The organism is unidentified bacterial endosymbiont (genome assembly GCF_918320885.1).
Lineage (GTDB): Bacteria > Pseudomonadota > Gammaproteobacteria > Enterobacterales.
In genome coordinates this window covers 1092617-1149769 of the sequence record NZ_OU907312.1, presented here as the reverse complement: position 1 = coordinate 1149769, position 57153 = coordinate 1092617, and the positions used below count along the sequence as shown (strand labels likewise).

55 protein-coding genes, 3 tRNA genes and 6 pseudogenes (2 of these 64 only partly in view) are annotated in these 57153 nt (G+C 49.3%); 33 read left to right on the top strand and 31 right to left on the bottom strand.

Translation table 11 applies throughout. The features are described from left to right. The 3 genes from NL324_RS05910 to xseA all read left to right on the top strand — a co-directional run. On the top strand, positions 1 to 1375 hold the 3' portion of the coding sequence (locus NL324_RS05910) for an ABC transporter permease (RefSeq protein WP_253306715.1). It extends 584 nt beyond the left edge of the window; 1375 of the gene's 1959 nt are visible here — the last part of the coding sequence; its start codon lies off the left edge, out of view; its stop codon occupies positions 1373 to 1375. A 152-nt stretch (positions 1376 to 1527) separates the two neighbouring features. Continuing rightward, complete coding sequence (locus NL324_RS05905) at positions 1528 to 2148, top strand: hypothetical protein (protein ID WP_366516345.1); 621 nt, start codon at positions 1528 to 1530, stop codon at positions 2146 to 2148. Beyond that, positions 2135 to 3481 carry an exodeoxyribonuclease VII large subunit gene (gene xseA, locus NL324_RS05900; RefSeq protein WP_253306714.1) on the top strand — a complete coding sequence of 449 codons (1347 nt, stop codon included), beginning with the start codon at positions 2135 to 2137 and terminating at the stop codon, positions 3479 to 3481. The genes NL324_RS05905 and xseA overlap by 14 nt, the downstream gene beginning before the upstream one ends. Here xseA and NL324_RS05895 read toward each other — a convergent pair. Then, the gene (locus NL324_RS05895; RefSeq protein ID WP_253307143.1) at positions 3468 to 3890 is read right to left on the bottom strand and encodes a tetratricopeptide repeat protein; all 423 of its coding nucleotides are present in this window, start codon (positions 3888 to 3890) and stop codon (positions 3468 to 3470) included. The genes xseA and NL324_RS05895 overlap by 14 nt on opposite strands. A 294-nt stretch (positions 3891 to 4184) precedes the next feature. Next, positions 4185 to 4781: pseudogene (locus NL324_RS05890) on the bottom strand (M48 family metalloprotease); the annotation flags it as partial. 325 nt (positions 4782 to 5106) lie between these two features. On the opposite strand from NL324_RS05890, the gene NL324_RS05885 reads away from it, so the two are divergent. Continuing rightward, positions 5107 to 6168 carry an AI-2E family transporter gene (locus NL324_RS05885; protein ID WP_253306713.1) on the top strand — a complete coding sequence of 354 codons (1062 nt, stop codon included), beginning with the start codon at positions 5107 to 5109 and terminating at the stop codon, positions 6166 to 6168. Positions 6169 to 6196: 28 nt separating this feature from the next. Here NL324_RS05885 and bcp read toward each other — a convergent pair whose 3' ends face one another. Next, positions 6197 to 6685 (bottom strand): thioredoxin-dependent thiol peroxidase, encoded by a 489-nt coding sequence (gene bcp / locus NL324_RS05880; RefSeq protein WP_253306712.1) that lies wholly within the window; start codon positions 6683 to 6685, stop codon positions 6197 to 6199. Positions 6686 to 6794: 109 nt separating this feature from the next. Between bcp and dapA the strand changes: the two genes are divergently transcribed. The 3 genes from dapA (at position 6795) to purC (ending at position 9213) form a co-directional block, all read left to right on the top strand. After that, positions 6795 to 7706 carry a 4-hydroxy-tetrahydrodipicolinate synthase gene (gene dapA / locus NL324_RS05875; RefSeq protein WP_253306711.1) on the top strand — a complete coding sequence of 304 codons (912 nt, stop codon included), beginning with the start codon at positions 6795 to 6797 and terminating at the stop codon, positions 7704 to 7706. Beyond that, positions 7694 to 8413 carry an NlpB/DapX family lipoprotein gene (locus NL324_RS05870; RefSeq protein WP_253306710.1) on the top strand — a complete coding sequence of 240 codons (720 nt, stop codon included), beginning with the start codon at positions 7694 to 7696 and terminating at the stop codon, positions 8411 to 8413. The genes dapA and NL324_RS05870 overlap by 13 nt, the downstream gene beginning before the upstream one ends. A 65-nt stretch (positions 8414 to 8478) precedes the next feature. Then, on the top strand, positions 8479 to 9213 hold the full coding sequence (gene purC / locus NL324_RS05865) for a phosphoribosylaminoimidazolesuccinocarboxamide synthase (RefSeq protein WP_253306709.1): 735 nt from the start codon (positions 8479 to 8481) through the stop codon (positions 9211 to 9213). Between the two features lie 40 nt (positions 9214 to 9253). On the opposite strand, the gene NL324_RS05860 is transcribed toward purC, so the two are convergent. Next, positions 9254 to 9330: transfer RNA gene (locus NL324_RS05860), tRNA-Pro, on the bottom strand. Between the two features lie 225 nt (positions 9331 to 9555). Here NL324_RS05860 and NL324_RS05855 point away from each other — a divergent pair. After that, positions 9556 to 10497, top strand: a complete 942-nt coding sequence (locus NL324_RS05855) for an Rpn family recombination-promoting nuclease/putative transposase (RefSeq protein WP_253306708.1) — start codon at positions 9556 to 9558, stop codon at positions 10495 to 10497. A 335-nt stretch (positions 10498 to 10832) separates the two neighbouring features. After that, positions 10833 to 11120 carry a 50S ribosomal protein L25 gene (gene rplY / locus NL324_RS05850; protein ID WP_253306707.1) on the top strand — a complete coding sequence of 96 codons (288 nt, stop codon included), beginning with the start codon at positions 10833 to 10835 and terminating at the stop codon, positions 11118 to 11120. A 139-nt stretch (positions 11121 to 11259) separates the two neighbouring features. On the opposite strand, the gene pyrB is transcribed toward rplY, so the two are convergent. After that, complete coding sequence (pyrB, locus tag NL324_RS05845) at positions 11260 to 12189, bottom strand: aspartate carbamoyltransferase (RefSeq protein ID WP_253306706.1); 930 nt, start codon at positions 12187 to 12189, stop codon at positions 11260 to 11262. A gap of 172 nt (positions 12190 to 12361) precedes the next feature. Between pyrB and pyk the strand changes: the two genes are divergently transcribed. After that, entirely contained in the window at positions 12362 to 13804 is a 1443-nt protein-coding gene (gene pyk, locus NL324_RS05840; protein ID WP_253306705.1) for a pyruvate kinase, read from the top strand. Between the two features lie 105 nt (positions 13805 to 13909). On the opposite strand, the gene lpxM is transcribed toward pyk, so the two are convergent. From lpxM to znuA, 3 genes are all read right to left on the bottom strand, one after another. Next, entirely contained in the window at positions 13910 to 14764 is an 855-nt protein-coding gene (lpxM, locus tag NL324_RS05835; protein WP_253306704.1) for a lauroyl-Kdo(2)-lipid IV(A) myristoyltransferase, read from the bottom strand. A gap of 194 nt (positions 14765 to 14958) precedes the next feature. Beyond that, the gene (gene mepM, locus NL324_RS05830) at positions 14959 to 16260 is read right to left on the bottom strand and encodes a murein DD-endopeptidase MepM (RefSeq protein ID WP_253307142.1); all 1302 of its coding nucleotides are present in this window, start codon (positions 16258 to 16260) and stop codon (positions 14959 to 14961) included. A 32-nt stretch (positions 16261 to 16292) separates the two neighbouring features. Then, a complete protein-coding gene (gene znuA, locus NL324_RS05825; protein ID WP_436298259.1) occupies positions 16293 to 17234 on the bottom strand; it encodes a zinc ABC transporter substrate-binding protein ZnuA in 942 nt (313 codons plus the stop codon). A 145-nt stretch (positions 17235 to 17379) separates the two neighbouring features. Between znuA and znuC the strand changes: the two genes are divergently transcribed. Then, positions 17380 to 18111 (top strand): zinc ABC transporter ATP-binding protein ZnuC, encoded by a 732-nt coding sequence (gene znuC / locus NL324_RS05820; protein ID WP_253306702.1) that lies wholly within the window; start codon positions 17380 to 17382, stop codon positions 18109 to 18111. After that, entirely contained in the window at positions 18104 to 18889 is a 786-nt protein-coding gene (gene znuB, locus NL324_RS05815; protein ID WP_253306701.1) for a zinc ABC transporter permease subunit ZnuB, read from the top strand. Before znuC ends, znuB begins: the two co-directional genes overlap by 8 nt. 65 nt (positions 18890 to 18954) lie before the next feature. Here the strand turns inward: znuB and NL324_RS05810 are convergent, their stop codons facing one another. From NL324_RS05810 to rpsO, 4 genes are all read right to left on the bottom strand, one after another. After that, complete coding sequence (locus NL324_RS05810) at positions 18955 to 19692, bottom strand: hypothetical protein (protein ID WP_253306700.1); 738 nt, start codon at positions 19690 to 19692, stop codon at positions 18955 to 18957. Positions 19693 to 20068: 376 nt separating this feature from the next. Beyond that, a complete protein-coding gene (locus NL324_RS05805; RefSeq protein ID WP_301282761.1) occupies positions 20069 to 21871 on the bottom strand; it encodes a DEAD/DEAH box helicase in 1803 nt (600 codons plus the stop codon). Between the two features lie 205 nt (positions 21872 to 22076). Continuing rightward, entirely contained in the window at positions 22077 to 24278 is a 2202-nt protein-coding gene (pnp, locus tag NL324_RS05800) for a polyribonucleotide nucleotidyltransferase (RefSeq protein WP_253307141.1), read from the bottom strand. 142 nt (positions 24279 to 24420) lie between these two features. Beyond that, positions 24421 to 24690: a 30S ribosomal protein S15 gene (gene rpsO / locus NL324_RS05795; RefSeq protein ID WP_253306699.1), complete on the bottom strand. Its 270-nt coding sequence runs from the start codon at positions 24688 to 24690 to the stop codon at positions 24421 to 24423. A gap of 318 nt (positions 24691 to 25008) precedes the next feature. Here rpsO and NL324_RS08360 point away from each other — a divergent pair, with 318 nt between their 5' ends. Next, positions 25009 to 25191 carry an IS1/IS1595 family N-terminal zinc-binding domain-containing protein gene (locus tag NL324_RS08360; RefSeq protein ID WP_366516344.1) on the top strand — a complete coding sequence of 61 codons (183 nt, stop codon included), beginning with the start codon at positions 25009 to 25011 and terminating at the stop codon, positions 25189 to 25191. Between the two features lie 37 nt (positions 25192 to 25228). Here the strand turns inward: NL324_RS08360 and NL324_RS05790 are convergent. Beyond that, a pseudogene (locus NL324_RS05790) lies at positions 25229 to 26394 on the bottom strand (IS3 family transposase). A 65-nt stretch (positions 26395 to 26459) separates the two neighbouring features. Between NL324_RS05790 and NL324_RS08410 the strand changes: the two are divergent. Together NL324_RS08410 and NL324_RS05780 are read left to right on the top strand one after the other, a co-directional pair. Next, positions 26460 to 26742: pseudogene (locus tag NL324_RS08410) on the top strand (IS1 family transposase); the annotation flags it as partial. Further along, positions 26741 to 26887 (top strand): annotated as a pseudogene (locus NL324_RS05780) (transposase domain-containing protein); the annotation flags it as partial. The pseudogenes NL324_RS08410 and NL324_RS05780, both read left to right, overlap by 2 nt. Before the next feature lie 117 nt (positions 26888 to 27004). Here the strand turns inward: NL324_RS05780 and NL324_RS05775 are convergent. The 4 genes and pseudogenes from NL324_RS05775 to trmJ form a co-directional block, all read right to left on the bottom strand. Continuing rightward, positions 27005 to 27490 (bottom strand): GNAT family N-acetyltransferase, encoded by a 486-nt coding sequence (locus NL324_RS05775; RefSeq protein ID WP_253306698.1) that lies wholly within the window; start codon positions 27488 to 27490, stop codon positions 27005 to 27007. Next, a complete protein-coding gene (locus tag NL324_RS05770; RefSeq protein WP_253306697.1) occupies positions 27483 to 27752 on the bottom strand; it encodes a type II toxin-antitoxin system TacA family antitoxin in 270 nt (89 codons plus the stop codon). Before NL324_RS05770 ends, NL324_RS05775 begins: the two co-directional genes overlap by 8 nt. Positions 27753 to 27958: 206 nt before the next feature. Further along, positions 27959 to 28361 (bottom strand): annotated as a pseudogene (locus tag NL324_RS05765) (helix-turn-helix domain-containing protein); the annotation flags it as partial. A 121-nt stretch (positions 28362 to 28482) separates the two neighbouring features. Continuing rightward, positions 28483 to 29205 (bottom strand): tRNA (cytosine(32)/uridine(32)-2'-O)-methyltransferase TrmJ, encoded by a 723-nt coding sequence (gene trmJ / locus NL324_RS05760; protein ID WP_253306696.1) that lies wholly within the window; start codon positions 29203 to 29205, stop codon positions 28483 to 28485. Between the two features lie 148 nt (positions 29206 to 29353). Between trmJ and pepB the strand changes: the two genes are divergently transcribed. The 7 genes from pepB to NL324_RS05725 all read left to right on the top strand — a co-directional run bounded on the left by pepB (position 29354) and on the right by NL324_RS05725 (position 37410). Continuing rightward, entirely contained in the window at positions 29354 to 30664 is a 1311-nt protein-coding gene (gene pepB / locus NL324_RS05755) for an aminopeptidase PepB (RefSeq protein WP_253306695.1), read from the top strand. Between the two features lie 51 nt (positions 30665 to 30715). Then, complete coding sequence (locus tag NL324_RS05750) at positions 30716 to 31072, top strand: DUF4870 family protein (protein ID WP_253306694.1); 357 nt, start codon at positions 30716 to 30718, stop codon at positions 31070 to 31072. Between the two features lie 283 nt (positions 31073 to 31355). Then, positions 31356 to 32471 (top strand): spermidine/putrescine ABC transporter ATP-binding protein PotA, encoded by a 1116-nt coding sequence (potA, locus tag NL324_RS05745; protein ID WP_253306693.1) that lies wholly within the window; start codon positions 31356 to 31358, stop codon positions 32469 to 32471. Next, positions 32458 to 33312, top strand: coding sequence for a spermidine/putrescine ABC transporter permease PotB (potB, locus tag NL324_RS05740; protein ID WP_436298258.1), 855 nt, complete (start codon positions 32458 to 32460; stop codon positions 33310 to 33312). Before potA ends, potB begins: the two co-directional genes overlap by 14 nt. Then, positions 33309 to 34079, top strand: coding sequence for a spermidine/putrescine ABC transporter permease PotC (gene potC / locus NL324_RS05735; RefSeq protein WP_253306691.1), 771 nt, complete (start codon positions 33309 to 33311; stop codon positions 34077 to 34079). The genes potB and potC overlap by 4 nt, the downstream gene beginning before the upstream one ends. A 43-nt stretch (positions 34080 to 34122) precedes the next feature. Next, complete coding sequence (locus NL324_RS05730; protein ID WP_253306690.1) at positions 34123 to 35184, top strand: extracellular solute-binding protein; 1062 nt, start codon at positions 34123 to 34125, stop codon at positions 35182 to 35184. Between the two features lie 261 nt (positions 35185 to 35445). Further along, positions 35446 to 37410, top strand: coding sequence for a hypothetical protein (locus NL324_RS05725; RefSeq protein ID WP_253306689.1), 1965 nt, complete (start codon positions 35446 to 35448; stop codon positions 37408 to 37410). Between the two features lie 349 nt (positions 37411 to 37759). On the opposite strand, the gene gap is transcribed toward NL324_RS05725, so the two are convergent. Together gap and NL324_RS05715 are read right to left on the bottom strand one after the other, a co-directional pair. Further along, positions 37760 to 38755 carry a type I glyceraldehyde-3-phosphate dehydrogenase gene (gap, locus tag NL324_RS05720; RefSeq protein WP_253306688.1) on the bottom strand — a complete coding sequence of 332 codons (996 nt, stop codon included), beginning with the start codon at positions 38753 to 38755 and terminating at the stop codon, positions 37760 to 37762. Between the two features lie 105 nt (positions 38756 to 38860). Then, a tRNA-Ser gene (locus NL324_RS05715) sits at positions 38861 to 38950 on the bottom strand. Positions 38951 to 39181: 231 nt separating this feature from the next. Between NL324_RS05715 and NL324_RS05710 the strand changes: the two genes are divergently transcribed. Next, positions 39182 to 39838 (top strand): Bax inhibitor-1 family protein, encoded by a 657-nt coding sequence (locus tag NL324_RS05710; protein ID WP_253306687.1) that lies wholly within the window; start codon positions 39182 to 39184, stop codon positions 39836 to 39838. A 167-nt stretch (positions 39839 to 40005) separates the two neighbouring features. Here the strand turns inward: NL324_RS05710 and hspQ are convergent, their stop codons facing one another. The 3 genes from hspQ to gltX form a co-directional block, all read right to left on the bottom strand. After that, positions 40006 to 40323 (bottom strand): heat shock protein HspQ, encoded by a 318-nt coding sequence (gene hspQ / locus NL324_RS05705; RefSeq protein WP_253306686.1) that lies wholly within the window; start codon positions 40321 to 40323, stop codon positions 40006 to 40008. Between the two features lie 126 nt (positions 40324 to 40449). After that, on the bottom strand, positions 40450 to 40776 hold the full coding sequence (locus NL324_RS05700) for a TusE/DsrC/DsvC family sulfur relay protein (protein WP_301282777.1): 327 nt from the start codon (positions 40774 to 40776) through the stop codon (positions 40450 to 40452). Between the two features lie 29 nt (positions 40777 to 40805). After that, positions 40806 to 42242 (bottom strand): glutamate--tRNA ligase, encoded by a 1437-nt coding sequence (gene gltX, locus NL324_RS05695; RefSeq protein WP_253306685.1) that lies wholly within the window; start codon positions 42240 to 42242, stop codon positions 40806 to 40808. Positions 42243 to 42446: 204 nt separating this feature from the next. Between gltX and NL324_RS05690 the strand changes: the two genes are divergently transcribed. Further along, positions 42447 to 42522 (top strand) — tRNA-Val (locus NL324_RS05690). Positions 42523 to 42622: 100 nt separating this feature from the next. Then, positions 42623 to 43525 carry an N-acetylmuramoyl-L-alanine amidase gene (locus NL324_RS05685; protein WP_253306684.1) on the top strand — a complete coding sequence of 301 codons (903 nt, stop codon included), beginning with the start codon at positions 42623 to 42625 and terminating at the stop codon, positions 43523 to 43525. 34 nt (positions 43526 to 43559) lie between these two features. Here NL324_RS05685 and NL324_RS05680 read toward each other — a convergent pair whose 3' ends face one another. The 3 genes from NL324_RS05680 to zipA form a co-directional block, all read right to left on the bottom strand. Continuing rightward, the gene (locus NL324_RS05680; protein ID WP_253306683.1) at positions 43560 to 44150 is read right to left on the bottom strand and encodes a GNAT family N-acetyltransferase; all 591 of its coding nucleotides are present in this window, start codon (positions 44148 to 44150) and stop codon (positions 43560 to 43562) included. Then, positions 44137 to 46188: an NAD-dependent DNA ligase LigA gene (gene ligA, locus NL324_RS05675; RefSeq protein ID WP_253306682.1), complete on the bottom strand. Its 2052-nt coding sequence runs from the start codon at positions 46186 to 46188 to the stop codon at positions 44137 to 44139. The genes NL324_RS05680 and ligA overlap by 14 nt, the downstream gene beginning before the upstream one ends. Positions 46189 to 46278: 90 nt before the next feature. Continuing rightward, a complete protein-coding gene (zipA, locus tag NL324_RS05670) occupies positions 46279 to 47061 on the bottom strand; it encodes a cell division protein ZipA (protein ID WP_253306681.1) in 783 nt (260 codons plus the stop codon). Positions 47062 to 47419: 358 nt separating this feature from the next. On the opposite strand from zipA, the gene NL324_RS05665 reads away from it, so the two are divergent. The 3 genes from NL324_RS05665 to crr are packed head-to-tail and all read left to right on the top strand — an operon-like array spanning position 47420 to position 50023. Next, positions 47420 to 47689, top strand: coding sequence for an HPr family phosphocarrier protein (locus NL324_RS05665; RefSeq protein ID WP_253306680.1), 270 nt, complete (start codon positions 47420 to 47422; stop codon positions 47687 to 47689). Positions 47690 to 47697: 8 nt separating this feature from the next. Next, positions 47698 to 49479: a phosphoenolpyruvate--protein phosphotransferase gene (gene ptsP, locus NL324_RS05660; RefSeq protein WP_253307139.1), complete on the top strand. Its 1782-nt coding sequence runs from the start codon at positions 47698 to 47700 to the stop codon at positions 49477 to 49479. Between the two features lie 34 nt (positions 49480 to 49513). Further along, positions 49514 to 50023 carry a PTS glucose transporter subunit IIA gene (gene crr / locus NL324_RS05655; protein WP_301282760.1) on the top strand — a complete coding sequence of 170 codons (510 nt, stop codon included), beginning with the start codon at positions 49514 to 49516 and terminating at the stop codon, positions 50021 to 50023. Between the two features lie 186 nt (positions 50024 to 50209). Here crr and NL324_RS05650 read toward each other — a convergent pair whose 3' ends face one another. The 6 genes and pseudogenes from NL324_RS05650 to NL324_RS05625 all read right to left on the bottom strand — a co-directional run bounded on the left by NL324_RS05650 (position 50210) and on the right by NL324_RS05625 (position 54594). After that, positions 50210 to 50524 carry a hypothetical protein gene (locus NL324_RS05650; RefSeq protein ID WP_253306679.1) on the bottom strand — a complete coding sequence of 105 codons (315 nt, stop codon included), beginning with the start codon at positions 50522 to 50524 and terminating at the stop codon, positions 50210 to 50212. Then, the gene (locus tag NL324_RS05645; protein WP_253306678.1) at positions 50500 to 51810 is read right to left on the bottom strand and encodes a hypothetical protein; all 1311 of its coding nucleotides are present in this window, start codon (positions 51808 to 51810) and stop codon (positions 50500 to 50502) included. Before NL324_RS05645 ends, NL324_RS05650 begins: the two co-directional genes overlap by 25 nt. A 239-nt stretch (positions 51811 to 52049) precedes the next feature. Further along, a complete protein-coding gene (locus NL324_RS05640; RefSeq protein ID WP_253306677.1) occupies positions 52050 to 53009 on the bottom strand; it encodes a glycosyltransferase family 2 protein in 960 nt (319 codons plus the stop codon). Positions 53010 to 53235: 226 nt separating this feature from the next. Continuing rightward, positions 53236 to 53388: pseudogene (locus NL324_RS05635) on the bottom strand (contact-dependent growth inhibition system immunity protein); the annotation flags it as partial. Between the two features lie 40 nt (positions 53389 to 53428). Then, on the bottom strand, positions 53429 to 54367 hold the full coding sequence (locus NL324_RS05630) for an IS3 family transposase (RefSeq protein WP_253307079.1): 939 nt from the start codon (positions 54365 to 54367) through the stop codon (positions 53429 to 53431). Next, on the bottom strand, positions 54295 to 54594 hold the full coding sequence (locus NL324_RS05625; protein ID WP_253305847.1) for a transposase: 300 nt from the start codon (positions 54592 to 54594) through the stop codon (positions 54295 to 54297). Before NL324_RS05625 ends, NL324_RS05630 begins: the two co-directional genes overlap by 73 nt. A 78-nt stretch (positions 54595 to 54672) precedes the next feature. On the opposite strand from NL324_RS05625, the gene NL324_RS05620 reads away from it, so the two are divergent. The 5 genes in view from NL324_RS05620 to NL324_RS05600 are tightly spaced (at most 17 nt apart) and all read left to right on the top strand, a layout consistent with a single transcriptional unit that may run on beyond the window. Next, positions 54673 to 55098: a hypothetical protein gene (locus NL324_RS05620; RefSeq protein ID WP_253306676.1), complete on the top strand. Its 426-nt coding sequence runs from the start codon at positions 54673 to 54675 to the stop codon at positions 55096 to 55098. Further along, positions 55095 to 55499: a head decoration protein gene (locus NL324_RS05615; protein ID WP_253306675.1), complete on the top strand. Its 405-nt coding sequence runs from the start codon at positions 55095 to 55097 to the stop codon at positions 55497 to 55499. Before NL324_RS05620 ends, NL324_RS05615 begins: the two co-directional genes overlap by 4 nt. Before the next feature lie 17 nt (positions 55500 to 55516). Then, positions 55517 to 56524 (top strand): major capsid protein, encoded by a 1008-nt coding sequence (locus tag NL324_RS05610; protein ID WP_253306674.1) that lies wholly within the window; start codon positions 55517 to 55519, stop codon positions 56522 to 56524. Next, positions 56521 to 56829 carry a head-tail joining protein gene (locus tag NL324_RS05605; protein WP_253306673.1) on the top strand — a complete coding sequence of 103 codons (309 nt, stop codon included), beginning with the start codon at positions 56521 to 56523 and terminating at the stop codon, positions 56827 to 56829. Before NL324_RS05610 ends, NL324_RS05605 begins: the two co-directional genes overlap by 4 nt. Next, positions 56826 to 57153, top strand: the 5' portion of a protein-coding gene (locus NL324_RS05600; protein WP_253306672.1) for a phage tail protein. 200 nt of this gene lie beyond the right edge of the window; 328 of the gene's 528 nt are visible here — the first part of the coding sequence; the start codon lies at positions 56826 to 56828; the stop codon falls past the right edge of the window. The genes NL324_RS05605 and NL324_RS05600 overlap by 4 nt, the downstream gene beginning before the upstream one ends.

Genomic DNA, 57153 nt, shown 5'->3' with positions numbered 1-57153 from the left:
GCAAGGACACACCATCATTATCGTGACGCACGATGAAAAAATCGCGGCGCATGCGCAACGTATTATTACCTTACAGGATGGTCAATTAATCAGTGATCAGACTGATCCTGCTGCTATTAAACCAGTGCCGATCCACCAACGTCAACAGGAGAGCCCTTTGATACCCAGTTGGCGGGCGCTCGCTAACCACTGGTATAATACGCTACAGATGGCTTGGCTACCCTTAACAGCCAATCGGCTACGGGCTTATTTAACGGTGCTGAGTTTGGTCATTGGTATCGCTTCGGTGATTACTAGCGTCACGGTAGGTGAAGCGCTCCAAGAGAGCATGCTCAAGGATTTTCGAGAATTTGCTATCAATAAGCTGCGGATTTATCCTAGAAAACGCTGGGGCGATCACACCGGGCGTCATCGACGTTCACTGGCTCAACGCGAGCTGCACTTATTACAGGAGCAGCCTTTTATCGCTGGCTTATATCCAGAGTTCCGAACCAACCGCCCTGTGCGTATAGGATCTATTAATTCTAAGGCATTCGTGCAAGGGGTAGACACTGCTTTCTTCGCGATTGAAGGGATAAAGCTGGCTACGGGTTCTCTCTTCTCCGTTGAACAAGTCGCTCGGCAAGCGTCTGTGGCCATCATTGACTACCATGCCCAGCAGCAATTATTCCCTCGGCAAACTTCCAGTATTGGTCAATGGTTACTCGTAGACAATTTACCAGTGCAAGTGATTGGTGTCACTGCTCCATGGGAAAATAGTGGAGAGACACCGACACTGCGTGTTTGGATCCCCTATACTACAGCGGCTAATAAACTGGTCGGCCGTAACTATTTTGATAGTATTACCTGTGTTATCCAAGATACTGTTAATAGTCAGCAAGCAGAGAAGCAGATCACCCATTTATTAAGCGTACTGCATGGCCAAAAAGATTTTATGATATCCAATTTTGACCAGTGGCTAAAAAGAGAACAAACAGTATTTGCCAAATTACAACGTTTTTTGCTGCTAGTCTCTTTAATTTCTTTGGTCGTTGGCAGTATCGGCATTATGAATATTTTATTAGTCTCTGTGAGTGAACGCATCCGAGAAATCGGTATTCGAATGGCCATTGGTGCCCGGCAACGGGATATCCAACAGCAGTTCTTACTGGAAGCGGTGCTAGTCTGCCTATTAGGTGGTTTAGGTGGCATCGTGCTGTCGTTTTTTATTGTGCTGATCATTCAATGGTTAAACCCCACCTGGCTGATGACCGTAGCTCCCCAGATGATCTTCAGTGCGGTTGCCGGTTCTAGCCTGATTGGGATTGTAGCCGGTTATCTTCCTGCCCGTCGTGCCGCCTCTTTAGATCCCGTTGAGGCGTTGGTCCAGGACTAATTTCAGAGGGGGTTTATGGAACTTAAAGGTCGTTACTGTGGGCAAGAGAGGGAAGTCAATAATATCTTGGCACCCAGGAGAGGAAATATTTCAGAATCAGTGAGGTATTTTATGGGCCATCCTAGAATTTTTTGGGGGGGTGGAGTCAAAAATTGTCTCAGCCGCCGCTTAAAGCATTTAACACCATGAGGTACGGCATGGTGACCAATCTTTCTGGACTGACAACTGGAACTGAATCCCCTCCTGGATGGGGCCCAGAAACTTCGGTGAAGCCAGAGCATCCTCATTACACCGGTAAAATTCTCTGGACTGATGGTGGTGGCGGCTGCTCGCCATCTGAGAAACCTACTTTAAGCCAGAAAGTAGAAAGCATCATTGCAGCCACCATAAACAATCATTGGGATGGGATCGATTTTGATAATGAATGTAATATGAACATTCATTATTTCACTCAAGCTATGGGCTCCCTAAACAACCTTCAGAAAGAGAGTAGCTACGGATTGATTGCTGGCTGGAGTTATAATCATCCAGAAACAGAGAATGGCAAAAAACTAACAACAAAAATAAAAGAGGTGATTGGTTCAGGGTATTGCGATAGATTGGTGCACTACTGTTATGCTACTTCAGGATTAACCGATGAAAATTTAAACTATTTTTTAGATGGTGTTGTGGATAGGCAATTAGGTGGTTTATTGGTTTGGAATTATCATCAACTGACTATCGATCATTTAAAAATAATCACTGAGCGGCTTGAATTAAATGGCATTAACTAATTCACCTGTCCTCACCGTGACCCAGCTGAATCAGCAGGTGCAACAGCTATTAACCCAAGAGATAGGGACCATTTGGCTCAGTGGTGAAGTCTCCAATTTTAGTCAACCAGCCTCTGGGCATTGCTACTTTACCTTAAAAGATGCCCAGGCACAGGTGCGCTGTGCCCTATTTAATCAGCGTCGAGGCCGAGTGGCGCTACAGCCCTACAATGGCCTACAGGTGTTGGTCACCGCTCAAGTGACGCTCTATTCGCCGCGCGGAGAGTATCAACTGATCATTGAAAGCCTGCAGGCTTTGGGAACCGGGCTATTACAACAGCGCTTTGAGCAGTTGAAACAGCAGTTAGCTGCTGAAGGGCTCTTTGCGACTCACCATAAACAGCCGCTACCCCGCTCACCTCAACGACTCGGTATTATTACCTCCAGCAGCGGGGCTGCCTTACAAGATATTTTACAGATCCTGAAACGCCGTGATCCCTCACTGCCCGTGGTGATCTACCCGACCGCGGTTCAAGGGAGTGCAGCACCGGCACAATTAGTACAAGCTTTGCTGCGAGCTAGTGAGCGTCAAGAGTGTGACGTATTGATCCTAGCGCGCGGCGGTGGCAGTCTGGAAGATCTCTGGAGCTTTAATGAAGCAGCAGTGGCGCGGGCTATTTTTGAGTGCCCTATTCCTATCGTCAGCGCCGTGGGTCATGAAACTGATGTGACTATTGCCGACTTAGTGGCTGATTTACGAGCACCCACGCCCTCGGCGGCCGCTGAATTAGTCAGCCGTGATCAGCAAACGCTACAGCAGCAGTTGACAACAGTATTGCAATACTTAACCCTGGCGGCTGATCATGCACTAGCACGCCAACAAGCCGGATTACAAACGCTGCAACAACGCCTCTATCAGCAACATCCGCAGCGCCAGCTGGCTCGGCAAAAAACCTCACTGGTACTGCTGCTGCAACGGTTGCGCGCTGCATGCTGTGGTCACCTACAACGGCTGCAAAGGGTGCAAGCACGCAGGCAGCAAGGTTTATGGCAGCAGTCACCCTTGCGGCGCTTGCATCAGCAGCAACAACAGCTTCAACAACACCATTACCAACTCCAGCAAACAGTACTGAAACACTACCAAGCGACCCAGCAGCGCTTTACAACGCTCTGCACACGGTTACACAGTGCTAGTCCGTTGGCCACCTTGGCCCGTGGATTTAGCTTGACCCTAGATCCCCAGGGGCAACCGATCCGCTCACTCAATCAAATCACTGTGGGAGAAATCGTACAGACCCGCTTGCAAGTGGGCTGGTTCGATAGCGTGATCACCCAGATCACTAAAACTTCTTAGCCTCCAGCAAGGTGCGCTGTAATTGCTGTAATTGGGCCATCCGTGCCTGATAGCGCAAGGTCTTTAACGACTGCTCCCCAGCCGCTCGACAAGCCCGCTGTAGCGCCTGACGGGCCGGCTCAAACGCGCCGTGAAGCGCTAACCATTCCGCCTGTGCCGCCTGCTCTTCAGCCACTAGTCCACGGGCTGCATAAGCCTGGGTGAGCAAGCGCCACCCCACACTGCTCTGTGGATCACGCTGGCAATAGGGTTGGAGTAAGCTAACCGCTGCACGGCTATTCCCTTGCTTGAGATAGGCGCTCGCTAAATTAAGGAGTAATACAGGATGGTTAGGGTGGGTATTCAACGCTTGTTGCAACCGCTGAATAGCGACGCTGTAATGCCGCTGCGCGAGATCGAGATCGGTCATTAAATCAATGAGCCAAAGATCCTCTGAATAGTGTGCTAATAACGGCTGTAAACGTCTGCTCCCCTGCTCAAACTGACCTTGGCAATAGTGCTCTAGCGCTTGATGATAGCCTTGGAGGAGTGGTTGCCACTGGGTGGACGCTATCTCGCTAGCTACTGAGGAACTCTGCCACCCATTCGGGCTACCCATTAATTTAGGGGCATAGAGGTGCTGCCAGCGTATTTTGGCTAAGGCATATTCTGGTGACGCTGTCACTATTCTAGGGATCGTTTGCTGCTGGAGACGATTGCGTACGTCGGCCAGGCGGCTCTGTGGGAAAGGGTGTGTGAGTAGGATTTCCGGTAGCTGGGTCGCGTGACGTGCCGAGATCAATAATTTCTCTAGAAAACTAGCCATAGCCCGTGGATCAAAACCAGCACGTATTAATAAGGCTATGCCTATTCGATCAGCCTCCTGCTCATGGGCTTGGGTATAAGCCAGGATCTGCTGCTGAACACCCCCGACTGTAGTCGTCAAGGCCGCCAACCCGGCGGTAGGGTTAGCCAGTATTAACATAGCAGCGCCCAGCGCGGAGGCCCAGGCAATCGGTTTAGTCCGCTACTGTACCTCAACCAATCGTGCCAAATGGCGCTGCGTGACATGGGCTATTTCATGCGCCAATACAGCCGCCAATTCACCTTCACAGTCGGTAGCCTGCAGTAGTGAGGTATGGAGCACCACATGGCCGCCAAACAGCGCAAAAGCATTGAGGGTGTTACTATTAAGCCAATGAAATTGCAAGGGGTGTCGCAACGACTCGGCGTGCAACAGCAGACGCTGACCCAACGTGGTTAAATAGTGCTCCAGCAAGGGATCCGTCAGCAGCTGTTGCTGCCCGCGGATCTGGCGCATCGTCAGATCACCCAGTAGACCTTCCTGCTCGAGCATGATCGCTGCCGAAACCGGGCTCCCAAGCTCTGGTAGGGGTGAGGCACAAGGCAGTGGCAATGGGTTCAATAACAGATACAGTAGCCCGATACCCGCCCACCAGGGCCACCTAATAGCCCTACATCCTGATAACCCACAGAGAAAGGGAATGATACACCCTCCAGGGCCGTTACGATTGCTTGTCATGAGATGTTCCACCATACTAACATTATATACCCCTAGACCGTTCCTAGGCTTGACTAACTATCAAGTGCCGCGAGTGGCCCCTTCAGGATAAGGATGATGACGCATGCTTGAGATGTTACGACAGTGGTATCAGCGGCACTTTTCTAACCCACAATCAACCGCGTTAGCCATGCTGCTGCTGATAGGCTTTGGCGCACTCTATTGCTTTAGCAGCCTCCTGACGCCCCTGTTAGTCACCCTAGTATTCGCTTATTTATTAGAGTGGCCGATTGCTGTTTTACAACGCTGGTCGATACCCCGTAGTCTAGCGTTGCCGCTCGTCTTACTGCTCTTTTTGGGTTTACTGCTGCTGATCCTATTCGGTCTACTGCCCAGTATTTGGCAGCAGGGGCGCTATTTAACCCGAGATTTGCCTACCATGCTCAGCAGTTTTCACGATTTTGTGCTCTCACGTCCCTACTATTCCACTTTGGTCGATACTGGCGTGATTGATACGCTCACCACGCAGCTACAGACGAAACTGCTGCTCTTTGGTACCTCGATTGTTAAACACTCCATGACCTCATTAATTACCTTAATGAAGCTGGCCATCTATTTGATATTGGTTCCATTAATGCTCTTTTTTATGTTGAAAGACAAGCAGCAGCTACTGGAAACAGCCCAAAAACTATTGCCAGGCCATCAAACCCTAGCCAGACAAGTCTGGAAGATGATGGACCAACAGATCAGGCGCTATATTGGGGGTAAAGTGTTAGAGATGCTCCTGGTGACCCTCGTGACTTATGGGTTATTTGCATTTTTTCAATTGAGGTACGCGCTGCTACTCGCTATCCCCGTGGGATTATCCGTCTTGATCCCTTATGTAGGCGCCCTATTAGCCACCCTACCGGTAGCCCTGGTAGCGCTGTTTCAGTGGGGTTTAACGCCTCATTTTTGCTATTTTATCGCCCTCTATACCCTCATTCAGGGCTTGGATGCTAACGTTCTGGTGCCTATTCTATTTTCTGAAACGCTTAATTTGCACCCGCTGGTGATTATTGTCTCCACCCTGCTATTTGGCAGTTTATGGGGTTTCTGGGGGCTGTTTTTTGCGATCCCGCTGGCCACCCTAGTGAAAGCGGTCTTCACCGTTTGGCCAGCGACAGAAACTCCGACGACAAACTAGCGAGGGATTTTCACCGCGCTAGGGGATATCAGCAGATCTGAAGATCCCCAGATCCACGTTGTAAGTGCTCCAGTATCAGCTCATGATGCTCCTTAGGCTTAAAATCGGCAAAAATTTGTTCGATAAGCCCCTGCTCATCAATGAGAAAGCTTATGCGATGCACGCCATAGTAACTTTTCCCCATAAAGGTTTTTTCACCCCAAACCCCGAACTGTTCAGCAACTAGGTGATCTACATCCGACAGCAGTGTGAAATTAAGCAGCTCTTTTTCTGAAAACTGCAACAATTTTTTGGGGGGATCACAACTAATACCCAGTACCGCCACCCCAAACGCCTTCAGGGTATCCATATTATCGCGCAATCCCCCAGCCTGTAGGGTGCAGCCTGGGGTCATCGCTTTTGGATAAAAGTAGACCAGTACCTTTTGATCTTGAAAGTCCGCCAGCGCGATGAGCTCATTATCCTGGTCCGCCAGCTCAAATAGCGGCGCCTTATCACCTACTTTTAGTGTATTCATGGTACAGTATGGCACTCTATGGTTGTTTATTTGCCTTCCATGGTACCGAAAAAAAATCATCTGCCAAGCACCCTTTCACCACTTATTGATGTGAGGTAAAAATTCACGCATGTTGACGCGCAATATCACGGCTTTAATCACACCGATGGAGGCTAGCGGGGCTGTCGATTATGCCGCATTAGAACGTTTAATGAACCATCAGATTCAGAGTGGCACCACAGCACTGGTGATCCTAGGAACTACTGGTGAAGCCCAGACGCTGACGGCTCAAGAGCGCTGGCACGTGATCCAAACCAGCGTTGCCTTGGCGGCTGGACGCATTCCCATCATTGCTGGAACCGGGAGCAGTAGTACCGCTGACGCCATTGCTTGGACTCAGCAGCTAGAGAACAGCGGGATTGCGGCCTGCCTAACGGTAACGCCCTACTATAACAAACCAACACCAGCCGGATTACTACAGCACTTCACGCAGATCGCGAACCATACCCAGTTACCACAAATTTTGTATAATGTCCCAAGCCGTACTGGCTGTGATCTACAACCTGAGACGATAGCCCGTCTGGCGGAGCTGCCTACAATCATCGGTCTTAAAGACGCTACAGGTGATCTCAGCCGAGTCAGCCGCTTACGTGGCCTGCTGCCTAAGTCCTTTATTTTACTCAGTGGAGATGATGTCAGTGCACTCGATTTCATGCGTTTGGGGGGGGATGGGGTGATTTCCGTGACCGCTAATGTGGCGGCTAGCGCCATGGCAACGCTCTGCCAACTAGCCGTTGACCGTCAATGGGAACCAGCAGAGCTGCTTAATCAACAGCTCTATCCATTACACCAAGCCCTGTTTATTGAATCGAACCCGATACCCGTCAAATGGGCTTGTCACCGTTTGGGGCTCATTGCCAGCAATACCCTGCGACTACCGTTAACACCCTTGAGTGCTCCTGCTCAGCAGCGGGTTGAAGACGCACTAGCAGCGGCAAACTTACTACCTTCAATCCAGGAACAAGCCACATGTCCTCATTAAAACAGACCCTAGCCCTCCTCAGCTGGCTTTTCTTGGCTAGCTGTAGTCGCCATTCAACCTCTGAAAGCCTACCGGTAGATCCTAGCATCACTGCTTGCGAACCGCTTAAAGCCTTACAACTCCCCTCAGGCCTGACCGTGCCATCTGAAGATAAGCGCTATCAGATCCCACCCAAACCCGTATCCAGCCTGATAGCGTCCCCACTGGATATTCGCCCACCCATTCAACCACTGGCTTTATTGCCGGGCTCTGAAGCCTATTACCAAGGGAAGCAAGCCATCCTGCAGTTAGAACAAACCACCGATACCCCCCTCCTATGGCAGCGGCTAAAACAGTGGCTAGTGCAAGCGGGTATCACCACTATCACCCAAGATGATCGTCACTCTGTTCTCGTGACTGATTGGATCACGGCAGATACACTCGATGAAAAAAAAGAGTACAGTGCTCGCTACCGATTATCCCTGACATCCAAAACACCCGCTATGCTCATCAGTGAATTGATAGCTTTAAAAAGGCCACTGGAACACTTACCCCAGGATCAGAAGCAAAAAACCAATCCAGCTGCCCTGTCTCAGGAGAGAACGCCTACGGCCAGTGAACAGCGACACTATGCCATTTTAATGTTAAACCGCCTGATCACCGATTTGGCAAAACCAACGACTGCGGCAGAAACGCCAGTTCAAGTCACGCCGCCACCTAAAAGCTGAATAGCAGCTAGTCAATCATCGATGATACCTACGCTACTTTTAGGCCATTTTTTAAAAGGCATCCAATGGAAAAACTAGCAGTTGTCTACCGTGGAAAAGCGAAGACGCTCTATACGACGGCTGATCCACACCGATTGATTCTCGAATTCCGTGATGATGCCTCCGCCTTCAATGGCCGGCGTGTTGAGGCACTAGCGGGCAAAGGGGCCATCAATAACCAAATTAACCACTTCATCATGCAGCGGCTCCAAGCTGCAGGGATTGCGACACAATTAGAACGGTTACTCTCTGCTGATCAAGCCTTGGTCAAAAAATTGACCATGCTACCAGTCGAGTGTGTCGTGCGTAACCGGGCGGCGGGGGCGCTCTGTCGCCGGCTAGCCATTGCCGAAGGTCAGGTGTTAAATCCACCGCTCTTTGAACTGTTTTTAAAAAGCGATGCCCTGGATGATCCCCTCATCAATGAGTTTTATGGATACACTTTTGGCTGGATTACCCCTGAGCAATACCGGCAGATAAAACAGCTAACTTTCCAAATCAATGCGCTGCTCGTGCCACTATTTGAGCAAGCGGATCTGCTACTAGTAGACTATAAGTTGGAGTTTGGTCTGTTGGGAGAGCAGATAGTCCTCGGAGATGAAATCTCCCCGGACAACTGCCGACTGTGGGATAAAAAAAGCGGCAATAAGTTGGACAAAGACCGCTTTCGACAAGAGCTGGGTCATGTCGTTGAAAGCTATCTCGAGATTGCTCAGCGTTTGGGGATCGAAGTGCACCAGAACTCGGAGGTCACAACATGAAAGTTAGAAAAGTGACTAATCTTGTCTGACTTTTGATAACTGGTCGGCCTGACTGGATTTGAACCAGCGACCCCTGACACCCCATGACAGTGCGCTACCAGGCTGCGCTACAGGCCGACGTGGCGCTTATAGTACTGTTTTTGGCATGAAATGCAACCCCTCCTCATGATCTTCTCAGGGCTCACGCATGAATAATTTTGTTGACTGTTCTGGTCCAGAACAATCGCCTGGGTCGCAAGGCTACACGATAAACTACCCTGCGGGTGAAAACTGCGTTAGTCTATCGCCCTCTAGCCCTCGAAGAACCAGCCCAGGTGAAAAATAGCGTGGGGAATACCCTGAATGTCTGAGCTAGCGCACCCACACGACCGTCTATTCCGCCGCTCGATGCAAGAGAAGGCCATTGCTATTGACCTACTGCGCTCCAAACTACCAGCGGAGCTACTAGCACAGATGGACTTGTCGACGCTGATACTGGCCAATGGCGATTTTGTGACCAAGAAGCTCAAGCGCTTCCAGAACGATTGCCTCTACCAGTGCAAAATCCACAATAGTGATGGTTATGTCGTACTGGCTGCTGAACATCAGAGTCGCGACGAAAAACTGATGGCATTTCGCCTCTTGGAATATCGCGTAGCTATCATGAGGGGCCATCTGAGCCAAGGACACGATAAATTGCCCATTGTAGTGTCCCTAGTGTTGTACCACGGCAAGCAGTCACCTTATCCCCACAGTGTTAAACTGTGGGACTGTTTCGCAGAGCCTGCGCTCGCCAAACAGTGGGGGATGACCCCGTTTCACCTGATTGACTTGACCACCCTCACTGATGAAGAGATTGCCCAACATGGCTTGGTATTTGCCATGGAGATGGTACTCAAGCATAGTCGAGAGAAGCGAGTGATAGCTTGGTTAAAACGGATGCTTGCGGATGAAAAATTAGCTATAATTTGCTCCGAGGTTGGGGCTAATTATCTTTATGACATTGGAACCTATATCCTTTACGCCTGCGGCAGCAAGCAGCAGCCAGAGGAGTTAGAACAGGCGATCGCCCTACTGGCCGACGCCATACCTTCGAAGAGGGAAGCGGTTATGACCTTTGCACAACAGCTAGAACAGCGTGGCATACAACAGGGTATGCAGCAGGGTATGCAGCAGGGTATGCAGCAGGGTATGCAGCAGAGAAACTTGGAAGTTGCTAAAAATTTATTTTCCGCTGGTGTCGATGTTAAGGTGATCAAACAGAGCACCGGGCTTTCAGATGAAGAGCTCTCTTGTCTGCACTAATCACCCTGTTTTTTCAGGCTGGATTCACGCAATAAATGTAACACGGCGTCCAGGATAAACTTCTATTGGGGTTAAGCCTTTAAGAACTTTTCTTGGAGTCCTATTAAGCCCCAATCCCCTATCTGTCATTGGAAGATAGTTTAGCATTTTTTCATGCGTAGGCCCTGATGATCTTCTTCACTACCGCTCAAAAACCTGATGAGGATCGCGGAGGTGACTGCTGATTGCGGTATGAGAGGCTATCCGTTAGAATTTGCTGCGCCTTTTTTTAATGAAGGAGATCGGAACAAAATGTCCAATCCTTTGATAACTAACTTTGAATGGTGAGAAAAGCTATGTTGACCTTGAATACTGAACCACGTACTGAATTGGGTAAAGGCGCCAGTCGTCGCTTACGTCGAGGCAATTGGGTCCCTGCCGTGGTCTATGGTGGTGAACAGCCACCGCTATCGATTAAATTCAATCAAGACGAGATCAATCACGCCGAGTGCAAAGCGGGATTTTACAACGCCTCCTTATCCCTGATGCTGGAGGGAGAAGCGCTCCTAGTCAAGGTTCAAGCGGTGCAGCGTCATCCCTTCAAACCTAAGTTACAACACCTGGATTTCCTACGCCTCAGTTAGCAGTCCAAAGTTCAGTGGTGCGCTAAGCGGCTCTCTCTTCATGAGCTGTCTTAGTCCACACTCCCAAAACGAGGCTTTACACGACGCAAGCTATCATTCAACTAGAGGAGTTCCCGCAGCTTTATTTGCTGTTTTTTGGCTAGTGCGGATCATGGCTCAGTAATAAAGCTAATAGGGCTTGACGCGTATATAACCCATTCCTAGCCTGTTGAAAATAGTAGGCATAAGGCGAGTGGTCTACGTCTGTTGCAATTTCACCTACCCGTGGCAGCGGGTGTAAGACTTTCAAATTCATTCGTGCTGTCTGCAAATCAGCTAGGGTTAAGATGCACGGCGCTGTCACCCGTTCGGTTGTCGTTTGAAAACGCTCTTGTTGTAACCGTGTCATATAAAGGATATCACACTGCGGCAGGACTGCGTGCAGCTGTTGATGCACACTATAAGGCACCCCGCGTTGTTGCAGCTGCTGTAACAGCGGTCCTGGTAGCATCAAGGCCTCCGGCGCTATCAAAAATAGATGGTTGCCTTTAAAAGGCATGATCACTTGAACTAATGAGTGTACCGTACGTCCATACTTAAGATCGCCAACTAGCGCAATGTTGAGGTCCTCTAGACGCCCCTGTGTCTCTTGAATAGTGAACAGATCAAGCAATGCCTGAGTCGGATGTTGATGGGCACCGTCACCGGCATTGATCACTGGGATCCCGGCAGCAGCTTCTACTGCCTGCTGGGCAGCGAGGGCCTGTGGATGGCGCAACACTAAAGCATCGGCATAGCCACTAATGATTCGGATAGTGTCGCTAAGTGACTCCCCTTTTTGTTGAGACGAGCTCTGTTGACCGTCGGCAAAGCCGATGACTGAGCCCCCCAAGCGGTGTACGGCAGCTTCAAATGAGAGTCGAGTTCGGGTAGAGGCTTCAAAAAAGCAGCTAGCGACAATACGACCTTTTAAATAGGGTGGTGTCGGTTGCGCTTTACAGCGTGCGGTCAGGGTTAAAATAAGCTCAAGTTCCTGACGACTCAATGATTCAATGGTGATCAGGTTTCGCCCATACAGGGGATTGGCCATAGCGTGGAGACTCCTTTACCCTTAGTGACTGTGATATGCTGTGAGCAGCCATTCAAAGGGAGTTTTAATTCCCGCGTATGGCTATGATACCGTGAAAAGTCCTCTTGATCGCCCGTAGCCAACTCAATACTGTGAGGCTACCCCCTTAATTTCGCCGCATAGGAGTTAATCCATGTCTAACAGGCTGCGAAGAACAAAAATTGTAATTACTTTAGGCCCAGCCACCGATCATAGCACTCGGCTAGAACAAATTATTGCTGCAGGCGCTAACGTTGCCCGTCTCAATTTTTCGCATGGGAGCGCGGAAGCACACCGGCTGCGTGCCAGACAGGTACGCGACATTGCCGCAAAATTAGGTACCCAGGTTGCCCTATTAGGCGATTTACAAGGTCCGAAAATCCGCATTGCACAATTTACAGCAGGCCAAGTCAGGTTGCAGGTAGGGGCGCCCTTCGTGTTAGATGCCAAACTAGCCGCTGATCAAGGGGATCAGCAACGGGTCGGGATTGATTATAAAAACTTGCCCCAGGATGTGATCAGTGGCGATATTTTACTATTAGATGATGGTCGGATTCAGCTGAAAGTACTCAAAGTTAACACCCAAGAGATATTCACTGAAGTCACGGTCGGTGGGGTGCTCTCCAATAGTAAAGGCATTAATAAACTAGGCGGCGGATTATCTGCAGAAGCTTTAACGGAGAAAGATCGCGCTGATATTATTTTGGCAGCGAGTATTGGTGTTGATTATCTAGCAGTCTCTTTTCCACGGTGTGCGCAGGATCTGGACAACGCGCGCCAGCTGGCGCTGGCGGCGGGCTGTCATGCACAACTGGTGGCGAAGGTAGAACGTGCTGAGGTGGTGGCCAGTGATCAGGCCCTTGATGCGATCATCTTAGCGGCGGAAGCGATTATGGTCGCCCGGGGCGACTTAGGGGTTGAAATCGGCGATGCCGCCTTGGTTGGGGTACAAAAAAAATTGATCAGTCGGGCACGCGCACTGGATCGGGTGGTGATCACCGCCACCCAGATGATGGAATCGATGATTAACCAACCGCTCCCCACTCGGGCTGAGGTAATGGATGTTGCCAATGCTGTGTTAGATGGAACCGACGCCGTGATGCTCTCTGCAGAAACAGCCACTGGGCAATATCCGGTAGAGACCGTGGTGGCAATGGCTGAGATCTGTCTAGGGGCCGAAGCGATGCCAAGTGTGACCGTGTCACACCATCGGATGCATCGCAGCTTTATGACGATTGAAGAGACGGTCGCCATGTCTACAATGTACGCTGCCAACCACCTGCAAGGGGTGGCCGCTATCATTGCGATGACCGAATCGGGTCGAACAGCTTTAATGATGTCACGCATCAGCTCAGGGCTACCGATTTTCGCCTTATCACGTCATCCAGCAACCTTGAATTTAGCCACCCTCTATCGTGGTGTCACCCCCATACAGTTTGATAGTCCGCGAGAAGGCATCGGGGCTATCCAGGATGCTATCCAAATTCTTAAAGAGCGCCACTTTTTAACCCCTGGATCGTTAGTACTCGTCACCCAAGGAGATACCATGGGGGTGGTGGGAAGCACCAATACCTGTCGGATCTTGCAGGTGCTGTAAGTAAGATAGCCAGCCTACCCATCGCACCTGAATAGGTTTTTAAGCAGCGTCATGCGTTAGCATCATTCTCGTGACATCCGATGTCATGCCCTGGAAGCAGGTTTCTCAGCGATACAGGGCTGGATCGCCAAGCTTGCGGGTTTTAAGCAGCTTTAACACCCATAAATATTGCTCAGGATGCGGCATGACCAACGCTTCAATCTCTTGATTCATCCGTCTCGCCGCCGCAACAGGCTCTAAATCCAGAGGCTCTTCTAGTGCTGGCCGCAGCTCTAGTTCAAAAAGTCCCTCGGCTGCTTTATACACTGGAAATAGTGGAATCACGCTGGCACGACAGGCTTTGGCTAATGGAATCAGGAGGGGTAAGGTGGCCTTATAGGTGGCAAAAAACTCGACAAATTCGCTTTTCTCTGCCCCATGATCTTGATCCGGGAGATAGTAGCCGATATACCCGCTACGCACCGACTGAATAAATGGCTTCAGTCCCTGCTGCCGAGGATGTAAACGACCACCAAAGCGTAAGCGGATACGGTTCCACAACCAATCGACCAAAGGATCTGGATGTGGTTTGAACATCGCTGCCATCGGCAAGCCAGCAGCAGCGAGGGTGACTGCAGCAACATCGATGCCCCAGCCATGGGGGACCATAAAAATCAGCGGGCGGCCCTGCTGCCGTGCCTGCTCTAGATGCTCGCGGCCGCTAATACGGATGCGCGATAGCAGATAACCAGGGCTGCGTACCCCTAATTCGGCAACAGCCACCATCACCTGTGCAGCGGTGCTAAACATCTGGTCTAGCACCTGCTCACGCTGAAACTCCGACCACTGCGGAAAACAGTAACGTAGATTGACCGTAGCGCGTTGGCGTGGACGGCGATACCAGCGCCCAAGGCAACGTCCACAAGCACCTATCAGGGGATCCCGCCAGCGGGGCGGTACCCAAGCAAGTAGCCCAAGCACTAGCAACAACAGCCAATGTCCCCAATAGCGGGGGTAGAGAAAACGGCACTTAAAGGCAGCCCTAGTGACGGTCGCGGGCGATCGGGAAGGTTTTATAGGTTACCTATCCATAGCGTCGCTGAGGTGATTTTATTCATTCATCAACGGCAGGCCGTTCGGCGTTCCCGTAGACCATCGGTTCAATTCCTGGGGGTTTAAGGAAAGTATCGTAAGACATCCTGTGCCTTAGCTAAAAATAGTTGACGCTCTCTACCCATCAACTCTTCAGCGGCGGGTAATCGTGCCGTCAGTGGATTGACTGGACGCTGATTAATATGGAATTCAAAGTGTAAATGGGGACCAGTAGAACGGCCGCTATTCCCCGATAAGGCAATTCTCTCACCCCGTTTCACCCGCTGACCGACAGCGACTAAGCGCTGCTGCAAATGGAAATAACGCGTAATATACTGGCGTCCATGACGAAGCACCAGATAGTGGCCTGCCGTCGGGCTGTAGCCGCTCTGCACCACCTCGCCATCACCTACTGTCACCACTGGCGTGCCCGACGGCATAGCAAAATCAACGCCATTATGAGGGGCTAGTCGACTGGTAATCGGATGCCGTCGTTTTGGGTTGAAAGCTGAGGAGACAGGATAGCGAGTTAACGTCGGTAAGCGTAAAAACCCTTTGGCCAACCCAAGACCTGCCTGATCATAAAAGCAGCCATCCTCGCCCCGGATGGCATAAAACGCCCGTTTACTTAAGCGAAAACGGGCTGCCAGCAATTGACTTTGGGCCTTTTTGCCCTCTAAAAACTCTCGCGACAGCAGTAGCTCAAATTGATCCCCCGGCCGCAATTGACGGAAATTAAACTGCCATTGAAAAGCTTTGGTGACCTCCTGGATCTCTTGCTGAGTCAACCCTGCCTCGCGAGCACTGTTGGCAAAATTAGTTGCAATGGTTCCAGAAATTTGCTGCTGCTGCCAAAGACCCGTTAATTGCTCTCGCTGTTCAGTAAACCGATCACCTACCCGCTGGTAGTAACGTACCTCACGCTGTGATAGCTGCCACCGTAACCTCTGTAGCTGTCGCTGTTCATCCAAATGCCAGCGCAACCGTTGACCTATATGCAGGTAGCGCAGTGCTGGATGCTGTTTTGCTAACCGGGTGATCTCTGCTAACTCAACCCCATACTGATTTAAAATTCCCTCTAAGGTATCTCCTTTGGTTATCCAGTGCTCATAAGCACCGGTGACCGGTTCAATTTTTTGATCGAGCTCATCTGCTGGTGATGGGAGAGGAGAGTCCTCTAACAAGAGCTGATCAAGCGGCTCACTATCTTGTGGTAATAATTCTGCCTCTAAGGTGCTCTCTTTCGAACGCAGCAGCCCGTAATCTGCCACAGGCTTCCAGCAAACAATCGCTATCGTGATTAGGGATAATGACAGCAGCCAAATCCGGTAACCCCGTGGGAGTGAGTGGATTCGATAGGAGAGAACACGTACCGGTACCGGCATCTCTTTCCGCACTAAATTATCCTCATCCTCGGTTAATCTTGTAGACCATCCGCAAACTGCTGGGCCAATTGCATTAAAAAGTGCCGGTAACTCCCCGGGGTCACCGGGATCTCTGAGCCTAAAGGATCTAAGATCCCTAATCTAGCCCGCGTCCCGCGAGCAATGCTCTCGATAATTCTAGGTTTAAATTGGGGCTCAGTAAACAGACAGATCACCCCAGGTTGCTGTAACTGATGACGAATCTGTTGTAAACGCTGGGCACCGGGTGCCAGCACCGGATTGATGGTAAAGTACCCGCGTTGCTGTAATCCAAAATAGGACTCAAAATAGCGGTAGGCATCATGAAAGACAAAATAGCCCCGCTGACGTAGTGGCGCCAACTGACTGCGAATGGCCTGCTCAACCTGGATCAGCTGCTGCTCAAAATGGATGAGATTAGCTTCCAAGCGTGAACGGTGCTGCGGATACGCCTCTAACAAGGTCGTTTGGATCTGCCGCGCTATCTGCCGTGCCACCACCGGGGATAACCAGATATGGACATCATAGGCCTGGTGCGTACAACAGGGCACCACGCGCTCGGCAGCGGTGTGGGAGCCTTGATCACCCTCTATCTGATCTGTTTCCGTGATACCCTTGTCAACCCTGAGCAACGGTCTGATAGCAGTCACCTGACTCAACAGGAGCTGTGGGACTGTCAGCGCTTGCAAAGGCTTACTCAAAAAGCTTTCTAACTCCGGGCCAACCCAGACAATCAGTTCGGCAGCACGTAGCCGTCGCAAATCAGAAGGGCGCAGGTTATAATCATGCGGTGAAAGAGTCGGCGGCACTAGCACGTCAACCGGCATGATGCCCTCAGCGATAGCCGCGGCAATGAAAGCCAGCGGTCGAATTGAGGTGAGCACGGTTGCCCTGGCGGCGCTAGAGAATAGCGCCAATAGCATGAACATGAAGGAGGGCAATAACCGCCTCTTCATAGGGTAGCAGGGTGCCAACAACAGCCCCCATTTTCTATACTGTAAGGTATCGACCATCATCTTGGACACTGTAAAACTCTGTGAATAGATCAGCACGTTCTGAAAAAAACCCTACTGTACCACGACTATCGATTGATGGCTAACCATGAGCACCATGATGACCCTACGAGATGTTAGCGTTGAGTTCGATAGCACCTTAATTTTGTCAGAGATCTCCTTGCAACTGCAATCAGGACAGATTATGACCCTGCTAGGACCTAATGGAGCCGGTAAAACCACGTTGGTGCGTCTCATTCTCAACCTCCTGGCCCCAAGCCACGGCTCCATAGAACGCCAAGCGGGACTGCGTATCGGCTATATGCCGCAGAGATTACAGCTCGATGCGACCCTTCCCTTAACTGTGAAACGTTTTTTGCAGCTCAAACCGGGAACAGATCCTCAACAGCTGCTGCCGGCACTCCTCCGAGTGAAGGCTGATCATCTCTTGGAGCAGACCCTACATCAACTCTCCGGCGGTGAGTTGCAACGGGTTTTGCTGGCACGCGCACTATTAAGCCAACCCCAGCTGCTGGTGCTTGATGAGCCAACCCAAGGGGTCGATATTTTAGGGCAGCTGGCGTTATATGATTTAATCCAGCAGTTACGGGATGAACTCGGTTGTGGGATCTTGCTAGTGTCGCATGATCTGCATCTCGTCATGGCAAAAACCGATGAGGTGATCTGTCTGAATAAACATATTTGTTGCTTTGGTACCCCCAAAATGGTCTCCAATCATCCCGCCTTTTTGGCCATGTTTGGCTGCCCAGAGGAGACCCAACAACTGGCCTTCTACCGTCATCAACATTGGCAGCATACGAACCATTGTCACCATGATTGATCTACTACTACCACCAGCACTGGCGGGCACCCTACTCTCCTTGGCCACCGGCCCCCTAGGTGCCTTTGTGATCTGGCGGCGCATGGCTTATTTTGGAGATGCCTTAGCCCATGCCGCCCTGTTAGGTCTAGTGCTCGGCCTGCTCTGTACGGTCAATCCCTATCTGATGGTGCTGGCGACCACCCTGCTCTTAGCTTTAGGGCTGGTGTGGTTAGAAACACCGCGCCAGCTCTCTTTAGATACGCTTTTGGGGATTGTAGCCCCCAGCAGCTTTTCACTCGGACTGGTGCTACTGAGCTTTATTGCCAATGGACGGGTTGAGCTGAATAGCTATCTGTTTGGGGATCTGTTAGCGGTGATCTTAGCCGATCTCGCTTGGATTGTTCCAGGGGTCGCTACTGTTTTAGGATTACTGCTCTGGCAATGGAATGCGCTGCTGGCGATTACTGTCAACGCTGAACTAGCACAAGTAGAAGGGATCGCTGTCTATCGAGGGCGGTTGTTACTGATGCTGATCACCGCCCTGACCATTGCATTAGCCATAAAATTTGTCGGGGCCTTGTTAATCACCTCGTTGTTAATTATTCCAGCCGCCGCCGCCCGCCGCTATGCTCACACCCCTGAAGCAATGGCAGCAATTGCCACGTTAGTGGGTGCCTTGTCGGTCAACAGCGGACTGCTGCTCTCCTGGTACTACGACACCCCTGCTGGCCCCTCCATTGTACTGATGGCCACCCTACTATTTGCTCTGTCGCTGCTGAAGCGTCACTCCCGATAAAACCCTCACAGACTCTTAGAGATTTTTATTAAAACCGAGCAATATCGGCAGTGTGTTAGTCACCCTCAGGCGCTAGCTGCAGCACGTAATAACTGTAATGGATTGCTATTTTTATCGATGATTGGTCCCATGCTTGTTTGCCCTGGTGAGGTAACGCCAGCCAGCCCTTTTGGAGTGGTTGCCATATCGTGTGCTAAGTGGTTAGTATTCTGGTGATCGGATGAGCTTTTCTGGAGATCGGAGGGACCAGAAGGCACCGCAGCCTCGGTACTCTTTCTATCAGAAAAGGCGTGTAAGAGTGTCTCAACCCCGTTTCCTAGATGGCCCACTAATTTGGCTGTAGTGACGACTGAACACTTCATCAATAACAGGCTATCCCAGACCACAGCGCCAACATCAGCCAGCAACTCGCCTATCTTCCACATCAGACTACTCTTGCTAGCAGTGCGCCATGGGCCTGGATCGTCCGGTGTGTAGTTTTTCAACTCCATCCAGCCTTTCATCAGCATTGTTGAAGGAAGAGCAAACACATCATAGAGACAGCGACCGACATCCCAGGCAACCGTAACGGTTTGTTTCCCTAACCACAGTAAGTGGTGATCCTCTTTGATAGTTTTCAAGCATTCAAATTTGCGATTCCCGAAGCGCTCCCCTATCCCTCCAAAAAAATTATTGGTCACGTCTATGAACCAGTTACTGAGCTTCGAACCATTTTTTTTAATGACTTCCATGATAAATTCCTTATACAGACTGAAATCGGAGACTATTTTACCTTTTAAACTATCTTTTTTAACAATTTCCATAACCAATTCCTTAGATAGACTGGATAATCCTCGATATTCAGCAAATTAGACAATAGCCATCCAGCAGAGAACTGCAGAACAGAGCAGTGACTTATCAGCTAAGCCATCGAATAGATACAATCTATTAACTTATTGATTACTTGTCAATATAATTTAGGCAGGGCAACATCATGGCTATAAGGCTGTCTTAGGTTTAAAAGGCTCGGGATCAGGCGGGGGCACTGGGAAAGCGACTGCGTTGATGAATAATGGTGCTATGATAAAGCAGAAAGGGCGTAGGATTAATCCTACGCCCGAACATCCTGGAAAAACCTGAGCAACCGCCCAGAGCTACCAGCTGAGAGATTACCTATCGATTATCTACTGTCGATTGTCATCAAGGCTGATTGAAATCGACTGCCGTACGAAACCGTTTTGCCGGGCGATACTCTTGACGACTCGAGCGCTCACCAGCTCGTCCCGTATTGCTACGTTCAAAGCGTTCACGCCGTGGTGCCGTGGGTGAGGTCTCTCCAATCAGCTGCAAACGCATCGGTTTATTCAAGATACGTGTCCGTGCAAAGTGGTTAATCAGATCACTGGAGAGCCCTTTAGGCAACTCAACCGTTGAGTGGGCGGGGAAGAGTTTAATATTACCAATGTTCCGGCTGCTGAAATCGCCTTCATTGGCAATAGCACCGACAATATGCCGTACCTCAACCCCATCATCTCGCCCGACCTCAATACGATACAGCATCATATCAGCATGACTTCGGGCGCGATCTCGATCGCCACCAGCGCGGCGCTCCCGTGGGAAACGCTCAGCATCACGTTCACGCAACCCGCGGGTCGCAGTAGTACGCTGTTCATAGGCTACTTCTGGTGGCAAGATTAACGGCCGATCGCCCTGCGCAATCTTCAGCAGTGCTGCTGCCAAACTCTCTAGATCTTGCTCTTCGCCAGCCCCTAATTTCAACAGTAAACCGCGATACTGCTCTAGATCGTGACTCTCCAACTGCTGGCTCACTTGCGTCGCAAACTTGCTGAGACGCTGCGCCGCCACCTGCTGGTTACTCGGCAACTCAACCGGAGTAATCGTTAACCGTAAGGTACGCTCAATGTTACCCAATAGGCGCCGCTCACGCTGATCGACAAACAGTAACGCCCGCCCTGACCGTCCAGCACGGCCAGTCCGACCAATCCGGTGGACATAAGATTCACAATCCATCGGGATATCATAGTTAACCACCAGGCTAATCCGCTCGACATCCAAGCCACGTGCCGCCACATCGGTGGCAATTAAAATATCCAGCCGACCATCTTTTAGCCGCTCTAGTGTCTGCTCGCGCAAGGATTGATTCATATCCCCATTTAAAGCAGCACAACGCAGTCCACTCTGCTCTAACCGTTCCGCTACCTCTACAGTGGCGTTTTTAGTTTTAACAAAAATCAGGGCAGCATCAAAAGGTTCTGCTTCTAAAAAGCGGACTAACGCTTCGCTTTTACGTAAGCCATAGACCAGCCAGTAGTGTTGGGTAATTTCAGGTGCTGTCCGTACATGCGATTGAATATGAACGACTTCAGGATCGCGCATAAAGCGGCGGGTAATACGCCGAATGGCTTCTGGCATGGTGGCTGAAAATAGCGCGGTTTGGTGTCCTTTAGGGAGTTCCGCCATGATGGTTTCAACATCATCGATAAACCCCATGCGCAACATCTCATCCGCCTCATCCAGCACTAGCCCCTGCAAATGGGTTAGATCTAGCTTACCCCGACGCAGATGGTCCAACAGACGTCCAGGCGTTCCCACCACGACTTGCGGACCCTGTCGTAGGGCCTGAAGTTGCAGATCATAACGCTGCCCACCATAGATCGCCAGAACCTTAATGCCTGGCATCTTCTGAGCATATTCCTTACAGGCTTTTGCTACCTGAACTGCCAATTCCCTGGTCGGTGCTAAGACCAACAGTTGCGGACAAGCCAGATCAGCTTTAATGCGACTCAATAACGGCAGCGCAAAAGCAGCCGTTTTGCCACTCCCGGTCTGCGCCATACCTAAGACATCTCTGCCAGATAACAGCGCTGGGATACAGGCTTTTTGAATCGGTGTCGGTTTGTCATACTCTAAAGCCGCCAAAATAGAGGCTGGTAACCCTAATTCAGCAAAAGTAACATCAATTTGTGTGTCAGTGTCTGACATATTATATAGCCCCAATACAGAGATAGTGGCCAGTCTACATGAATGCTTTTAAAATTATTCAACTAGCTATAATTTCAACTAGTGTTCATCAAAAATGCGAACTGGCATAGTTTAATTGAATCGATAATAACCACAGGCACTCCGGGAAGTGAGCGAGCAAGCTCTCACGCTCCCCAAACGTGACTCGGTTTACTTTAAAAATGGCCTAAGCCTTTTCTCGATAGCGGGGACGGAGAGTTGTCTCCTCACTCGAGCACACGGTAGAACCCTCATCATCCGTCAATAAGGTGGCAGCCGCAGCGACCTCAAAAGAAGCTTCAGGGGAGGCCTCTTTAATACTTAAGCGCAAGCGTCCTTGACGATCAACCTCTAAGACTTTGACCTGCACTTGCTGTCCTTCAGCAACACAATCCGTCACCTTCTCAACGCGTTGCTGCGATAGTTGCGAGATATGGACCAACCCCTCTTTGCCCCCAGCCAGCATGACAAACGCCCCAAAATCAGCCAGTCGGCTCACTTTACCTGAATAAATGGCCCCTTTTTCAATCTCGGCAGTCAGCTCACTAATCCGGGTCATCGCCTGTTGAATAGCTTGACCATTGTTTGCCGCTATTTTGACACTCCCATCATCCTTAACATCAATAGAGGCCCCGGTCTCTTCAATCAGCGCCCGGATCACCGCCCCCCCCTTTCCGATGATGTCACGAATTTTGGCAGGGTCGATTTTTATCGTATGAATGCGGGGCGCCCAGTCAGAAATTTCACAGCGTGGCTGGGCTATCGCTTGGGACATCACCTGTAAAATATGCAGACGGGCCCCTTTAGCTTGCCGTAGAGCGGCTTGTAAGATGGCGTGATCAATTCCATCAATTTTCATATCCATCTGTAGAGCTGTGATCCCTTGAGTGGTGCCGGCCACTTTGAAATCCATATCCCCCAAATAGTCTTCATCACCCAAAATGTCTGATAAGATGAGACAGTGATCGGAGGCTTTGATTAACCCCATCGCAATCCCGGCCACCGCCGCTTTCAGCGGCACGCCCGCGTCCATCAGAGCGAGTGAGGCCCCACAGACCGTGGCCATCGAGGAAGAGCCATTCGACTCAGTGATTTCGGCAACCACCCGTACCGTATAAGGAAAGTTCTCTTGTGAGGGCATCACGGCGGCTAAGGCGCGCTTGGCTAAACGCCCATGGCCAATCTCACGCCGCTTGGGTGAACCAACCATCCCGGTTTCACCGACAGCATAGTGGGGAAAGTTATAGTGCAACAGGAATGGATCGCTCCGCTCACCCATTAATTCATCCACACTCTGCGCATCCCGTTCAGTGCCTAAGGTTGCTGCCACCAAGGCCTGTGTCTCACCACGGGTAAACAGGGCCGATCCATGCGTGCGGGGTAATACCCCAACGCTCATGGCCAAAGCCCGTACTGTCTGGGGATCACGCTGATCAATACGTGGTTCACCAGCCAACAATCGCGCCCGGACAATCTGCTTCTCTAAACCCCCGAACAGTTCCAGAATGACCTGCTCTTCAGGCATCACTGCTGCAGGATCGATGGCGGCTTGTGCTTGTAGTGTCGCCACTACCTGAGCTTTAACCTCAGTCAGCCGCTGCTGACGCTCGGTTTTTTCAACTAAACGGTAGGCGTCGCCTATCGCTGTTTCAGCTAAGGTTGTGATCTGCTGCTGCAAGGCAGGATCAACGACCGGGGAGTGCCAAACCCAGCGGGGTTTCGAAGCGGCCTTGGCTAACTGTTGAATATTATCGATCACCACCTGTTGCTGTTGATGGCCAAACAGCACCGCCCCCAGCATCTGAGCTTCCGTGAGCTGATCCGCTTCTGATTCCACCATCAGGACCGCTTGTTGTGTGCCCACCACCACCAGATCTAAACCACTATTTTTTAACGCGGTAGGTGACGGGTTCAGCACATACTGCCCATCAACGAAACCAACCCGTGCCGCCCCAATCGGCCCATTAAAGGGGATGCCGGAGAGTGTCAGTGCCGCAGAGGCCCCTATCAGAGAGATAATATCTGGATTGATCTGTGGATTAACCGAGAGCACCGTCACGACGACCTGTACCTCATGATAAAAACCCTTGGGGAACAGCGGGCGTAGTGGCCGATCGATCAATCGGGAGGTTAACACCTCCCCCTCGCCAGGGCGTCCTTCCCGTCGAAAAAAGCTGCCTGGTATACGGCCAGCCGCATAGGCGCGCTCTTGATAATGGACCGTTAAGGGTAAAAATTTTTGACCCGATTTAACTTTTTTATCACCCACTACGGTCACTAAAACGGTGGTGTCATCCATACTAGCCATCACGGCGCCTGTGGCTTGGCGGGCCACCACACCAGTCTCTAAAACGACTCGATGCTCACCATATTGAAATTCTTGAACCATTGTTTTCACAAAAAATTCCTTTGTCACTAATACCTATCATCATTTTTCTAGGCTTACATAACACACTGGATAACTGGTCTCAATCAAAACTGTCACGGTTAGAAAAAAGGGGCCATTTGGCCCCTTCTCTCAACAACAGCATTCAATGTCGTAAGCCCAAGCGTTTAATCAACGTGGTATATCGTTCCACTGATTGACTTTTGAGATAATCGAGTAGTTTACGCCGCTGTGAGACCATACGCAACAGCCCTCGGCGGCTGTGATGATCCTTTTTGTGTTCGGAAAAATGGCTTTGTAAATGGTTTACACGCGCAGTTAATAAGGCAACTTGCACCTCGGTTGATCCGCTATCGCTGGCGTTACTCCCAAACTCAATAATAATCTTACTTTTATCTTCTGCGGTTAGAGACATAACAGGCCCTTGTCATCATTCATCTGAGGGGCCAATCTCTAATCTAGCCCACTCACCTTAAAACCCACTGATAGTAACACTCTTGATAGCGGAGAGCAAGGATAACTCCGCCCCCTGAACTGAGCCACGTGGAGTAGCGCTTCAAGGGCTGTGAGAGTAGATCCTAACGGTATAGGATCAGCTACAATCGGTTGGAGGCCCCTGGATGCTATTGATTAGGCTATCGGTATGGCCCATACGCTCACTTTCATGCTTCTCTGGTGATCTCTCCTATTGACTGATGTGTTATGATTTCTATCAAAACAAGGAAGTTTTCAGATGGCGGTGATAGAGGTTAAATGTCGTTACTGTGGGCAAGAAAGGGTAGTCAAGAATGGCAGGGCCCCAAATGGATTACAACGCTTCCACTGTCGGGCTTGTCGACGGTACTTCCAGGTAGAATACCACTACAGTGGCCGTAAGCCTGGAACTGCTCAACGCCTTGTGGATATGGCTTTCTGATCTTGCCACCTTTTTTTAGACACAGAGAAGAGAAACCTTAAGCGACCTGGGATAACCAATTTTTTTCAAAATTTACAGGAGACAGATAGCCTAGCGTTGAGTGCCGTCTCTGTCGGTTATAAAACACTTCTACGTATTCAAAAATGCTCAATTTGGCTTGTTCTCTGCTCTCAAAACGTTCAAAGTGGGTGTGCTCTGTTTTTAAGGTATGGAAAAAACTCTCTGCTACTGCATTGTCATAACAATTGCCCGTACTACTCATGCTAAGCGTTATCTGGTGATGCGCCGATACAGCCTTGAATCCTTTGCTGGTATACTGGCTGCCTCGGTCGGAGTGGTGGATGAGACCTGCAGCAGGCTTCCTCCGTGTTATTGCCTGGCGTAATGCTGCGGCTACTAACTCGGTGGTCATGTGAGCTTGCATATCCATCCCCACGATACTACGAGAGAACAGGTCCAGTACGATAGCAACATACAACCATCCCTCTTGGGTCGGAATATAGGTAATATCTGCTGCCCAGTATTGATCAGGGCGAGTGGCTGTGAACTTCTGCTTGAGTAAATTAGGCGCCACTGCGGCCTTTGGATCGACTATTGTGGTTACCTTAAATCGTTTTTTCATCTTAGCCGCAATATGGGCTGCTTTCATTAGCCGACAAACCCGTTTGCGTGAACAGCGCTCACCTCTAGCTCGTAACTCAGCATGGATACGTGGGCTACCGTAAATTTGGTTGCTTATGGTATAAACCTCTTTAATTTCAGATATTAAACGCTCATCCTCACAATAGCGCTTGGATGGCTCAGCCTTGATAAACTGATAATAGCCACTGCGGGATACACCTAACACGTTGGACATCCTCTCTACGCTGAATTCCCCAGCATGCTTTTGCATAAACTGGTATTTTACTTGCGGGCCACTGAGAAGATGCCCAAGGCTTTTTTTAGGATATCCCTCTCTTCGCGTGCTATCGCCAATTCTTTCCGCAATTGACTGAGCTCAGCATCAGACGCTTTCAGGTATCCTTTGCCCGGGAAAGCCTCTGCACCATCCTTGTTATGCTGATGGACCCACCCTGCCAATGTACTCTTGGGAACTCCCAATTCCTCGCTCAATTGACAGAGCGTTTTACCAGTGCTGTGATACAGCTTTACCGCATTCAGCTTGAATTCCTTATCATAGCTCCTTGATTCCCCTTGATTCATAACTTCACCTCAAAAAGTAACAAAAAATTATACGCTTTGTTCCTCTTCGTTGTGTCCGTTAAAGGGTAGCAAGATCATTCAATGGTTCTGGTGTCAGAGAGACCGGTCGTGTCCTTGGAATTAGTAAAAATACCGTCATACGGCGCTTAAAAAAAATTAGCCCCCGCCCAGGTAAGCAGTCAACAGCAAGCTATTGCTGATGTGGCACTGATTGGTGAGATGGATGAACAATGGGGGTGGGTTGGCAACAAACGTCAACAACCCTGGCTTTTTTACGGTTTTAATACTAAGCGTAAAAAGGTGCTTGCTCCTGTTTTTGGGCCAAGAACCACTGAAACCTTACGACGCTGACTATACGATCATCGGAACCTGCCAATTAAACGGTATTGAGCCGGAGGGCTACTTGCGTCAGGTGCTTGCGGTGATCGCTGAGCATCCTATCAACCGCATTAAAGAGCTCCTGCCCTGGAACATAAACCGCTCTTCTCAATAGTCAATACGGTACTGGCTTGTCGCTTACTTTAGGTCCTCAGCAAGCTAAATTTGGTCGAGACCAAATTCTCGCAGAAGTAGCCACCTAGAAACGAGCTATGGCCTGCCAATCCTTGAATTATCCGCCGAGCAGAAGGTATAAAGTCATCGGGTTTTCATAACATGCTATAAATCCATAGTGCTCACAAAACTTTTTAGCTTGATTTCCTTTTGCATCAACTACCAGCGCGTAGGCAGCAACTTGCTTTTTAGCCTCAAGACAGCGCTCGATGACACAACCAATCAAGAGCCTTCCTAATCCACGACCTTGATGAGCTGAGTGGACAGCTAAACGTCCCATTCGAAAACAGGGTATTGGATACCGCGGTAACTTTTTGCGGGCTTTGTCATCTAACTGCATAACATCAATCTGAGCTGCGCTCAGACTGTAATAACCTAGTATGACATGAGGCGTTGTGCTATCGACTAACACCCGTACCACAGCAATGTTTTTTTTGCTTTGCTGAGCTGCGAAACGCTGAATATATTCATCAAGTTCACTGATCCCCGAAGTAAAGTTACGGCGATCGTGATAATCGGGATTAAGTAATTGTTCCTCAAACACGTTTCACCTGGTGTGCCAGATTTATCGCATTTTGCAGGGCAGTATTAGGCATAAATGCTGAATTAAGAGCAGCTGTGAATGCTTGAAAATCTTGAGATGTCATGGTTACTTGCGTCTCTCGTGCTAATAGTTCCCTAGCCTTTTCTTTGGCTGCTGATCTTACAAAAGCAGCCATGGTTATACCTTTTAAGGCGGCTGCACGAGCTACAAACTCTTTTTCATCGGCGTTCATTGTTAGATCAAATCGAGCGACTGTATGCATAACTTTCACCACTTTACGGACGTATGCTGTATACGGTATTATACCGTATTTATTACAGGGTGGCAAATGAGATTTGCTCCTACAGACAAATGAATACGTTCGCTAAAATATTGGAGAGGAGAGCTGTCCAGGGGCTACCGGAAGCCGCAGCGGAGCGGCGTGAGCGAAGCGATTGGGCACCGAACAGGTGAGATACCGTCTTCCCTAGTCAGCACGAGCCCTTCTTCAGCCATCTTGCTCTCCAGAGCTGTTAAGCGCTGCTTTTTGCTGGATAATTGGTGACGTAACCAAATTGAACGAACACCGCTCGCCGATACAAAGATACCTTCCTTACGAAGCTCATTGCTTGCCCTGAGTTGGCCGTAGGCCGGGAACTGGATAGCATACTCAATCACTCGCTCTTCAAGTAGTGGATCAACTCGATTGGCTAAATTGGGTTTCCTACGACTCTTATCCAGCAGGGCTTCAACGCCACCCTCAGCCACTGCTTCCTGGTAAAGGCTCTCTAGAATAACCCATGATCTTACAGGCTTTTGATATATTTCCTAGCTCTTCAGCAAGATTCAGTAGCCCAACTTTATTTTTAATGAGTTTTTCAGTACTGTACAGCCTGAGGTTCTCCTTCTTAATTTGATGTTGTTTAGTGTGCAACTATCAAAATGGATAACCTAAACCTCGTCAAGAGGTTTGTCACATCAAGTTCAAACTTCTACAAGTATAGTGATTTGGCTTAAGTCGAACGACTCCGTTTTTCAATCGCCGTTAAAATACCACGCCATAAACGAAGCTCTCCCTCCTCTAAGCGGGCGCGAGTGAATAAACGACGACACTGCGGCAGTACCTGCCCAGAGCCCTGGGGACGTATAAACCCTATCTTCTCTAAGACACGTGCGAGATGGCGATAAAAATCGTCCAAAGCAGCGACCGAAGGATACTCTGTCAAGTCATCGACAGCGGGGGTTGGCTGCTCACCATAGGCGCTGTACAGCTCATAGGTGATGATCTGTACCGCCATCGCGACATTCAACGAGCTATAGTCGGGATTCGCTGGGATAGTGATCTGATAGTGGCACTGCTGCAAGGCAGCATTACTAAGCCCGTTTCGCTCACACCCAAACAGCAGCGCCACTGGATACTGGCGAACTTCCTGCAAGACCACCTCAGCACCCTGGCGTGGCGTCAGCGCTGGCCAAGCCAGAGTGCGTAACCGGTTACTGAGACCGACTACCAAGCCACAATCGCCAATCGCCTCGGCGAGGCTATCCACTATAGTGAGTGTATCGAGCACATCACTGGCGCCCGCAGCCAAGGCGATGCTCTGGGCATCTGGTCTAACCTGAGGGTTGACTAAGAGCAGGGAGGCTAGCCCCATGGTCTTCATCGCCCGGGCGGTCGCTCCTATATTCCCTGGATGGGAGGGCTCCACCAAAACAATACGGATTGACTGTAACATCGTTTATACTCTGCTCTGAATAGCTGTTGACCAGCCGTCGCTCTCGCCGGTTAATACCGTATTGTAACTGCAATCAACGCTAAAATCGGTTACTTTAATCAAACAGGCCAAAATGGAAAGCTTCACACTGCTTCAGGAGAGATAACCCATGGCAAATAGTCGAATGCCAATTGCTCTAACTTCCCAGCCCGCTCCTGCCCAGTGGGGCCCGGAGGCACTGCTTAGTGCCGATCATCAAGGGATGATGATCCATCTGCCTGCTCACGATCCGCTCTCGGTCATCCAGCAGGCTGGCCGGCGCGTGGCAAGCCTGGGGATCCAGGCGGTGATCCTGTCAGGAACCGATTGGCATCTAGAGTCCTGTTGGGCCTTCTGGCTGGGTTTCCGCGATGCCAAACAGCAACAAACTATTGAATGGCCCCCCTTAGCCCCTGAACAACAGCAGCTCCTACAGCAGCGTCAGTTCGCTGTCGATTGGGTCCGAGATCTCATCAATCGACCTGCAAACTCCTTAGGACCGCAACAACTAGCCCAAGAGGCTATTGCCCTACTCCAGCAAGTGGCCGCCACCTCGATACAGTATCAATGCCTCAGGGGAGAGGCGTTAAAACAGCAGGGATATCATGGCCTCTACAACGTTGGGCGCGGCTCCGCTCGCGAACCGGTGCTGCTCACCCTCGATTACAATCCAACCGGCCAGGCTAACGCGCCCGTGCTCGCCTGTTTGGTCGGCAAAGGGATCACTTTTGATAGTGGCGGCTATAGCTTAAAACCGTCGAAATCGATGGAAACGATGAAGGCTGACATGGGTGGCGCGGCGTTGGTGACTGGAGCCTTAGCGCTGGCAGCCGCCCGTGGCCTGCAGCAACGGGTGAAGCTCTACCTCTGCTGTGCAGACAATCTAGTGAGTGGGCAGGCTTACACCTTAGGCGACGTGATCCGGTATCGCAATGGCAAAACAGTTGAAGTAGTCGACAGCGATGCTGAAGGTCGGCTGGTACTAGCTGATGGCTTGATTGATGCCTCTTTACAGCAGCCACAAGTGATCATTGACTGTGCGACCCTCACCGGCTCAGCCAAAATAGCAGTGGGGGATGATTATCATGCCCTGCTGAGTTTCGATGATCACCTGGCTTCTCTGCTACTGGCTACGGCCCTGCAGGAGCGTGAATCTTTCTGGAGACTACCCCTGGAAGAGAGGCACCGACAGCAACTCCCCTCACACTTTGCCGATTTGAGTAATGTGGCTGCTAGCGCCCATACTGCGGGTGCCAGCACAGCGGCAGGTTTCCTCTCGCATTTTGTCACTCCCTACCAACAAAAGTGGTTACATATTGACTGTGCCGCCAGCTATCGCAAAATCGGCGTTCAACAGTGGGCGACTGGGGCAACAGGTATCGGGGTCCGCACCGTAGCCGCTTTTCTACTGAAACTGGCAGCCAGTACGACCCAGAATTAAGAGAATTACTGTCGAAAACTAACCCATTTTACTCCGCTGGATTAACAGGTTATGGACCAACGCATTATAGACTACACTACAAGCGGTAAAAAAAATTTAGTGTTAGTCTATAGCTTATATCTGGGCAGTCTGCTGTCACCGCTCTTCCCATTCATTGGTGTCGTGTTTGTTTACCTGAATCAAGATAAGGCCGATGACTGCTGCACCAGCCACTACCTTTTTTTGCTTAGAAGCGTTGTGTTAGGCCTGATTGGATATGGTTTATCCTGCATCATGGCACTGATTGTCATCGGTTTCATACTCTATTTTTTATTAGCCATTTGGTTTACACTTCGGATGGTGATCGGCTTGAAATATTGTTTAAATAATCAACCGCATCCCAATCCTAAAACACTGTGGATTCGCTAGGAACACTCCATAATCTTTTTTTCAATGACGGTTTATTAACAAGGATTCTAAACCCAGCTTCAGGGATCTGGGCCGGTTTTTCATGACGAATTAAACTTTTTATCGACATCAATCGCCGGACACTCCTTTTGAGTGGCCACTGTTTCAAGTGGCGTCGTCCCCTCTGAAGTTTCGACAGACTTGAGAACACTCCCCGGTCAAAAGAGATCGCTTTCAATTTAAGCTGCACCATTCTATGATGCGCAGCCAAGCTTAGCGTCTAACAGGAGACCACTCAAAGGAGATGGCTGAACACACGGTTGATAAACCGATTATCGAACTGCGGGGGATCTGCAAAAGTTTTGCCGGCAAGCGGATTATCTCCGATCTGAACCTGCAGGTTCAAGATGGGGAGTTCCTCACTATTTTAGGCCCGTCAGGCTGCGGCAAAACAACGGTATTACGGCTGATTGCTGGCTTGACCCGTGCTGATCAGGGTACGATTATCTTAGATGGCCATGATATCACTCAGCTACCCGCTGAACAGCGTCATACCAACACCGTGTTTCAAAGCTATGCACTGTTTCCCCATATGACTGTTTTTGATAATGTCGCCTTTGGCTTGCGGATGAAAAAAACCTCGGCAGACTGCCTACAGAGTCGCGTTACCCAAGCCTTGAAGATGGTACAGCTGGATGGATTAGCACAACGCTACCCTCAGCAACTGTCGGGTGGGCAGCAGCAACGGGTGGCCATTGCCCGTGCGGTGGTCAACCACCCGAAGGTATTACTACTGGATGAGTCACTCTCAGCACTCGACCATAAGCTGCGTAAAACAATGCAGAATGAGCTTAAAGCTTGGCAGCGTGAATTAGGCATCACCTTTATTTTGGTCACCCATGATCAAGAAGAGGCGCTAGCCATTGCTGATCGTCTGATTGTGATGCGTGAAGGGACTATCGAACAGCAGGGCAGCCCTCGGGAAATTTATGAGGAGCCACGGAATTTATTTGTTGCCCAGTTTATTGGCGAAAGTAACCTATTCAATGCCCAGATGCTCTACCGTATCGATGCCGAACGCATCTGTGCTAACGTACAGGGTTATGAATGCACCTTGTTGGTCCGCCAAGCAGTCTCTGCTCACCATCAACTGAAGGTGTTACTGCGACCGGAAGATCTTCGGATCACTGAGATCCATGATAATCAACCGCAACTCGGGCTGATTGGCTACGTTCGGGAACGCAACTATAAAGGGATGACCCTGGACTCCATGGTCGAGCTGGAAAATGGTCAAATCGTGAGGATCAGCGAATTCTTTAATGAAGATGATCCCAATGTTGACCACTCTCTGAACCAAAAAGTGGCCGTAACTTGGGTGGAAAGCTGGGAGGTCGTATTGACCGATGATGCCCTCTCCTAAATTCCGTCATCTGGTGATCGGCCTGATCACCGGTTGGTTGGGCCTATTTGTCTTGTTCCCTAACCTACTGATTGTCATCACCAGCCTCCTCACCCGTGGTGAGCAGCAGCTGATCACGGCTACCTTCACGCTGGATAACTACCACCGCCTCGCTGATCCTTTATATATTGCGGTCCTGGGGCACTCCCTATTCATGGCCACAGTCGCCACCCTATTCTGCTTACTCATCGGCTACCCCTTTGCGCTGTTTCTCGCCAGACAACCGCGAGCACGTCAGCAGTGTCTATTGCTACTGGTGGTAATCCCTTTTTGGACCAACTCCCTGGTCCGCCTCTATGCCTTTAAACTCTTGATTGGCACCAAAGGGGTGTTGAACTCCCTACTACTGACCCTGGGGGTGGTTAAACAGCCCCTACAAATCCTGTATACGCCTTTGGCCGTCATTTTAGGACTGATCTATATCCTACTACCCTTTATGATCCTACCGCTCTATGCCACCCTTGAAAAACTAGATTGGATCTATTTAGAGGCCGCAGAAGATTTAGGGGCCAATGCCTGGCAGAGATTTATGCGTATTGTACTCCCATTAACCTTTCCCGGTATTGTGAGTGGCTGTATATTGGTCTTTCTCCCAGCCATGGGCCTATTTTACGTCGCTGATCTGTTGGGCGGAGCGAAGCATCTCCTCATTGGGAATGTGATTAAAAATCAATTCCTCAATGCTCGTGATTGGCCTTTTGGTGCGGCCACTAGCGTTAGTCTCACGCTATTGATAGGGTTGTTGCTTCTGCTCTATCACCACCTAAGCCGACCACTGCATAAAATCCTGAATCCAGAATGATCAAACGGCTGCTCCTGGTAAGCTTAATCACGCTCGTGTATAGCTACCTCTATTTACCCATTATCCTACTGGTCGCTAACTCTTTTAATGCTTCTCCCTATGGCTTTACCTGGGTCGGGAGTAGTCTCATCTGGTATCAAAAACTGCTACATCATGACAGTTTACTCCAAGCAGCCCGTAACTCTTTGGTGATGGCGACGTTGTCAGCCACACTAGCCACCCTCATGGGCTTGCTAACCGCCGTGGCATTATACTGTTACCAATTTCGTGGTAAGCGTTTAATCAATGGGTTGCTCTTTGTTGTCATGATCTCACCCGATATTGTCATGGCAATCTCTCTATTAGTGCTGTTTAGCTTGCTGGGGTTATCCCTTGGTTTCTGGACACTACTTTGCGCCCATATTACTTTCTGCTTGCCTTTTGTGGCGATCACAATCTATAGTCGCTTGTGCGGATTTGACCGTAAGATGTTAGAAGCGGCACGTGATCTAGGAGCTGGCGAGTGGATTATCCTCCGTAAAATTATTTTACCGTTAGCCCTGCCAGCACTACTGTCTAGCTGGCTGTTAAGTTTCACCCTCTCTCTGGATGATGTAGTGGTCTCTGCCTTTGTCAGTGGCCCGACCTATGAACTCCTGCCCTTAAAGATCTATTCGATGATCAAGGTAGGTCTCTCCCCCGAAGTGAATGCCTTGACCGCCTTGCTGTTGCTGATCTCACTACTCTTTATCAGCCTTAGTCAATTCCTGCTGCGTCAACCCTCCTAAGACTGCTCCGTTTACCACGCTCTTGATCAAGGAGTCCAACCCCATGCTGAACTATTTCATCTCTTTTATCGCTGCCATCACCGCTTTATGGCTCAACCTGGGACAGAGTTTAGCCAATCCCGCCCCGAAACAGCAGGCGATCCTCTATTTCTATAATTGGTCTGACTATATTAGTCCCGAGGTATTGACTCAATTTACGCAAGAGACCGGGATTAAAGTGGTTGAATCCACTTATGAATCTAACGAGACGCTGTATGCGAAGTTAAAAACCTATCCTAGCGGCAGCTATGATCTGATTGTACCCTCGACCTATTTTGTATCAAAAATGCGCCAAGAGGGGATGCTGCAGAAAATTAACCACTGCCAGCTTAAAAACTTTAACCATTTAGATCCACTGCTACTGAATAAACCGTTTGATCCTCAGAATGAGTATTCAATCCCCTACCTCTGGGGTTTTACCGGCATCGGCATTAACCGGGATGAAATGGATCCTCAACAGATTCACTCCTGGGCTGATCTCTGGTCTCCACAGTATTATAATCGGCTACTGGTGATTGATGATGCCCGTGAGCTGTTCCATATTGCCCTGCGACGGTTAGGGCACCCCGCCAATAGCACTGATCCCCAACAGATCAAGGCCGCCTATCAAACCCTACGACAACTACTGCCGAATATTTTACTGTTCAATTCTGATTCTCCAGCAACCCCCTTTATCGCCGGAGAAGTCAACTTAGGCATGCTCTGGAGTGGTGCTGCCTATAAGGCCCGTCAAGCGGGGATCCCGCTACAGCTCCTCTGGCCTACAGAGGGGGCGATCCTCTGGATGGACAGCTTAGCCATTCCAGTCGGCGCTCAACATCCAGACAATGCCTTAAAGTTGATTGACTTTATCTTAAGGCCCGATATTGCCGCCAAGATTGCACAACATATTGGCTATGCCACTCCAAATAAAACGGCAAAAGCCCTGCTCCCTGAGGCCGTGCGCGAAGATGCTAGCCTCTATCCTGACGCCAACCACCTGCAGCAGGGGGATTGGCAAATCGATGTGGGTGAAGCTCAGAAACTCTATGAAAGCTATTTTCAACAATTAAAAACCGGCTACTAATCGCTTATGTTGCTCTGACTTGGGTAAATAAAGCGAAGCCAACTAACTGCCAAGGCTTCCACAAAGCTTTCTAAGATTGAAGCAGAGTGCTTTATCCAAAAGCTGGAGAGACGTTAAATGCGCACCTCTGATTTAATCAGTAGGCTACGAAAACAGAATCAGGGAAAACCTGTGCCGTGTCACCTTTTGGCTCTCTCCGTTTTCTGATTCGATATTTATCTGATAAATTTATTTCATAAAAGCATAAATAATGTTATCATTATGGATACTTTTACACCTAAAAGGTTAATCATTATGCCCTTTATACCTTATACCCTGATAAGAACAGCTGATTTAAAGGGAATTAGTTGTTCTGTAGACGCCATAGAAGGAGAAGAAATAAATTCATTTATTTCAGGTAAATTTCCTTTTGGATCCTACGCACTACCAACAGGAAAGCTCCTATATCTACCTTCAGTTTTTTTTATAGATCTACATGGTTATGCACCAAAAAATGGTGATAAACCGGAGTATTTTTTAAAATCTACTCAAAAAATTACAGCTGCTTCTTTAATTTCAAGCATCATAAAAACCACCTATAACAAAAAGCAAATTAATGTAATACATTTACTCTCGTGTTTCTCTGAAAACGCTCACCACTGTCTAGATGATTTACCTGGAAATATTATATTATGCACTTACTCAGAACCTAATCAGGTATTCTTTTCGAAAGATATTTTATATTCTATAGAAGAAAAAATTGACGCAACTAATTTAATAAAATATACCCTAGATAACTTACACTTATGTGCTGCTGTTGGTTTTAAAATAAGTTGTAAAATAGATGAAAAAATATTTCAACATAAAATAAATTCTGATGGTATAAAATTAAGTAAAAATTTAGAAGAATTATTATGCTTCTTACAAAAAAAGTATGAATCCCTAAAAATTTTTTTTGATACACTTCAGAAAAAATTTGTCAAAAACTATCCTGAAATTTTTTCTGAACCTTTATTTCATGGCGCTAAGATTTTTAATGAAGAAGAACTGTCTCGTGCTGTAAATATTTCATTATCTCTAGAAACTAGCAGAAAAAATATTGATATCAATAAAATAAATAATCTGTTAAAAATAGGAGTCAGCCTAAATTCTTCAGCGTTAACTGCCCCAATAAGAGCAAAAAATTATGTAATTGTTGAATACTTATTAAAACACAACGTGCCAGTTAGTACGTTGCATATCAGTGAAGCTATTCGTGAAAAAGAGTTGAAAGTGCTTCAAATGTTGCTGCAACACCCCTCAGCAGAGGTTGATACGTTGCGTATCAGTGAAGCTATTCGTGAAAAAGAGTTGAAAGTGCTTCAAATGTTGCTGCAACACCCCTCAGCAGAGGTTGATACGTTGCGTATCAGTGAAGCTATTCGTGAAAAAGAGTTGAAAGTGCTTCAAATGTTGCTTCAACACCCCTCAGCAGAGGTTGATACGTTGCGTATCAGTGAAGCTATTCGTGAAAAAGAGTTGAAAGTGCTTCAAATGTTGCTGCAACACCCCTCAGCAGAGGTTGATACGTTGCATATCAGTGAAGCTATTCGTGAAAAAGAGTTGAAAGTGCTTCAAATGTTGCTGCAACACCCCTCAGCAGAGGTTGATACGTTGCGTATCAGTGAAGCTATTCGTGAAAAAGAGTTGAAAGTGCTTCAAATGTTGCTTCAACACCCCTCAGCAGAGGTTGATACGTTGCATATCAGTGAAGCTATTCATGAAAAAGAGTTGAAAGTGCTTGAAATAGTGCTGCAACACCCCTCCGCGGAGGTTAGTACGTTGCATATCAGTGAAGCTATTCGTGAAAAAGAGTTGAAAGTGCTTCAAATGTTGCTGCAACACCCCTCAGCAGAGGTTAGTACGTGGCATATCAATGAAGCCATGCCTGAACAAAGCTTAACAGTATTATTTAACCTGCAGAAAAATCCTCAATTTTCACAAGATAATCTATATGATGCTCATTCATATATCATTGAAAAAAACTTGGAAGTATTTAAAACGATACTAAATCACCCATCTACAAAAATTGATATAACTCCTGACACTGCCTTAAAAAATCTCATACAAGAAATCAATACATCACCATATGTTCCCTTTTCAGTACACAAAAATACTGTTAATTTAAATAAAAATAATATTTTTTGGAAAGCTATTTCGAACGAAACAATAAAAACACAATTAAACAGATTAATGTCTATATTATGACTGACAGAGCGATTTATCTGGGATTTCTGCTGAGTTATGGCTATCTTAATAAATCAGCACTTTGACTTAATGCTGGATTCACGCAATAAGTGCAACACGGCGTTTAGTATAAATTTCTATCGGCGTTAAGCCCTTAAGAATTTTTCTTGTAGTCATATTAAGCCCCAATTCCATTAGGCTTCTGAAACTCAGCATAAATCATATAGATAACATGGGTGATGGCCGATTTGATAATTTCTGCCAGCAGTCATGATGACTCACTCCCCAAAATACCACTCAATAAACTACCCGAAAAGGCTCGGGTAGTTCTCTAGCTTGCAAAAACTGAAAAATGCTCTTGTAGAGCCTATCACCGCATCATATGCCTAATCAGATCGAGGACTTTATTGGAGTAACCAATTTCATTATCATACCAAGCCACCACTTTGACAAACTGCTCGTTAAGCGCTAGCCCGGCTGTAGCATCAAAAATCGCGGTGCAGGTTTCGCCCAGAAAATCGGTGGAGACCAACGCCTCATCAGTATAGCGTAAAATACCTCGCAACGGTCCCGCTGCGGCCGCTTGCATCGCTTGACAAATCGCCTGGTAAGAGGTCGGTTTAGCCAAGCGGCAGGTGAGATCAACCACCGAGACATTCGGTGTTGGCACCCGAAAAGCCATCCCAGTCAAACGTCCCTTGAGATCAGGAATGACTCTGCAGACCGCTTTAGCAGCACCTGTGCTCGATGGGATAATGTTTTGACCGGCTCCCCGTCCCCCGCGCCAATCTTTCTGCGATGGACCATCCACAGTTTTTTGGGTGGCCGTCACGGCGTGTACGGTGGTCATTAATCCCTCAAGAATGCCAAATTCATCATGCAACACTTTGGCAATGGGCGCTAAGCAGTTGGTGGTACAAGAGGCGTTGGAAACAATGGATTCCCCAGCATACTGGTGGTGGTTAACCCCCATCACAAACATCGGAGTATCATCTTTGGGCGGCGCGGTTAACACCACACGCTTTGCACCCGCTGTGAGATGTTGACTGGCGCTGGGAGCCTCTAAAAACAGCCCAGTGGCTTCAACAGCCACCACGGCACCCACCGCATCCCAGGCTAACTGGGCTGGATCACGCTCAGCCGAGACTCGAATGGTTTGACCATTCACTACTAACTGGCCATCATGAACAGCTACTGACCCTTTAAAAGGACCGTGGGTAGAATCATATTTGAGTAGATAAGCGATATACTCTACCGATAGCAGATCATTGATGGCGACCACCTCCATCTCAGCATGCTGCATAGCCGCGCGAAAGACACAACGTCCAATGCGCCCGAACCCGTTGATACCTATCTTGATTGCCATATGAGCTCCAGTTTAAAAAAGCAAAGATGCCATTAATCGAGGCACTTTACAGGAAACCTAGTAGGGATCAAGTGAAGGAAGAGAGAAGTGAATCAATCGTTTAACTGGCGGAGGCGGTAGGATTCGAACCCACGGTACTCTTGCAAGTACGGCTGATTTCAAGTCAGCTGCATTCAACCGCTCTGCCACGCCTCCAGGCGATTGGCGGACTATAAACAGCTTCTGGGCGCTTGTAAAGCAGTTGCCTCGCTTCAGAAAGCAAAAAATAGGAGGACAGACTTTAATGATCGGCACCCCGATCTCGAGCTTCACTGGGACCTAGGGCCTTCCCTGTAGAGGCGATGGCTAAACAGTACTATAACTATTGGGACCATTTGGTGTAAAATGAGGGTTAGTTAACCTGATTGATTTGAGGTGATAGTGATTATGGAACGTACCATTGTTTCTAGTAGAAAAGCTTCACTACTCAGTAGCCACCGGGTACTGCGTAATACCTATTGTTTATTGGCGATGACGCTGGCTTGTTCCGCGACTACCGCCCTACTGAGTGCCTCTTTTAGACTGCCTGCCCTATCTCCCTGGCTCTTTTTAGTCGGGGCTTATGGCTTAATGTTCTTAACCCATTACACCGCCAACAGCGCTTATGGCATTTTGGCAGTCTTTGCGCTGACTAGCTTTATAGGCTACAGCCTGGGACCTATTGTCGGCTCACTGCTACACAGTGGTGCGAGTGATATCTTAATCACTGCCCTGGGAGGAACCTCTTTGGTATTCTTCGGCTGCTCCGCTTATGTGCTCACTACCCAAAAAGAGCTGTCTTTTATGGGCGGTCTGTTAACCGCGGGAGCCATTGTCTTGCTCATCAGCATGATAGGCAATGCTTTCTGGCAGCTGCCCGCTTTTTCCTTAGGGATCAGTGCTCTGTTTATTCTGGTCTCTTCAGGGACTATCTTGCTGAAAACCAGTGAGATTATTCATGGTGGCGAGACCAACTATATCCGCGCTACAGTCAGTCTCTATGTCTCGCTGTACAATATCTTCTACAGTCTACTGCATCTTCTTAGTGCTCGACGTAGTGACTAAGTTCATTGTGGCTGAAGAGTACACCAAGCACACAGAGGCCCTGGAAGGGAGCACACCCCCCTCCAGTACTTAAAATAGTTGGACTGCAACTCCTTTTGTCAGGATTAGATCTAGCGGCAACCAGCAACGGACAGCCCCCTAGAGCTGGAAACCCAGCCACATTTCAGTTAATGAAGCAACTGCGGGTTACGCAGTTGCTTTTTGACAGCATGAGCAAAATCATCTAGGACCGGGTGTTCAGGATGAACAGGAAATAACTCCTTATCCAATTGCATTTCAGACACATAGGCTTGCAAGGCATCACCGTGATCATCCTCGGTGACCACGGTGTACCAAGGTGCTCGACGCAAGCTATCGTCTATGTCTAGCGATTCTACTTGTGGCTGAGATAGTGAGTACTCAGAATCGACGTCCACCACAACACCCAGGTAACCGAATGTTTTATGGCGCACCTGTTGTCCAATATCGAATTTAACAGCGATCACGGTGTTCTCCCGAATAGTAAGCTGGACAGCTCTCCCTTCAACATGGCACCAAAATAGTCCCTTTCAAGTTCGTTGAGTCATTTTGTCTTTAGTAATGGTGTATTTAAAGGGTAGCACTCTTTCGGCTTAAAGACATTTTACCGGTTTAGGTAAGCCAGCTATTTTACTTCCCTGTTGGGCTGGCCCCCGCGGAAATAGCGCGTAAAGATAATGACTAGTTCCTTTTTCTGCTCCATAACGCTGCTGCCACGCTTTAACCAGTAGTCGCATGGCGGGCGAGGTGTGGTACTGCTGATAAAAATCACGTAAAAAATAGAGCACTTCCCAATGCGCTGGGGTTAATACAAGGCCTTCCTGTGCTGCAGTCGCTTGTGCAAAAGCCACACACCAGCACTGGGGATCAGCCAGGTAACCTTGATGATCAGTAGTGGTCAGCGTCTCCTCCCGCTGCAGTGACGAATTTCTATTAACCCAAGGGGCGATCACCGAGGAGCCTGTTGATCAACTGCTGAAGCAGTCTGCTCATTGATGAATGCTAACGCTTGTTCAATACGGGCTAACGTGCGACGTTGTCCCACCGCCTGCAGCGTCTGTTCGATAGCCGGTGACTGTAACCCCCCCGTCACTGCCACCCGCAACGGCATGCCCACCTTGCCTAATCCTAGCGATAGCTCTTCTGCCACCTGCTGGATGGCCTCTTGGATGGCTGAGGCCTGCCAAGCGTGCAGCGCCGCCAATTTTGAATACGCCAGAGCCAGTGGTTGACTGGCAGCTGCCTGAAGCTGCTGGTGCGCAGCCTCTGGATCTAAGGCGATCGGCTCATTAAAAAAGTAGTGGCTGGCCTGAGCCAGCCGATCTAACCGCTGATAACGAGGCGCTAATAAGCGTACTATCTCTGTTAAAGCCGGCCCCTGGCGGCTCTCCACCGCCTGCCGTTGCAGATGCCAAGCCAGCTGTTGTGCCACCGTTTCCGGCGGGAGCTGGTTCATATAATGATGATTTAGCCACAGCAACTTCTCCCTATTAAAGGCGCTAGCGGAGCGATTCACCGCGGCCAACGAGAAATAGCGTTGCATCTCTTCCAATGAAAAAATCTCTTGATCACCATGAGACCAGCCCAGACGCAACAGATAGTTTAAGAGTGCTTGCGGCAGATAACCCTCATCCCGATACTGCAGCACACTCACTGCACCATGACGTTTTGAAAGCTTTTTGCCATCTTCGCCCAGGATCATCGATAAATGGGCATAGTGTGGAATGGGAGCACCTAGGGCTTGTAATAAATTGATCTGCCGTGGGGTATTGTTAATGTGATCTTCGCCACGAATGACGTGGGTGATTTTCATATCCCAATCATCGACCACCACACAAAAATTATAAGTGGGGGTGCCATCGCTACGACAGATCACCAGATCATCCAATTCGCTATTACTAATGGTAATAGGACCACGGATTTGGTCGTCAAAGCAGACCGCACCCTGCTGAGGATTACGAAAACGCACCACAGAGGGTTGATTCGTAGTGATAAGGGGTTGGCTATCGCGACACCGCCCATCGTAGCGCGGTTTTTGACCGGCCGCCCGCTGCTGTTCTCGTACAGTTTCTAAACGGGCTGGACTACAGTCACAACGATAGGCACTGCCTGATTCCAATAGCTGATTGAGTACCGCTTGATAGCGTTCAAAACGCTGTGTCTGATAGTAAGGACCCTCATCCCAGGTTAACCCAAGCCATTGCATGCCTTCAAGAATCGCATCAATGGCCGGCTGAGTTGATCGCTCACGGTCGGTATCTTCAATCCGCAAAATAAATTGCCCCCCCTGATGCCGAGCAAACAGCCAGGCATACAGGGCGGTGCGAGCTCCCCCAATGTGTAAATAGCCGGTGGGACTTGGCGCAAAACGAGCTCTAACCATCATAACTGTGTCGGGTGCCGCAGTGACTATACCGTTGCCGACACCTCTCCCCTCTATTACTGAACGATTATCGGATTAATTGTACGTCAATTATAATGCCGCAGCCAGACGTACAGTACCCTAACTACTGATCTCTGGTTTGAAAAAATCGTTGACTCTGCCTCAGTGCCCCCTATAATGCCGCCTTAGCGTAACGCAACGCACTAGGGACGATTAGCTCAGCTGGGAGAGCACCTCCCTTACAAGGAGGGGGTCACTGGTTCGAGACCAGCATCGTCCACCAAAGCCCTTGTGACCTACTTTTAACAAGTAGGTTGCTTTAATGGTTACAAAAAGTTAATATTGGGGTCCATCCGTCAGCTTTTTCGATGAGGAATCCTGATATGAAAATCTACTCCCGCCCCTCTCCCGCTCAGGATAGACGAATTAGGCATCTCGTGATGCACTATACGGCGGGCAATTTGGCTAGCTCACTCCAGTGGTTGGCGGGACCACAAGCCCAGGCCAGTGCTCACTACCTACTCTCTGATACACCCGAAGCGGATGGGGAAATTCCAATTTATAAGTTAGTGGAGCCTGAAGAGCGTGCTTGGCATGCGGGCGTCAGTTCATGGCATGGCGTGAATAACATCAACTTCTCTTCTGTTGGCATTGAGATGGTCAATCTAGGCTTCATTGAAGCGAAGCCGTTAGCGAGATCAGTCCAACACGCCTTTGCTGACGAGGCCACTTATCGGGATCATCAAGGTAGGCAATGGTTTTGCTATCCTAAAGAGCAGATAGCTGCCCTGATTGAACTGGTTGCCCCGCTGATTAAACAATATAGCCTTACCCCAACTCGCATCATAGGTCATGCAGACATCGCACCCGGTCGTAAACAGGACCCTGGTCCGCTATTTCCTTGGTATACCCTGGCTTGTGAGGGAATTGGTGCCTGGCCACGAGCAGAGGTGGTGGAACACTACCAGAAGCAGTTAAAAGAGAAACCACTGACCGTCGCTCAGCAACAAGCCGCTTTAAAAGAATATGGTTATGAGGTGCCGACTCACGGCAATTTGGATCAAACAACAAAAAATACAGTTGAATCCTTTAAGATGCATTTTTCGCCTGCTGATTATTTCAATGGAACAGAAAACAATAGCCAGGCTATGTTATGTGCTTTAATCGAGGAGTACTATCCACAAGCTCGGGATACCCTGCTGGGCCGTCAACTCCCTTCATCAGGGGTGAAGCCCTCAGCAGTGACTTCGAAGGATCAACTGTTTAAACCCGTGTCACTCTGCTAGCGGTTCAGCCGATCGACATTTTTTACCAGAATGGTCACAATCCCTCGATCACTTTGGCATAACTATTGTGATCTATCACTTCACCAGTCATCTGCTCAGCTTGTTTGATAACCTCTGTAAAATGAAAACCATTGCGTAGCGCTAGCGCATTGCTTTTCCGGTTGGTGACGCTACAGTTGATGATAAATTTCCGAAGGATCCCCCGTTGAGAGTAGATTTCAATCAGCTTATTTAAGGCCGCTGAAACAACGCCTTTCCCCTCTAGAGGGCCATCGATCCAATAACCAATCGTGGTGGTTTGATGAGCGGAGTCTATCGCATTGAAAGAGATGATGCCGGAGACTCGGCCTTGAACGATAATCGTATACGTTTTACTCACGCCACGGTGATGATCCGCAGATTGTTGACGGATAAAGGCCTGGGTATCCTCTACGCTCATAACCTGTTTAGGCCACGCTAGAAAATGGGAGAGCCTCTCTTGATTGCATTGTATAAGGTCAAATAATTCACTGGCCATCGATGGCTGAATCACTTCAAGTGTAATAGCGTCACTTACACAAATCGTTTCGCGGCGGCCATCGTGGGGTTTTTGACTCACACTCAAGGGGGCTTTATCTTGATTCATGCTTATTTCCTTCACTGGGGTGACTATTGAACCAGTTGAGAAGCGCCTGCTCATCAACTATCGGGATATTTAGACGCTGCGCTTTTGCTAACTTACTGCCAGGTTGCTGACCCACGACCAACCAATGGGTGCTCCGTGATAGGGTCTCACTCACTTCGGCGCCTAATGCCAGCAGACGCTCTTTCGCCTGTTGGCGGGTTAAGCTGTGCAAAGTGCCGGTCAGTACGAACCGTTGCCCCTTTAAGGGATGATCCACAATCTGATCCTCTACCAGTGGATCGGGCCACCGCACCCCAATCTCCGGTGACAGCAGCTCTGCGAGAACCTTCTGGTTATGCGGTTCTTGTAAAAAGTGATCCAGGTGGTTGGCCACCCCTTCACCCACCTCGGGAACAGCTATCAGCTGCTGCAAATCAGCGGATTGTAACGCTGCTAAGCTCCCGAAATGGTTGGCCAGATGCAGGGCCGTACGCTCTCCCACTAGCGGGATCCCCAAGGCAAACAAAAAACGGGGAAAGGTGGTCTGTTTGGCTTTTTCCAATGCTGCCAACAGCTTCTCCGCTGATCGGCGTCCCATCCGTGCTAACGGGATTAACTGCTCTAGGGATAAACGAAATAGATCGGCAGCAGTCTGGACTAACTGTTGATCCACCAGCTGTTCAATCAGCTGCTCCCCTAGCCCCTCAATATCTAATGCCCGCCGGGAGGCAAAATGCTTCAAGGACTCTTTACGCTGGGCTGGACAGATCAACCCCCCACAACAACGGATAGCGGCTTTGCCAGGCAACCGCTCTAACCCGCTATGACAGGCTGGACAGTGATCAGGATAGCGGATAGCTCGTGCCCCGGCTGGACGCCGCTCAGCGATCACACTGACCACCTGCGGAATGACCTCACCGGCTCGGCGGACAATCACCGTATCCCCCTGATGTATCTGTAGTCGATTGATCTCATCGGCATTATGCAGCGTGGCGTGGCGAATCCACACGCCAGCAACCGCCACCGGCTCCAGCTGAGCCACCGGCGTAATCACACCAGTACGCCCCACTTGAAAAGTGACCTCCCGCAATAGAGTCAGCTCCTCTTGGGCGGCAAATTTGTAAGCCGCCGCCCAACGGGGTGCACGAGCCCGAGCGCCCAACTGCTGCTGCAAACCGAGCTCATCAACTTTAATCACAATCCCATCGATAGCAAACCCTAAGTCGAAGCGCTGTTGGCTGATCTGCTGATAGTAGTGCAACACCGCCTCTGCGCCACACAGTCGTTGGCTCCAATCACTCACTGGCAAGCCCCACTGTTTGAATTGCTGTAAGCAGCCCCAGTGACTGGTAGGCAGCTGGCCCCCCTGCACACTCCCCAAGCCGTAGCATAAAAAGGTTAGGGGCCGTCTAGCAGTGATAGCGGGATCTAACTGCCGTAGCGAGCCTGCAGCCGCATTACGCGGATTAGCGAATCGTTTTTCACCGCGCTGCTCCGCCTGGGCATTGAGTTGGGCAAACCCCGCCTCTGTCATGAAGATTTCACCACGCACCTCTAATACCTCAGGGAGAGAGTCACCCTGTAAGCGTAAAGGAATCGCCCGTATCGTGCGCACGTTGTGGGTGATAGCCTCACCCGTCACACCATCTCCTCGCGTGGCGGCCTGTACCAATAGCCCCGCTTCATAGCGTAAACTCACCGCCACCCCATCTAGTTTTAACTCCCCACAGAGCATCAGCGGTTGCTCACACTGGAGTGCCGTTTGTAGTCGCTGTAGAAAAGCCAAACAGTCGGTTTCAGTGAATAGATTCTCTAAAGAGAGCATGGGAAGGGTGTGCTGGATCGTGGCAAATGCAGACTGCGCTGCCCCACCCACCCGTTGGGTCGGCGAGTCTGGCGTGATCAAATGGGGGTGTGCTTGTTCCAGCTGTTGTAGCGCCACCATTAAGCGATCATATTCAGCATCTGGTAGGGTCGGCGCATCTAATACGAAGTACTCATAAGCCGCTTGCTGCAGCTGCTGGCGTAGCTGTGCTAGCTGGTGGAAGACATCTTTCATGATTTTTTAATGAATTTCAAGGTGGTGTTCTAATAGCCTGTACTACCCTCAGGGAAGATGCAAGCGTTCGCAGCGCCTAAAATCTCGGCTTTAAGAGGCTTTAGCCAGCAGGCGACGGATCCGGGCTGTATACTGTTTTCTGGTTTCTAGGGTCAACAGGTGGCGATCACTATCCAGAACGACCCCACTGACATCATCCGCTAGCCGTTGTGCTGCCTGTAACATCAGTTTAAAATTTTGCAGCGCATCCCCATAAGCCGGGATAGTCATGCACAGGGCCACACCAGGCGTTGTAAATTCACTCATGCTGCTCGGGTTAAACGTACCCGGTTTCACCATGTTCACTACGCTAAATAGAATAGGTCCGCTGGCCAGTGGGTTCAGGTGTCGATGGAAAACCGCCCGTTCACCATAGCGGAAACCCAGTTGTAATAAGCTACGAAGTAGCGGCTCTCCATAGAGTCGATCCCGCTGGTGGGCCATGACATACAAGAGTAATAGTGGCTCGTCATCTGCCTTATCGCTTGGTTCCGTTGTCACCTGATCAACCGAAGATTCAGCCTGTCTGTGGGACGATTCCAGGCCCATCAAAGCGGGCGGCTCTGGCAAGACGCTCTGTTGGATCTCTGCAGTCACCCGTGATGAGGCTACCCACTCTAAGGAAGCGCTCTGCAGCGGTGCAAAGGTGGGCTCCTGCACACGACGAACAAGCCGTTGATCAGCTGAATCATTGCCACTGCTCTGGTTGACCTGACGTGCCGACATTATCCGTTGAATCAATGACAACAACGGTTTTTTAATGAAATCACTATAGATCAGCATCAGCCATTGCTGGCGGCGGCTAAACCCGCCTCGCACTCGTAAGCGACTCATAACCGGCTACTCACGACGAGCACGCCTAAGCGCAAATTTTGCATCATCTGCCCCTCTGATGTGCTAAGGTTCCAATGGTGATTACTCTTTGAACGTTTATCGTCACCAGTTATGCCGCTTCAAGCTTAACCGACTTTGTTTATTGTTATCTATCAATCGATTACACCAGGATCCCGCTCTCATCAGTTTCTACCGCCTTTCAGACCATTAGCATAGCTAATAAAATCACCGCTTGCCTCAATCAATCATGACCTTATCACCAAACTGATTGCTTGAGCGCTCATTGACACACCAGGGGTAATAGGTAAGCTACCCTATTAGACCCAAGATACAATAGAACAACCTAGGATCCCCGGCCATGTACCAACAAGCTGTTACCATTACCTCTTCTCACGGTCTGCATGTCAGACCTGCTGCACAACTGGTTAAAGAGGCGAAAGCCTTTACAGCTGAGATTACGCTCTCTGCTCATGGTAAAAGCGCCAGCGCCAAAAGTCTATTTAAGCTACAGACCTTAGGACTCTCTCAAGGAACCGTTGTCACCATCAGCGCTGAGGGTGCCGATGAGCAACCCGCTGTCATGCGTCTAGTCAGCCTACTCAATGAACTGAATGTGGGAGCCGCCTGATGGAATTGATGGCTTCCCTCCTCCTGGCTACAGAGGACGCCCTACTTTCAGGTGTGATCGCCTCCCCGGGTATCGCGTTAGGTCCAGCGCTACTCGTTAAAAAACAGCCCCTCACGATCAACCGCCAACCGATTGCGGCTGAGGCTATACCACAAGAGATGGCCCTTTTTTTTCAGGCACGGGATCAATCCATTCAACAACTCCAGGCGATTGAGGAGAAAGCCTACCAACGATTTGGCGAACCAGAGGCCGCTATTTTTGAAGCACACCGCCTATTGCTAGAAGATGAGCTGTTTGAAGCGGAGGTAATGGCCTATATCCAACAACACCAGGCTGCACTCTCCTCAGCCATTGAAGCGGTTATTGAGCAGCAAGCCCTCACTTTAGAGCAGTTAGCGGATGACTATTTGAAGGCACGGGCAGCCGATATTCGGGACATTGGCCAACGTCTGCTCAGTAATGCCCTAGGCGTCCCATTGGTCGATCTTCAAGCACTCTCAAAACCAGTTATTTTAGTCGCCGAAACGCTAACCCCTTCGGAAACTGCTCAGCTTGATGTTGAGAAGGTTTTGGGTTTTATCACCCGCCTGGGCAGTAGCACCTCCCATACTGCCATCATGGCGCGCGCACTGGGGATCCCAGCACTAGTAGGCGTACACCAAGCCTTGGAACTAATCCACCAGGATGATCTGGTGCTGCTAGAGGCTACAAATAACCATGTTGTCATTAATCCTACTGCCGAAACTATCGAGGCTTTCAAAGCGCAGCAACAGCGTGAGCAACGACAACAGCGCTTACTAGCTGTTTTAACCGATCACCCGGCCGTCACCTTAGAGGGACATCAAGTTAGGCTGAGTGCCAATATCAGCCACTTTAATGAGCTGAGTGCTGCTCAGCAGCAGGGTGCTGAAGGGGTTGGTCTCTACCGTACCGAATTTCTCTTCATGGGACGAGAGGGTCTCCCCTCCGAAGCAGAGCAATTCCAGGCCTATCAAGCCGTAGCACAACAACTGCGATCAGGGGAGGCGGCGGTGATCCGCACCGTCGATATTGGGGGTGATAAACCGCTGCCCTACCTGAATCTACCCACTGAGAGCAACCCTTTCTTAGGCTGCCGCGGCGTTCGTCTCTATCAGCAGCACCCTGAACTACTCCAGATCCAACTGCGGGCCATTTTACGAGCTTCAGCGTTTGGCAAACTCTGCATACTCTTTCCGATGATTAGTCTCGTTGAAGAAGTTCACGCCCTACAAGAGCAGCTAGCACGGTTGAAGCAGCAGTTACACGCTGAAAAACAGCCGTTTGATCCGCAGATCAGCGTCGGGATTATGGTTGAGACCCCGGCAGCAGCCGTGATGGCCTCCCATTTAGCTCAAATCGTCGACTTTTTAAGCATTGGGACCAATGATCTCACGCAGTACACCTTAGCGGTGGACCGGGGTAATCCATTGATTGCCTCCCTCTACAACCCGCTCTCCCCAGCGGTACTCCAGTTTGTTAAACAGATTATCGATGCCGCACATCAGTTCGGAAAATCGGTCTGTGTGTGTGGAGAATTGGCTGGTGATACACAAGCCACCCTCCTATTACTGGGGCTTGGTCTAGATAGCTTTAGTGTGAGTGCCCGGGCGATCCCCGCTATCAAAAAAGTAATCCGTAGCGTTCACTTTGCAGCGGCACAGCAACTGGCCCAACAGGCACTGATCCAGTCAACAGCCGCTGATATCCACCGACTAATGACTCAGTCGATGGAAAAATTAGCGCTTACTGACATTACTCTGTTACAGTAATGTCAGTAAGTTGTAAAGAATTAGGAGCACTGCCATGACGCTCATTCAGCTAATGAAGCAATGGATAGCCACTCTAGGACATTCAAGCAGTGAGCTGATGATTTACGCCCCTGTCTCTGGAGAGATCGTTGAGCTGGAAACCGTACCCGATAAAGTCTTTGCGGAAAAAATCGTCGGGGATGGCCTAGCTATCAAACCCACCGGTAATACCCTAGTGGCCCCGATTGACGGCACTATCGGTAAAATCTTTGACACGAACCACGCCTTCTCTATTCATTCCGACTGTGGTATTGAGTTGTTTGTTCATTTTGGCATTGATACGGTGGATCTCAAAGGGCAGGGCTTTCAGCGGCTTGCTCAGGATGGACAATCCGTCAAGCGGGGTGATCCTATCCTCTCTTTCGATCTACCTTGGTTAGAAAAAAAGGCTACATCAACGCTAACGCTCGTGATTATTGCCAATATGGAGGCCCTAAAGTGCCTAACCAAGCTATCTGGTCAGGCGATCCTAGCGGAAACTATCATCATGCGGGTTAAACAGTAATGTCCTTAGAGATAGAAAAAATGATCTCTCTCCTGTCAGTCGGTGGCTCCATTCTATCATTTTGTACCAGCTTAAACTTAATCTGACAGTTACCGGTTTTTCAATGGGCGTCTAATACACCATTGCTCTGGGAGGAGCAGCGGCAGGTGTTGAAATCACCATAACAGGCGACTGCCGCCGAGTTTTTTACTTTATCGTCAATAATAGACCATCTTTAGTTTCTTTTTGAATATCAAAATAAAGTGTATAGGCCATTAAGTCCCTGCTACCGTAATTTCTCACAATCAGCATACGGCTATCAAATTGGTCTAGATATCGTAACATCTCTTGGGGTTTTATCAACTGGTGAGGCGCTTGTGGATCCAGCATGTTGCAGTATCTTCCAATACCAAAGCAATCTCCAATCGTTGTTCCGTTGAAAAAATAGATATTTTTTTCAAAACCCATCTGCACTAAACGAGGACCAAAAACAGGAATCAATTGATTAGCCTGTTGAAACAACGTGTATCCGGGATAGCATTCCAGTGCATGATCCCAGTTTTTAACTGTTTTAACAGCTTTAAGCAGATGACGCTGGGCATATAGGAATTTTGTAACCAAGTACCCGTTGATAATCTCGTTCCAATCGACCATTTTCTAACACCTTGATAAAGCGTATAAACGGTTAAAAAGCATCCTACCGCGAACAGCGGGGCTAAATAACGAGGGACTTGGGTGACATAAAACCAAAATAGAAAATAACTTAAGAAAATAACGTATAGAAAACGTAAACTGCTAGTTTCTTTTTTTAAAAAACAACAAGCAAACAGGGCGCAGATCCAAGGAGAAACATGTGCCTTAATCATTGCTGGGATCACATAAAATAAGTTGGTGCCGACACCAAAGGTTGCTTGCTCCTGTGTTTGACCGATCAGATCCTGAGCATCCCATAGAAAGTGTCCGAAAAAAGCACCTCCAGCGGGGTGAATAGGGTCACCAGAGATGAGTAGACTGCGTAGGTACCAACTGATACCAAATAGCGTTCCCGTGATAGCGTAGGTTAAGGCTGCTCGCCAAGCCTTGCAGACAACAAGCAGATAAAGTCCAAGCAGAGTTGCCAGCACAGCGCCAAAATATTTACTACCGGCGGCACCACCTGCCAGTAGACCCGCCATCACTATCCATTTTCTGGATTGACGGTCACTCTGGTTCCACATGGCTAGAGCCAGTATGGCTCCCCAGCAGAAAAGTGCTAGGCCATGATCAATATAAGCATACCCAATGATATTCCTAGAGGGTCGCAGCATCAGTAGCATAGCGATCGCTAGATAGCCTGCAAAGGTAGAATTTAGTATCCAAACAGTTGCGCCCATTAACCCGATGCAGCTAATAAATAGTGGCAAGGTTGCTAAGCCTTGTGCCATCACTTCATGGCCTAGCATTAGTCCTAATGCCAATAGCAAGTCGATATTTTGTGGAAACAGCGGAAAGCGTAAATATTGATTCAAAACAATCCCATGATTTTCAATATAAAATCGTGCCAGGGGCAAGTGGAAAGAGGTATCATCCCAATCTCCAGGCACTTTAACCGCTTTCAACATTAAAAATAAAAATAGCAAGATGAAGGTCAAAAGTTCAAAGAATGTCTGTAAGCGAATCTGGAAAATCGCTATGAAGTTGCGGTAGGATAAAGTCCGCAGTAATGCAAAAACCGCTAGCAAGCAGCTGGCAAGCCCAGTCCATAAAATGGTCGTTTGATAAAACCATTCCATGATTCCTAAAATAAATAGAATAGTAATATTCAACATCAAGCCACAGCTCATGGCAAAAAAACAGTGGAGATAACTATTATTGTTAATGCCTTCTGGATGCTGCCAAAGTTTCAAGGAGTGGTTCACTGCAAATCCAATAACACTACAGTGCAGCAAGAATAAAGAGAGCCATAACAGGTGCAACGGTATGAGATGAGTATTAGGCATCACAGCATCCTAGGAATTGATTGTTATTTTCTGGTTGATGGTCTAAATTGAGTGGAAGCATTGGGCAGTTAGCGCTGCCATTTCTTCATGATATGTAACGGTTTTTTTGGTACAGTGGCGATATCATAGCCGATAAAAGCTAAAATAAATTGCAGCCCTAAGAGTACGGGCAACGCGGCCAACATGACAGCACCCGCTGGGGTTGGAGCGCCAGAGTGCAACGCTTTGATCCAACGTATACTCCCAAAAGTGATCCCAGATAACAACAGCAAAAGACCTAAGGGTAACTCAATAGAGGCCAGGGACATGTCTCGAAGATAGTAGTTATAAAAAATTCTTTTGCCAAAGTTTTTCACATTTTTAAATGCAAACTCTATGATAATTTTATGAATCTTTAGATGACTGATTTCCAGTCCATATTTTGCAGCCATGGGGATATCGACGACTACAGCACGTAACGTATTCAGCCGAAACAACATATCCGTTTCAAAAAAGTAACCTTGACTGATTTTTTCGAAAGGAAGGCATTGAGCCACGACCCGATGAATGGCTGTGTAACCATTCGTTGGATCAAATAGATCCCAATAGCCAGAGGAAATCTTGGTGATCAAGGAGAGTAGTGCATTACCTAACAGGCGTGCTTTAGGCATCGTATGAAGATCTTCTAAGTCAAAGAAGCGATTTCCCTTAGTATAATCTGCTTCGCCGGCGAGAATCGGCGCTATGAAGCAAGGAATTAAGCTGGGATCCATCTGGCCATCACCATCGACTTTGACGATAATATCCATATTATCTGCCAGTGCCGCCCGATAACCGGTGATCACCGCACCACCAACCCCCTGATTGTCTGAATGGTATAGCACCGCCACTCGTCGATCTACGCACTGATTCTCTACCAGGCGACCTGAGCCGTCGGGACAAGCGTCATCGACAACGTAGATTTTAGTCACTTCTCGACCTATTTGCCCGAGCACTTCTAAAATAGAAGTACAGACCTTATAGCTTGGGATCACCACCGCCACATCCACGGAATCTACTCCTCGTTTAACCGAAGGGATCAGGTCGCTTTTCCAGACTAACCTCTTAAGGAGGTTGCTATCTAACCTATTATTTTAATAGGAATTATTATCAGATAGCTCTTTAATCCAATGACTGATGTTTTTACCGTTGAAATCCAAAGCTCTACCTGTTGTAGATTGACCCCTAGGCTTCCCTACTCAACCAGAATACCCTTGCTTATACCATAAAGCAGCCTCACTTACAACGACTAAACGCCAGCCGCAAAGCGGCGCCCACCTCGGCAGGGGAGCTGCTCTCAGGAATAACGACATGGTCAGTTTCCTTAATGCCAGTACCGCTCCAACCCTCTAGTCGATCGTGATTACTCGGTGAGATGGTTATTAAACCTGATCTTGCCACCTTTTTTTAGACACAGAGAAGAGAAACCTTAAGCGACCTGGGATAACCAATTTTTTTCAAAATTTACAGGAGACAGATAGCCTAGCGTTGAGTGCCGTCTCTGTCGGTTATAAAACACTTCTACGTATTCAAAAATGCTCAATTTGGCTTGTTCTCTGCTCTCAAAACGTTCAAAGTGGGTGTGCTCTGTTTTTAAGGTATGGAAAAAACTCTCTGCTACTGCATTGTCATAACAATTGCCCGTACTACTCATGCTAAGCGTTATCTGGTGATGCGCCGATACAGCCTTGAATCCTTTGCTGGTATACTGGCTGCCTCGGTCGGAGTGGTGGATGAGACCTGCAGCAGGCTTCCTCCGTGTTATTGCCTGGCGTAATGCTGCGGCTACTAACTCGGTGGTCATGTGAGCTTGCATATCCATCCCCACGATACTACGAGAGAACAGGTCCAGTACGATAGCAACATACAACCATCCCTCTTGGGTCGGAATATAGGTAATATCTGCTGCCCAGTATTGATCAGGGCGAGTGGCTGTGAACTTCTGCTTGAGTAAATTAGGCGCCACTGCGGCCTTTGGATCGACTATTGTGGTTACCTTAAATCGTTTTTTCATCTTAGCCGCAATATGGGCTGCTTTCATTAGCCGACAAACCCGTTTGCGTGAACAGCGCTCACCTCTAGCTCGTAACTCAGCATGGATACGTGGGCTACCGTAAATTTGGTTGCTTATGGTATAAACCTCTTTAATTTCAGATATTAAACGCTCATCCTCACAATAGCGCTTGGATGGCTCAGCCTTGATAAACTGATAATAGCCACTGCGGGATACACCTAACACGTTGGACATCCTCTCTACGCTGAATTCCCCAGCATGCTTTTGCATAAACTGGTATTTTACTTGCGGGCCACTGAGAAGATGCCCAAGGCTTTTTTTAGGATATCCCTCTCTTCGCGTGCTATCGCCAATTCTTTCCGCAATTGACTGAGCTCAGCATCAGACGCTTTCAGGTATCCTTTGCCCGGGAAAGCCTCTGCACCATCCTTGTTATGCTGATGGACCCACCCTGCCAATGTACTCTTGGGAACTCCCAATTCCTCGCTCAATTGACAGAGCGTTTTACCAGTGCTGTGATACAGCTTTACCGCATTCAGCTTGAATTCCTTATCATAGCTCCTTGATTCCCCTTGATTCATAACTTCACCTCAAAAAGTAACAAAAAATTATACGCTTTGTTCCTCTTCGTTGTGTCCGTTAAAGGGTAGCAAGATCACTTGGTAGATAAGCCCTCCTCAGCTCCTGCTCCAGCCGCAGAGCCCCCGCTTCATAATATTGTTAGGCTCGTCAGTGCCTACTGTCAGGCGGGATTAACAGCCCCCAGTGAGTTCCTACTGCGGCGCCTCGATCTGGCGGATGAGATCCAAGTAGCCGCTGAGCTGGAGCGTATTAGCGCCATTGACTCTCTGTGTAAAACCGCCAACCAACCACAGTGGACCGTTCATTGCCTGCAATCAGCGATGACCCTTGACAGCGTCCGTGCTCAACTGCTTAACCAGCTGGTAGCAGCCACGATACCGATTAACCCGCAAGCGATCACAACAGAACCCCTAGTCACGCCGTTGCCGCCGAGCACGGAGATCTATGCGCGCCGCCACCGCCTGGCGACCACCACCCTACAAGCCTTAAGAGGAGTCTTATGAACATCAAAACAGAGCCGGTACACCCCGCTGAATTTATTATTTCAGAGAGCCCAGGACGCCTGTCACGGGAAGCCATCACGCTCACTGCTGGCGATCCCTTACCCGCCGGACAACTGCTGATCTTGGACGACGCCACCAGCACTTATCGCGTGTATACCCCGGAGAGCCCCGCTAATAGAGGCACCCGGGTAAAACCCAGTAGCCGTGAGGCAGAAGCAGAACCTTCAACCCCTGAGCCGCCGCCCACGCTGGCGCTGTTAGTCAACCCGGTGCCGGCCGATACCCTTCCCAGAAATGGGGGCGCTTGTGTCCGCTTAGCTGAAGTCAGCCGCGCGTTATTAACCGGGCTGGATGAAGTCGCCCGGCACTCCCTCGCTGCCCGCTTTTTAATCGTGCGTTAACACCATAGGTCCAGCCGATGCCCGTCAGTTTTGAAGCCTTTAATGATCACGCCTTTAGCGTTACCTCGCTGACCGCCGCTATTAATCAGCCCCCAGAGGGGCAAGCAGTCCCCACGCTACTCGATAGCCTATTTGAAGAGGAGGGGATCACCACCACCTCGGTGCTGATTGAGCGCGAAGGCAACGAACTGGCATTAGTCCCCGCCAGTGAACGCGGCGCCCCCACGGATGTCACATTGGCCAGTAAAAGAGATTTGATCCCCTTCGCCACCTTGCATCTGGCCACGGTGGCTGCCATTAAAGCCGATGAGTTCCAAAATATCCGCGCCTTTGGCACGGAGAATACCGCACAAACCCTACAAAGCCTGGTGGCTAAGCGGCTGCAGAAGATGCGCCAACGGCTCGAGGCCACCCTGCGCTATCAGCGGGTGGGTGCCATCACCGGCGAGATTTTTGATGCCGATGGTAGCCGTAAGCTGCTCGATCTCTACCAAAGTTTTAATATCAAACAGAACAGCGTCACGATGGGCTTCAGTGATGCCAGCAGCGAGGTGCAAAAAAAGGTACTGGAGGCCAAACGTAAAAGTGAAGATGCCCTGGGCGATGCTGGAGTCATCACCGGCTGGTTGGCCATTTGTGGGCGGGGCTTCTATGACGCCTTGATCAGCCACCCTTCGGTCCAACAGGCCTTTGCCCGCTGGAATGATGGCCAATTTTTACGCGACGATTTGCGAAAAGGCTTCACCTTTTGTGAGGTGATGTGGAAGGAGTTTTATGGCCGCGTGGGTAAACTCTCCTTTATCAACGATCAGGAGGGTTATTTGATCCCCGTCGGCATCAGTGACTTTCTCATTACCCGCTATGCCCCGGCCGATTATGTGGAGACGGTGAATACCATTGGCCTGCCCTTCTACGCCAAGCAGGAGCGGCTGCGGCTGGACAAAGGCATTGAGCTTGAGGCGCAGTCTAATCCGCTCAATCTCTGCACCAAGCCCCGAGCCATCATTAAACTCACCGCCAAATGATCACCGGACAACCTTTTCGTGATCTGGTCACTGCCCAGGATGCGCGACTCTTTGAGTTACTCTCCGATACCGTAGAGATTGCTGGGAATCCCTGCCAAGGGATGTTTTCCGCCCCCTGGCTAGCCCCGCAATTAGGCCAATTAACTACCGGCCTCCTTGAGCCACACCTGGTGATTAGAGAGGAGGATGCCCGCACCATCAGCACCGGCACGCTGGTGAGCTTTAGCGCCCTCGATTACACAGTGGTCGGGATTGAGCCCGACAGCACTGGACTGACGGTCCTGTTATTAAGGCCGCTTGATTGACCACGTTAACCGTCACCCTGGATGTGGAAGCAGTGATGCGAAAACTGCGCCCCTTGGGGGCCCAAGCCTGCCAAACAGCCTGGCGCCGTACGCTGAAAAAAAGTAGTCGCTGGATCGCCACGCAAACGGCCAAAGCGATCAGCCAACAGACCAAAATCCCACAGAAGCTGATTAAAAAACGGCTCTATTTTTTCCCAAAATCAGCGAGCAGTGGCAAAGTGTGGTTGGGGTTAAACCCCCTCCCAGCGCATCACTTGGGACAACCTAAACAGACTCGCACCGGGGTTAGCGTCGGCCGTTACCACTTTGCCGGGGCCTGGCTGA

Coding starts and splice junctions, on each gene's coding strand:
- purC (WP_253306709.1), top strand. CDS start 8,479: ATGGAAAAACTAGCAGTTGTCTACCGTGGAAAAGCGAAGACGCTCTAT.
- dapA (WP_253306711.1), top strand. CDS start 6,795: ATGTTGACGCGCAATATCACGGCTTTAATCACACCGATGGAGGCTAGC.
- pyk (WP_253306705.1), top strand. CDS start 12,362: ATGTCTAACAGGCTGCGAAGAACAAAAATTGTAATTACTTTAGGCCCA.
- bcp (WP_253306712.1), bottom strand. CDS start 6,685: ATGAATACACTAAAAGTAGGTGATAAGGCGCCGCTATTTGAGCTGGCG.
- NL324_RS05710 (WP_253306687.1), top strand. CDS start 39,182: ATGGAACGTACCATTGTTTCTAGTAGAAAAGCTTCACTACTCAGTAGC.
- NL324_RS05680 (WP_253306683.1), bottom strand. CDS start 44,150: ATGAATCAAGATAAAGCCCCCTTGAGTGTGAGTCAAAAACCCCACGAT.
- NL324_RS05870 (WP_253306710.1), top strand. CDS start 7,694: ATGTCCTCATTAAAACAGACCCTAGCCCTCCTCAGCTGGCTTTTCTTG.
- NL324_RS05805 (WP_301282761.1), bottom strand. CDS start 21,871: ATGTCAGACACTGACACACAAATTGATGTTACTTTTGCTGAATTAGGG.
- xseA (WP_253306714.1), top strand. CDS start 2,135: ATGGCATTAACTAATTCACCTGTCCTCACCGTGACCCAGCTGAATCAG.
- NL324_RS05685 (WP_253306684.1), top strand. CDS start 42,623: ATGAAAATCTACTCCCGCCCCTCTCCCGCTCAGGATAGACGAATTAGG.
- gltX (WP_253306685.1), bottom strand. CDS start 42,242: ATGATGGTTAGAGCTCGTTTTGCGCCAAGTCCCACCGGCTATTTACAC.
- znuA (WP_436298259.1), bottom strand. CDS start 17,234: ATGAAGAGGCGGTTATTGCCCTCCTTCATGTTCATGCTATTGGCGCTA.
- NL324_RS05645 (WP_253306678.1), bottom strand. CDS start 51,810: ATGTTGAATATTACTATTCTATTTATTTTAGGAATCATGGAATGGTTT.
- NL324_RS05665 (WP_253306680.1), top strand. CDS start 47,420: ATGTACCAACAAGCTGTTACCATTACCTCTTCTCACGGTCTGCATGTC.
- pyrB (WP_253306706.1), bottom strand. CDS start 12,189: ATGGCCAATCCCCTGTATGGGCGAAACCTGATCACCATTGAATCATTG.
- potA (WP_253306693.1), top strand. CDS start 31,356: ATGGCTGAACACACGGTTGATAAACCGATTATCGAACTGCGGGGGATC.
- rpsO (WP_253306699.1), bottom strand. CDS start 24,690: ATGTCTCTAACCGCAGAAGATAAAAGTAAGATTATTATTGAGTTTGGG.
- rplY (WP_253306707.1), top strand. CDS start 10,833: ATGTTGACCTTGAATACTGAACCACGTACTGAATTGGGTAAAGGCGCC.
- ptsP (WP_253307139.1), top strand. CDS start 47,698: ATGGCTTCCCTCCTCCTGGCTACAGAGGACGCCCTACTTTCAGGTGTG.
- potC (WP_253306691.1), top strand. CDS start 33,309: ATGATCAAACGGCTGCTCCTGGTAAGCTTAATCACGCTCGTGTATAGC.
- NL324_RS05750 (WP_253306694.1), top strand. CDS start 30,716: ATGGACCAACGCATTATAGACTACACTACAAGCGGTAAAAAAAATTTA.
- gap (WP_253306688.1), bottom strand. CDS start 38,755: ATGGCAATCAAGATAGGTATCAACGGGTTCGGGCGCATTGGACGTTGT.
- znuC (WP_253306702.1), top strand. CDS start 17,380: ATGAGCACCATGATGACCCTACGAGATGTTAGCGTTGAGTTCGATAGC.
- pepB (WP_253306695.1), top strand. CDS start 29,354: ATGGCAAATAGTCGAATGCCAATTGCTCTAACTTCCCAGCCCGCTCCT.
- potB (WP_436298258.1), top strand. CDS start 32,458: ATGCCCTCTCCTAAATTCCGTCATCTGGTGATCGGCCTGATCACCGGT.
- NL324_RS05885 (WP_253306713.1), top strand. CDS start 5,107: ATGCTTGAGATGTTACGACAGTGGTATCAGCGGCACTTTTCTAACCCA.
- NL324_RS05855 (WP_253306708.1), top strand. CDS start 9,556: ATGTCTGAGCTAGCGCACCCACACGACCGTCTATTCCGCCGCTCGATG.
- pnp (WP_253307141.1), bottom strand. CDS start 24,278: ATGGTTCAAGAATTTCAATATGGTGAGCATCGAGTCGTTTTAGAGACT.
- ligA (WP_253306682.1), bottom strand. CDS start 46,188: ATGAAAGATGTCTTCCACCAGCTAGCACAGCTACGCCAGCAGCTGCAG.
- NL324_RS05610 (WP_253306674.1), top strand. CDS start 55,517: ATGCCCGTCAGTTTTGAAGCCTTTAATGATCACGCCTTTAGCGTTACC.
- NL324_RS08360 (WP_366516344.1), top strand. CDS start 25,009: ATGGCGGTGATAGAGGTTAAATGTCGTTACTGTGGGCAAGAAAGGGTA.
- NL324_RS05770 (WP_253306697.1), bottom strand. CDS start 27,752: ATGCATACAGTCGCTCGATTTGATCTAACAATGAACGCCGATGAAAAA.
- NL324_RS05810 (WP_253306700.1), bottom strand. CDS start 19,692: ATGGAAATTGTTAAAAAAGATAGTTTAAAAGGTAAAATAGTCTCCGAT.
- crr (WP_301282760.1), top strand. CDS start 49,514: ATGACGCTCATTCAGCTAATGAAGCAATGGATAGCCACTCTAGGACAT.
- trmJ (WP_253306696.1), bottom strand. CDS start 29,205: ATGTTACAGTCAATCCGTATTGTTTTGGTGGAGCCCTCCCATCCAGGG.
- NL324_RS05605 (WP_253306673.1), top strand. CDS start 56,521: ATGATCACCGGACAACCTTTTCGTGATCTGGTCACTGCCCAGGATGCG.
- NL324_RS05625 (WP_253305847.1), bottom strand. CDS start 54,594: ATGAATCAAGGGGAATCAAGGAGCTATGATAAGGAATTCAAGCTGAAT.
- NL324_RS05725 (WP_253306689.1), top strand. CDS start 35,446: ATGGATACTTTTACACCTAAAAGGTTAATCATTATGCCCTTTATACCT.
- NL324_RS05730 (WP_253306690.1), top strand. CDS start 34,123: ATGCTGAACTATTTCATCTCTTTTATCGCTGCCATCACCGCTTTATGG.
- NL324_RS05615 (WP_253306675.1), top strand. CDS start 55,095: ATGAACATCAAAACAGAGCCGGTACACCCCGCTGAATTTATTATTTCA.
- znuB (WP_253306701.1), top strand. CDS start 18,104: ATGATTGATCTACTACTACCACCAGCACTGGCGGGCACCCTACTCTCC.
- zipA (WP_253306681.1), bottom strand. CDS start 47,061: ATGAGTCGCTTACGAGTGCGAGGCGGGTTTAGCCGCCGCCAGCAATGG.
- mepM (WP_253307142.1), bottom strand. CDS start 16,260: ATGCCGGTACCGGTACGTGTTCTCTCCTATCGAATCCACTCACTCCCA.
- NL324_RS05895 (WP_253307143.1), bottom strand. CDS start 3,890: ATGACCGATCTCGATCTCGCGCAGCGGCATTACAGCGTCGCTATTCAG.